Below are 55364 nucleotides of genomic sequence, written 5' to 3'. Positions count from 1 at the left end.
GGCGGCAGCCCGTGCAGCCGGGTCGTGCCCGTGAAGTCGGTGTCCGGGCCGAGCAGGGGTCCGTACCGGCGGCGCGGGTTGCGGAACGACTCGGTCGCCGACGTCTCGACGATCATGCGGGCGGGCCGGTCGGAACGCACCCAGATCAGACCGGAGTCGGAGGTCACGTCTCCCGCCTGCACGCCCCAGCCCGCCTCGGGGCGCCCGGAGAGGGCGAACGCCGGCGCGGCGCCGAGCCCGGCCGGCAGGGACAGGGCCGCGGACGCGGCCAGCGAGCCGCGCAGCACGCTGCGGCGGCCGGGATGCGGACGGTGCGACATGGAGGGCCTCCAGGGGCGGGAATCAGCCGATGTGCACCCCACACCTACTGGCGCTCCCCGGCGCACACGGAAACCACAAGTGAACAACTGCCCCTGGCGCGAAGGCGGCAGGCGGGTCCGGGGCGCGGCCGGTCGCCGTAGTGCTTTCCTTCTCCGTGTACGGCAAAGGGGCTGACGCGGCGTCAGCCCCTTTGCCGGTGCCGGTGTGACGTCAGTCTCGGCTGCCGTCGAGGATGACCCGCGCGACCAGCGCCGGGTCGTCGTTCATCGGGCAGTGCCCGCAGCCGGGCAGCCGCACCAGCCGGGCCCGCGGCATGATCTGCTTGGCGCGCACACCCTGACGGGGCACCAGCAGCCGGTCCCGGCTGCCCCAGGCCACGGTGACCGGGATGCCGGGAATGTCGTCGTCGAACCGGACGGTGGCCCCGGCGGCGAGCGTCGCCGCGAACCCCGTCGCCTCGGCCAGTGCCCGGGTCTCGGCGACCACGGCCTGCGGGGCGCGGCGGCCGGGGCGGGCGTAGATGGTGCTCGTCAGGACCGTGCGGCCGGCCGTCGAGCGGGACAGCTGCTCGACGAGCGGCACGGGCAGCCGGCGGGAGATGCCGCGCATGGCCAGCAGGACGCCGAACGCGTACCGCCGCTCGGCCTCGGACCAGAAGCCGGCCGGGGACAGCGCGGTGACCGACCGCACCAGCCGCTCACGGCCGAGTTGGAGGGCGATCAGCCCGCCCAGGGAGTTGCCCGCCACGTGCGGACGGTCCAGCTCCAGCGCCTCGCACAGCGCGCCGAACACGGCGGTCGTCGTCGGCAGGTCGTACGCCAGCGCCTGCGGCAGCGCGGGCGAGGCACCGAAGCCCGGCAGGTCCACGGCGATCACGTCGCGGTCGGCGGCGAGGATGTCCACGACGGGGTCCCAGGCCTGCCGGTGATGGCCGATGCCGTGCAGCAGGAGCAGCGGGGCGCCGCGACCCACGCGCGCGTAGGAGACGGTCACCGGCTGCGGGCCGTGCGGGGAGGGGACCTTGAAGGAGAGCGTGGCGGACATGCGGGGCTCCTCGGGGACTCACTGACGGACGCCGAGTAGACAGCTTGTCAGTAATTGCTACTGGCGGGTAGCCCCCAGGGGTGGCTCCGGAGCGTCGCCGAGCCGGCCGAGAGCGCGAGGATTGGTCTTGACCAAGTGTGTGGGGCGTCCTATGGTCGCAGACAAGTGCAACAACCTTTAATAAACAAGGGCGCTAAAACGCCGCCGGACAGGCATCGCGGAGGACAGGGTGGGGACCACGCAGCTGCAGACGGTGCCGGAACCCAAGTACTGGCACCTCAAGACCGTGCTCACCGAGGCGCTCGACTCCGAGTTCACGGTCGGTGAGATCCTGCCCAACGAGCGTGAGCTGGCCGCCCGCTTCGGCGTCGCCCGCGCCACCCTCCGGCAGGCCCTGGAGCAGCTCGAACTGGAAGGCCGGCTCCAGCGCCGCCGCGGCGTGGGCACCACCGTCGCGCCGCCCCGCATGGGCGTGGCCGTCGGCACCGAGGAACACGCCTGGCCGAGCGTCGGCGGAGAGGCCTGGGAGCCGGCCGACTGTGAGTTCGCCGTCCCGCCCGCCGCGGTCGCCGACGCCCTGGAGACCGGCCACGACGAGGCGGTGCACATCGTGCGCCGCACCCGTGTGAACAACGGTCAGACGGTCGCCGCCGAGCTGCTCTACATCCCGCAGGCCTCCGTGCCGGAGCTGACCGGTATCGACGCACCCTCCGGTCCGGGCCGCGCGCGTGCCGTGCTGCGCGAACTGCAGCGGCGCGAGGCGACCGGCCAGGACCGCGCCGTCGAGCTGGGCTCGGCCGGCGCCGACGACGCCAAGGCGCTGGACCGGCTCCCGGGGGCGCCCGTCCTCGTCGTCACCACCCGGTACTTCGCCGAGGGCCGCACCGCCGCGCTCTCCGTCGCCACCTACCGCGCCGACACCTGCCGGCTCACCTTCGGCGACGCGGGCGGCGTCGAGATCCACCCCGCCCCGGAGCGCCGCGCATCCTGACCCGGCGTCGCCCCACACGAGCCCCGGGCGACCGGGGCTCGATGGCGTGCGGCCGGTGCCGTACGGCCGTCGCGGGGTCAGCGGCGGGCGGTCACCGTGCCGTCCACAGCGAACAGCTGCTCCTCCACATGGTCCAGAGCCAGCCGCAGCGCGCCCGTCGCCACCGCGGCCTCACCGAGGAGGGACAGGGTCACCTTCGGCGTCCGCAGGCAGTAGCGGGACAGCTCCTTGCTCAGCGGGGCGAGGACGCCGTCCAGACCGGCCGCCCAGCCGCCGATGACGACCAGCTCCGGGTCCAGCGCCAGCACCAGCGCGGCCACATCGTGCACGAGACGCTGGATGAAACGGTCCACCGCCGCACGGGCCCGCCCGTCGCCCTCGCGGGCCTGGGTGAACACCGCGGCCACGGCCTGCTCGTCCAGCGGGTGCAGCGGCTCGTCGGTAGTCGACAGCAGGGTCTCCGGTGTCGCCTCACGCCCCAGCAGGTGAAGCGCTCCGATCTCGCCGGCCGCGCCGCCGTAACCGCGGTGCAGCCGCCCGCCGATCAGCGCACCCGCACCCGGGCTCAGCCCCGCCAGGACGAACACGATGTCGTCGGACTCGGTGGCGGCGCCCTTCCAGTGCTCGGCCACGGCCGCCGCGTTCGCGTCGTTCTCCACCAGCACAGGGCACTTGAAGGAACGGCTCAGCCGCTCACCCAGCCGCAGCCCCGTCCACCCCGGCAGCGCGGTGCCCAGCCGTACCGTCCCGTCGGCCTCCACGATCCCTGGCGTCGCCACGCCGACAGCGCGCAGCGAGCTGCGCGGCACCCCGGCGCGGCGCAGCAGCTCCGCCACCGTCGTCCGCAGCCGCTCCAGCCGCTCGTCGGTCCCGGCCGTCTCCTCGACGTCCTTGGCCTGCGCGCCCACCACCCGCCCGTCGAGGTCCGCCAGCAGCGCGGCCACCCGGTGCGCGCCGATCTCCACGCCCAGCAGATACCCGGCCTCGGCGCGGAACCGGAATCTCCGCGCCGGGCGGCCCTGCCGCCGTGCCGTGCCCTCCTCGGCCGCCTTCTCGACGACCAGGCCGGCCTGGATGAGATCGTCCACGACGCCCTCGACGGTCGGCCGGGACAGCCCGGTCACCCGGGTGACCTCCGTCAGCGTCGCGCAGTCCGTGGCCCGCAGCGCGTGCAGCACCACCGCGGAATTGATCCTTCGCAGCAGCGAGGGATCCCCGCCGGTCAGCCGCCCCACCGTCCGTCCTCCCAGCTCGTGCGCGTGTTGGCGGGATCGTACTCGGCACACCGGGCACCGGCGAGACACGGGCCGCCAGGGATCCGCTCCGGGGCGCCGCGGCCATGCTCAGCCGGGGGTGACGAAGCCCGACTCGTAGGCCACGATCACCGCCTGCGTGCGGTCCCGCGCCCCCAGCTTCGCCAGGACGGCGCTCACATGCGACTTCACGGTCTCGGTGCCGACGACGAGCCGGGCGGCGATCTCCGCGTTCGACAGCCCGTGGGCCATCAAGCGGAGCACCTCGCCCTCCCGTTCGGTCAGTCGCGCCCGCTCCAGCAGATCACGGGCCGCGCGGTTGCCGCCGCTGTCCCCGTACTCGGCTGCCATGCGCCGCACCGAGGCGGGGAAGAGCAGCGACTCGCCCTCCGCCACCAGCCGCACGGCGTGCACGATCTCCGCCGGCCGCGCCCGCTTCAGCAGGAACCCGTCCGCGCCCGCGCGCAGCGCCCCGTACACGTACTCGTCGTTCTCGAACGTCGTCACCACGAGGATCTTCGGCGGGTCGGCCACGGTACGCAGCACCGCGCGGGTGGCCTCGATGCCGTCCAGCAGAGGCATCCGTACGTCCATGGCGACGACGTCCGGCCGCAACTGCCGCACCAGCGGGATCACCGCGGCACCGTCGGCCGCCTCCCCGACGACCTCGATGTCGGGCTGGGCCTCCAGCACGGCCCGCAGACCCGCGCGGACCAGCGGTTCATCGTCGACGAGGAGCACACGCACGGGCATCCGGCCAGCCTAGATCACCCCACCGGCAACTCGACGTGCACCTGCCAGTCGACGCCGTCGGGGCCCGTGCGGGCCCGGCCGCCGAGGAGGGCCGCACGCTCACGGATGCCGCGCAACCCGCTGCCCCGGCCGGGCCCCGGTATCTCGCCGGGCAGCGGATTGCGCACCTCCAGCAGTAGCCGCGCCCCGTCCGCGGCGACCCTCACCCGCACCGGCACCGACCCGGCGTGGCGCAGCACGTTGGTCAGGGACTCCTGCAACATGCGGTAGCCCTCGCGGGAAATCGGGCCGGGCACCGTCTCCAGAGGGCCGCTCAGCTCGGCGTCGACCTCGGCGCCGGACGCCCGCGCGGACTCCAGCAGCCGCCCGGCGTCGGCGAGCGTCGGCCGGCTGCTCACCGGCCGCTCCGCCTCCCGCAGCACACCGAGCACCCGCTCCAGGTCCTCCAGCGCCGCCCGGCCGGTGTCCTCGATCGCGGCCAGCGCCCGGTCGGTGAACTCCGGATCGCCCGCCGCCCGGGCCGCGCCCGCCTGGACGACCGCCACGGTCAGCGCGTGCCCGATCGAGTCGTGCAGCTCGCGGGCTATGCGGTTGCGCTCCAGCAGTTGTTCGGTGCGCTCCTCCAGCGCGGCGAGCCGCTCGGCGGGGGAGGGCCCGAGCAGCCGCAGGGCGACACGGGTGATCAACTCGCCGCCGGCCAGGACGACCGCCGCCAGCAGAATCAGCGGCAGCGGCGCGAGGACGGCGTACCACCAGTGATGGCCGGTCACGGGCATCCAACCGCCGCTGTCCGGCCGCCCGCCCAGCGCGGCCCGGACCAGGTCCGCGGTGGTGAGGGGCAGTTGGAAGGTCAGCTGGGAGACCAGGGCGCCCAGCAGCAGCCGGGCCTCCAGCCAGAGCACGATCCGCCCGCGGTCGCCCCACGTCTTCGCCGGCTCGGTGACGATCACCGGCGTTCTGCCGTCCTGGCGGCCGCCGAGCAGCAACAGCCGGGCCTGGAAGCCCTCCACGGTCCGCATGACGGGGAGCAGCCCGGACAGGCCCAGCACCACGGCCGCCGTGGCCGGCGCCCACCAGGCCTCGTCGATGAACAGCCACATCGCCGGCCACACGACGGCCACGAACAGATGCAGCCACCGTGTGTACGTGACCGCCCGTGCGAACGGGCGCAACCAGCGGATCATGACGCCATCGTGCCAGCCACCACTGACAACGCACCTCCCTCGCACGGGGGAGACGATCTCCACCGGCGGGGGAGGAGCCGGACCCCGACGGTCCGTCAGGGTGAGGGACATGACCCGCATCGACGTCCACGACCTCACCAAGGAGTACGGCTCCCGGCGCGCCGTCGACGACCTCACCTTCCGCGTCGAACCCGGCCGCGTGACCGGCTTCCTCGGCCCCAACGGCGCCGGCAAGTCCACCACCATGCGGCTCGTCCTCGGCCTGGACCGGCCGACCGCCGGCGCCGCGACCGTCGGCGGCCGTGCCTACGCCACGCTCGGCGAACCGCTCCGCGAGGTCGGCGCGCTGCTGGACGCGCAGTCCGCGCACGGCTCCCGCACCGCCCGCGCCCACCTGCTCGCCCTCGCCGCGAGCAACCGCATCGCATCGCGCCGGGTCGAGCAGGTGCTGGAGGAGGCCGGGCTCGCCCCGGTCGCGCACCGCAGGGTGAGAACGTACTCGCTGGGCATGCGTCAGCGCCTCGGCATCGCGGCCGCGCTGCTCGGTGATCCGCCCGTGGTGATGCTCGACGAGCCCGCCAACGGCCTCGACCCCGAGGGCATCGTCTGGATCCGCCGACTGCTCCGTCGGCTCGCCGCCGAGGGGCGCACGGTCCTGGTCTCCAGTCATCTGATGAACGAGACGGCGTCCTTCGCCGATCACCTCCTGGTCCTCGGCCGCGGACGGCTGCTCGCCGACCTGCCGATGCGCGCCTTCATCGACGCGCGCGTCCAGCCCCGCGTCCGGGTGCGCACCACGGACGGCGTCGCGCTGAAGGAGGCGCTCGCCCGGCACGGCCACGACGCCGCCGAGACGGACGACGGGGCGTGGAGCGTGCCGCACGCGCGCGTGGAGGACATCGGCCGGATCGCGTCCGCGGCGGGCGTACCCCTCCTCGAACTGGCCGCCGAGGAGGGCACGCTGGAGCAGGCCTACCTCGATCTCACCGCGGCCGAAGCCGAGTTCACCGCACCCCGTCAGGAGGCCTGACCATGGGATTCATCCCCGCCCTGCACGCCGAGTGGATCAAGATCCGGACGCTGCGCTCACAGCTCGCGAGCCTGGGCGCGGTCCTGGCCGCCACCGCCGTCTTCTCCGCGCTCGCCGCCCTGGACACCGGCGGTGCGGACTTCGACCCCCTCTTCTCGGCCTTCTTCGGCGTCAGCTTCGGCCAGATCGCGGCCATCGCCTTCGGTACGACGGCCATGGCGGCGGAGTTCCAGGGCGGCGCGCTCCGCGTCTCCCTGGCCGCCGTACCGCGCCGGGGCCGCTGGTTCGCCGCGAAGGCGACGGCGGTGGCCGCGCCCGCGCTGGCCGTCGGCCTGGTCAGCGGCCTGGTCACCCTGGCGGTGGGCCGGGCCGCCCTGGGCGACAAGGCGGCAGGGCTGTCCGCCGGTGAACAGCTGCGCGCTGTCGTGGGCTGCGGGATCTATCTGATGCTCATGGCCCTCTTCGCGACCGGGCTCACCGCGGTGCTGCGCAGCGGCGTGGCGACGCTGAGCATCCTCGTCCCGTTCCTGCTCATCGTCTCCTTCGTCATCGGCGACATGTCCGGCGGCGTCGCCGACTTCCTGCCGGACCGCGCCGGTCAGGCCGTGCTGCACCACAGTTCCGGCGGGCTGCTCGGCCCGTGGCCCGGACTCGCGGTGACCGCCGCCTGGGTGTCGGCCGCGCTGGGAGCGGGCGCCTGGAGCCTGCTGCGCCGTGACGCCTGAGACCGCACAGCCCTGCGCACGGTGTCCGAGCCGGGCCGCACGCTGACACCCCGCCAATTGTCACTGGGGGCCGCTTTACTGGGTCACATGGACAGCGCGCAGCATCTCGCCGTGATCGACCGGCTGCGCTGCCGGGTGTTTCCCGGACAGCGCGGCCGGACGGACGTGGGCGCGGCCGGGCCGGGCTACTTCATAGCGGAGTTGATGACCAGCCACGGGCTGCGGGAGGGCGACCCGGCGGAGCGGGCGCCGACGGCCGCGGACTTCCACGCCCTGAAGGACCGTGTGGCCCGGGAGCTGGACCGGCGCGACGGCGCGCATCCGCTGCCCCTGGGCATGCAGGGCCTGCGGGTGCGGGCCGCGCGGGGGGAGGAGATACCGGAGCCCTGGGCCACGGTCAGCGTCCGGGTGGACGAACTGGACCTGTGGGACCCGGACGAGACCGGCCGCTGGGTCGCCCTGGCGGTGGCCGACCGGGACGCACACGACGAGATCCAACTGATCGCCGTCGTCACCGAGATCGACCCGCCCTGACCGGCCGGGCGCGCCGGGCGGCTACCGGCTACTGCTCGGCGGCCCGCCGCAGCCGGGCGAACTCCTCCGCCATGGTCGTCACGGTCCAGTGCGCGTTCAGCCCGCTCGGATTCGGCAGCACCCACACACGGGTGTCCCCGATCGCGCGCTCCTGCGGTCCCACCTGCGCCGTACGGTCGGCGAAGGCGGCCCGGTAGGCGGTGATGCCGACGACGGCCAGCCAGCGTGGCCGCAGCCGCTCGACCTTGGCCCTCAGCAGCAGGCCGCCCTCCCGGTACTCCTCGGCGCTCAGTTCGTCGGCGCGTGCCGTCGGCCGGGCGACCACGTTGGTGATGCCGAGTCCGTACCCCGGCAGTTCGTGCTGCTCGGCGGGCATGAGCAGCCGGGGAGTGAAGCCGGACAGGTGCAGAACGGGCCAGAAGCGGTTGCCGGGGCGGGCGAAGTGATGGCCCGTCGCGGCGGTCATCAGCCCGGGGTTGATGCCGCAGAAGAGCACGCGGAGGCCGTCCGCGACCACGTCCGGTACCGGGCGGTCGCGGGCGGCCTCCAGCTCCGCCTGAGTGAAACGGGGCATCGTGAGGCGCAGGGTCAGAGGATCGCGCCGGGCGTATAGCCCGCGGCCTCGGGGTGCTGCTTGACGATCTCCTCGACGCGGCCGACGATCGTGGCGACCTGGTCGGCGGCGGCGCCGGTGAAGGACAGCTTGTCCGCCATCAGCGCGGCGAGCTGCTCGCGGTCGAGCGGCAGGCGCTCGTCGGCGGCGAACTTGTCCAGCAGGTCGTTGCGGTCCGCGCCCTGCTCGCGCATCGCCAGGGCGGTGGCGACGGCGTTCTCCTTGATCGCCTCGTGCGCCATCTCGCGGCCGACGCCCGCGCGCACCGCGCCCATCAGTACCTTGGTGGTGGCGAGGAACGGCAGGTAGCGGTCCAGCTCGCGGGCCACGACCGCCGGGAAGGCGCCGAACTCGTCCAGGACGGTCAGGAACGTCTCCAGCAGGCCGTCCAGCGCGAAGAACGCGTCCGGCAGCGCGACGCGGCGCACCACGGAACAGGACACGTCGCCCTCGTTCCACTGGTCACCGGCCAGCTCGCCCGTCATCGAGGCGTAGCCGCGCAGGATCACCATCAGGCCGTTGACGCGCTCGCAGGAGCGGGTGTTCATCTTGTGCGGCATCGCGGAGGAGCCGACCTGGCCCGGCTTGAAGCCCTCGGTGACCAGTTCGTGCCCGGCCATCAGGCGGATCGTCTTGGCCAGCGACGACGGCGCGGCGGCCAGCTGCACCAGCGCGGTGGCGACCTCGTAGTCCAGCGAGCGCGGGTAGACCTGGCCGACGGAGGTGAAGGCCTGCGAGAAGCCGAGGTGCCGGGCGATCCGGTTCTCCAGGTCGGCCAGCTTCGCGGCGTCACCGCCGAGCAGGTCCAGCATGTCCTGCGCGGTGCCGACCGGGCCCTTGATGCCGCGCAGCGGGTAGCGGCCGAGCAGTTCCTCGAGGCGGCCGTAGGCGACCAGCAACTCGTCGGCGGCGGTCGCGAAACGCTTGCCGAGGGTGGTGGCCTGGGCGGCGACGTTGTGGGAACGGCCGGCCATGACCAGCTCGCCGTACTCACCCGCGAGCTTGCCGAGGCGCGCCAGCACCGCCACCGTGCGGTCGCGCACCAGCCCCAGCGAGAGCCGGATCTGCAGCTGCTCGACGTTTTCGGTGAGGTCGCGGGAGGTCATGCCCTTGTGTACGTGCTCGTGCCCGGCGAGGTCGTTGAACTCCTCGATACGGGCCTTCACGTCGTGCCGCGTGACCTTCTCGCGCTCGGCGATGGAGGCCAGGTCGACGGTGTCGAGAACGCGCTCGTAGTCGGCGATCGCCTCGTCCGGAACCTCGATCCCGAGGTCCTTCTGGGCGCGCAGCACGGCGAGCCAGAGCTGACGCTCCAGCTTCACCTTCTGCTCGGGCGACCAGAGCGTGGCGAGCTCGGCGGAGGCGTAGCGTCCGGCGAGGACGTTGGGGATGCGGGGCTTGGCGGGCGCAGAAGTCACGTGTCCAGAGTCTACTGGCGATTCCTGCAGGCCAGCGCCGCGGTACCGATCGGCGGAAACTACGAGACGCCGGTCACGTGCCGCGGACCGCCGCGGCGACCGCCACCCCGGCCGACCGCTGCGACGGATGGTGCGCGGCTGGGGACCAGGTCAGGTGGGACGTCGGGGGCCGGGGGGTTCGGGCGTCCGGTACCCAGGGGCGGACCGCCCAGGGAGCCTGCCGCCGCGTGCCGGATGCGATGGCCGACCCGAAAAGGGGCGTGGGGAACTGCGCGATCAGCCCCCACCGGCCCGCGCCCGGCAGACCACCACACGCGGCAGCACAGACGCCGCGGCGACTCGGCCCCGCTGCAGCCACCCGGCCGTGAGCCGGCAATCCGGTCACAGCCGGCGACGTACCCTGCCCCCAGCCCGGCGCAGCCGCCCCGCTTACGCCCCCGACTCGTCGTACGGCAGCAGTTCCGGGCGCTTCGGCGGGCGGCCGTCGCCCGAGGAGCGGCCCGTGAGGCGGCGGCCTATCCACGGGAGCAGGTGCTGCCGGGTGAAGCGGGCGTCGGCGATGCGGCGGGCGATCCAGTTCGGCGGGAGCGCCGTGGGCAGCGCGGCGTGCCAGTCGGCGTCCTCCGCCTCGTGGCCGAGGGCCTGCCACACCGCCTCCGCGACCCGCCGGTGCCCCTCGGCGGTCAGGTGCAGTCGGTCGACGTCCCACATCCGCGGATCGCTCAGCCCGGGCGCCCCGTACAGGTCGACCACCAGCGCGCCGTGCCGCGCGGCCAGGTCGTCGACGCAGACGAAGAGTTCCTCCATGCGCGGCCGGAAGCGCTCCAGCACCGGGCCCTGCCGGCCGGGGCTGTGCATCAGCACGAGCTGCTTGCAGGACGGCGCGAGGCGCTCCACCGCCTCGGTCAGCAGCCCCTTGACCCGGCCCATGTCGCACTTGGGCCGCAGTGTGTCGTTGAGGCCGCCGACCAGTGTGATCACATCGGCGTCCATCGCGGCCGCCACGGGCACCTGTTCCTCGACGATCTGCCCGATGAGCTTGCCGCGCACGGCCAGGTTGGCGTACCGGAAACCGGGCGTGCGGGCGGCCATCCGGGCCGCGAGGAGGTCGGCCCAGCCGCGGTAGGAGCCGTCCGGCAGCAGGTCCGACATGCCCTCGGTGAAGGAGTCGCCGACGGCGACCAGGCTGGTGTAGGCGGGGTTCGTGTCCATGGCGTCAGCGATGGTAACCCGCGCGGCATACCCAGCGGTCGGTCGCCCTCGGCCGCACCGGGACGCCGCTCCGGCGTCACCGGTGTCCGCGCCGCGTACGGCCGGGCGTCAGGCCCGCTGCCCGAACAGCTCCCGCAGGACGTCCTCCATCGTCACCAGCCCGGCCAGCCGTCCGTCCGCGCCCAGCACCGCCGCCAGATGGGTCCGGCTGCCCCGCATCGCGGTGAGCACGTCGTCCAGCGGCGTCGTCTCCCGCACTCGCGCGATGGGCCGCATGTCCCGCAGCCGGAACGGCAGATCCCGTGGCGAGGCGTCCAGCGCGTCCTTGACGTGCAGATAGCCGACGATCCGCCGTCCCTCGTCCACCACCGGGAAGCGGGAGAACCCGGACTCGGCCGACAGCCCTTCCAGCTGCTCCGGCGTGACGCCCACGTGTGCGTAGACGACCCGTTCCAGCGGCATCACCACGTCGCGCACCGGGCGGCTGCCCAACTCCAGCGCGTCGTGCAGCCGCTCCGTGGCGCGGTCGTCGAGCAGACCGGCCTCACCGGCGTCCTTGACGATCTGCGCCAGCTCCGCGTCCGAGAAGCTGGCCGTCACCTCGTCCTTGGTCTCGACCCGCATCAGCTTCAGCAGCGCGTTCGCGAAGGCGTTGACCGCGAAGATCACCGGCTTCAGCGCCCGAGCCACCGCCACCAGTGGCGGCCCGAGCACCAGGGCGCTGCGTACCGGCTCGGCGAGGGCGATGTTCTTCGGCACCATCTCACCGAGCAGCATGTGCAGATACGTCGCGAGGGCCAGCGCGATCACGAAGGACACCGCGTGGCCGGCGCTCTGCGGCACGCCCACCGCGTGGAACACCGGCTCCAGCAGATGCGCGATCGCCGGCTCGGCGACCACACCCAGCACCAGCGTGCACAGCGTGATGCCGAGCTGGGCGGCGGCCATCAGCGCCGAGACGTGCTGCAGCCCCCACAGCACACTGCGCGCGCGCCGGTCGCCGGCCTCCGCGTGCGGTTCCACCTGTGAGCGCCGCACCGAGATCAGCGCGAACTCGGCGCCGACGAAGAAGGCGTTGACGACGAGTGTCGCCAGACCGATCAGCAACTGCACCGCGGTCACCGCCGCACCCCCTTCCGGCCGTGCGGCTGCTCGTCGTCCAGCGGCGCGTGCAGCAGCACCCGCGCCGCCCTGCGCCCGGAGGCGTCCACCACGTCCATCCGCCACCCGGCGACCTGCACGACGTCACCGACGGCCGGTATGCGCCCCAGCTCGGTGGCGACCAGCCCGGCCAGTGTCTCGTACGGCCCGTCCGGCGCCCTCAGACCCACCCGGGCCAGCTGGTCGACGCGGGCGGCGCCGTCGGCGGAGAACACCGCGCGGCCGTCCTCGTCGGTGCCGGCCGGGGCCAGGTCGGGCGTCTCGTGCGGGTCGTGCTCGTCGCGGACCTCGCCGACGACCTCCTCGACGATGTCCTCCAGCGTCGCCACGCCCGCCGTACCGCCGTACTCGTCGATGACCACGGCCATCGTCCGCTTGCCGGAGAGCCGGTCCAGCAGCCGGTCCACGGTCAGCGACTCGGGCACGAGCAGCGGCTCGCGCATCAGCTCCGACACCGGCACCCGCGTGCGCCGGTCGGCCGGGACGGCCAGCACGTCTTTGACGTGGGCGGTGCCGACGACCGTGTCGAGGCTGCCGCGGTAGACCGGGAAGCGGGACAGGCCGGTCGCCCGGGTCGCGTTCGCCACGTCCTGGCAGGTCGCCTGCGCGTCCAGGGCGATGACCTGCACGCGCGGGGTCATGACGTTCTCCGCGGTGAGGTCGGCGAGGTTGAGCGTGCGTACGAACAGCTCGGCGGTGTCAGGCTCCAGGGCGCCCGCCTTGGCGGAGTGCCGGGCCAGCGCGGCCAGCTCCTGCGGGCCACGCGCGGAGGCGAGCTCCTCGGCCGGCTCGATGCCGAAGCGGCGCACCACGCGGTTGGCGGTGTTGTTCAGGTGGGTGATGAAGGGGCGGAACGCGGCGCTGAACCAGCGCTGCGGGGTCCCCACCCGCTTGGCCATGGCCAGCGGCGCGGAGATCGCCCAGTTCTTGGGCACCAGCTCGCCGACGACCATGAGGAACACCGTGGACAGGGCCGTGCCCACCACGAGCGCGACCGAGCGCGCCGCCCCGGCGGACAGGCCGAGACTCTCCATCGGCCCGGCCAGCAGCTTGGCGATCGAGGGCTCGGCGAGCATGCCGACGACCAGGTTGGTGACGGTGATGCCGAGCTGGGCCCCGGACAGCTGGAAGGTGAGGTTCCGTACGGCCTTCAGCGCGCCCGCGGCGCCCCGCTCGCCGCGCTCCACGGCCCGCTCCAGCTCGCTGCGTTCGACCGTGGTCAGCGAGAACTCGGCCGCGACGAAGGCGCCGCAGGCGAGTGACAGCAGCACGGCGACGAGCAGCAGAAGCACTTCGATCATCGGGTCACCTCCGTCCCATGGTCGGACAGGGCAGGAAGGATCGCGCGATGTCGGCTGTGTCGGCTACTGGGGGGCTCGCCCATGGGCGGAGCTCACGACCTTTCATGGTGGACCGAGTGGTCCACCAATAGTAAAGGATGGGCAAAAACGCTCAGGAGGGGAGTGGCTTGACCCAGCGCCGCCACTGTTCCTCCGGCCCGTATCCGGCCGCGCTCCAGGCGTGCTGGGCGGTCTCGTTGCGCACCAGTACCATCGCGTCCGCGCGCCGCCCGCCCAGCGCCGTGAACCGCTCCTCGGCCGCCGCCAGCAGTGCCGAGCCGATGCCCCGGCGCCGCCGCTCGGGGTGGACGGCGAGCCGGTACAGATGACAGCGCCAGCCGTCGAAGCCCGCGATCACCGTGCCGACCAGCTCCTCGTCCTCCTCTGCCAGGATCAGCGCCTCGGCGTCGCGGGCGAGGAGCCGCTCCACTCCCTCCCGGTCGTCGCTGATGCTCGTCCCCTCGGCGGCCGTCTTCCAGAAGGCCAGCACGGTGTCCAGGTCCCCGGGCGCCGCGGCCCGTATCCGAAGATCAGACATACGGCGATCACATCAGACGGGACACCCGCCGGCCCGGAATTCCACGATCCGGACGGTCACCGGGCGCGCGGCAAGACACGGGGCTGCCGTTCGGCTCGTCGCGCGAGCGGGTGGACCGCCACCTGTGGCGCACGGTGGAGGAGCTGGATCGGCTGCTGGGCTCCGCCGGGCACCGGCCGGAGCCCGCGCAGCAGTCACGGGGCCGCTGCTCGTCGGTGGCAACGGCGACCGGCGGCTCCGGCTGACCGCCGAGCACGCCGGCGTGGCGGCGTTCACGGGCGCGCGGACCGTGCCGGGCAGCACGACGGGGCGGCCGGGGCCGGTCGGCGCGGGGGAGCTGGACGAGCGGGTGGTGCGGTACCGCGCGTTCACAGTCGGCCGCAAGGAGCCCCCGGAGCTGAACCTGCTGATGCAGTCCGTCGTGATCGCCCGGCGATCCGGAGGCGGCGGCCCGGCCGCTGCTGGAGCGGCTGATCGGCGACGAGGAGCACGTAGCCGAACTCCTCGGCGCGGCGGCACTTCGCCCGCCGCTCACCGGCGGACGACGGATCGAGCAGATCGACACCGGAGCGGAACCGGCGGGGAAAACGAACGCTCCGCAGTATCAAGGGACTTCGCGGCCCCATCACTCGTGCGCGATCGCCGCCAGCACATTCATGCGTGAGGCACGCAGCGCCGGGAGCAGTGCCGCGACGACCCCGACGACCGCCGATCCGACCACCACCGCGACGATCGTCGACCACGGGACCGCCAGCGCCTTCATGCCCTGCAAGGCCAGCACCCGCTGCATGCACAGCCCCCACACGAGACCAAGGCCGAGCCCCAGCACCGCACCGAACACCGCGATGACCACCGACTCCAGGCGGATCATCCGCCGCAGCTGACGCCGGCTCAGCCCGATCGCCCGCAGCAGCCCGACCTCCCGGGTGCGCTCCACCACCGACAGCGCCAGCGTGTTCACCACACCGAGCACCGCGATGACGATCGCCAGCCCCAGCAGCGCGTACACGAGGTACAGCAGCACCGCGATCTGGTCGTGCACCAGCTTCTTGTAATCGGCCTGGTCGCGTACCTGCACCTGCGGATACGCCGCCAGCGACCGCTCCAGCCGGGAGCGCAGCGCGTCGGGGCCCGTACCGGGGGCGGCGTTGACGTACAGCGCCGCGTCCTGGCCGCCGGGCACGTACCGCTCCACCGTGCCGATCCCGAGGAACAGCCCACCGCGCATGCCGAAGCCCTCACTCGCCTCCTGGTCGGTGAGCGCGCCGACCCGCAGCTCGGTGCTGCGCCCGCCCGGGAACTCCACCGGCAGCACACTGCCCAGCCGGACGCCGTGGTCGCGCGCGAACCCGGAGTCCATGCCGATGCCGCCGGGGGCCAGCGCGCCCGCCGTGCCGCCCGCGGCGTACGTCAGGTGGGCGACGTCGTCGAGCCGCGGGTCGTAACCCGAAGCCGTCGAGACGACGCGCTGCCCGTCCGGCAGCCGCACGGCGACCGGGGCGAAGCGCTGCCGTACGACCAGGCCCACGCCCTTCGTGGCGCGCACCTGAGTGGTGACGTCCTTGGAGAACGCCGTGTACCGGCCGCTCTGCACCACGAAGTCGGCGCCGAGCGTCTTGTCGATCCGCTCGTCGAACGAACGGGACATCGAGGCGCTCGCCACCGACAGGCCGCCGACCAGGGCGAGCCCGACCATCAGGGCGGCCGCGGTCGCCCCCGTCCGGCGCGGGTTGCGCAGGGCGTTGCGCTGGCTCATCCGGCCGACGGAACCGAACACGGCCGGGAAGGCCGCGCCGAGCACCCGGATCACCGGGCGCACCAGCAGCGGCCCCGCGACGACGGTCGCGATCAGCGTGAGGACCACACCGAGACCGAGCAGCGAGGCCGCCGTCGCCGTCCGGGACGACGCCGCGCAGCCAGCGAGCGCCGCCGCGCCCAGCGCGCCCACCACAGCCCCCGCGATCGCGCGGGCTTTCAGCGGCCGGCCCACCCCGGCGACCTCGGCGTCCTGCAGCGCCGCCATCGGGGAGACGGCGGAGGCCCGCCGGGCCGGGAGATACGCGGCGACGAAGGTGACCCCCACCCCGACGGCGTAGGCCGTCACCGGGGTCACCCAGCCGATGGCCATCCCGGCCGTCGTCAGATTCATCCCGAACGAGGCCATGAGGTGGATCAGACCCACCGCGAGTCCGATCCCGGCCGCCAGGCCCAGCGTGGAGCCCACCAGGCCGAGCAGGACGGCCTCGGTGAGCACGGAACGGCGCACCTGCCGCCGGTCTGCGCCCAGCGCGCGCAGCAGCCCCAGTTCGCGGGTGCGCTGGGCGATCAGCATCGAGAAGGTGTTGACGATCAGGAAGACGCCCACCAGCACGGCGATCCCGGCGAAGCCCACCATGACGTACTTGATGACCTTCAGAAAGGTGCCGAGCTGCTGCGCCGCCGACTTCGCCTGCTCACCGGCCGTCTTCACGGTGTACGGCCCGCCACCCAGCGCGGCCGCGACCTGGCGCTTGAGCACGGTGTCACGCACGCCAGGGGCCGCCGTGACGGAGATGGCGGTGGCGCGGTCGGCGGACCCGAGCAGCAGCCGGGCCGCGTGTGCCGGGTCGAGGTACAACAGGGCCGAGCCGGGGTTGGTCGTCGTGAACGTGGCGATGCCGACCACGCGAACCGTGAAAGTGCCCGGCTGCGCGAGCACGGTCAGCGTGTCGCCGATCCGCACGTGCTTCTTGCGGACGGTGTCCGCGTCCAGCAGCGCCTCGTGCACTCCGTGCGGGGCGCGCCCGGAGGTGAGCCGGACCGGGCTGCGGTCGGTGACGTGCCAGTCCCGCGCGAGGGTGGGCGCGCCGGTGGTCGGACTCACGGACTCCCGACGGCTGTCGACGACGGTGATGTTCTGCACGCTCACGTCCGGGTGCGCCGAAGCGGCCCCCGGAGCCTTCGCCGCGCGGGCGGCGAGCGAGGCGGGCAGGGTCTGCACCGCGCCGCTGGGCCCCGAGGTGCGCAGGTCCTCCTTCGGCGCCACGGTGACGTCGGCGGCGGTGGAGGCGAAGAGCCGGTCGAAGGTGCGCGTGACCGTGTCGGAGAAGATCAGGCTGCCCGCGACGAACGCGACGGACAGCACGACCGCCAGCGCCGACAGCAGCAGGCGGCCCTTGTGGGCGAGGAAACTGCGCAGGGTGGCGCGGAGCACGGATCAGGCCTCCTCGACCGGAAGAGCGGTGTCGGCCTGGGCGCGCAGGACGTCGAACCGCTTCATGCGCTCGAGCACCGCCTCCGCCGTCGGATGCTCCATCCGGTCCACGATCCGCCCGTCGGCGAGAAAGAGCACCACGTCGGAGTGGGCGGCCGCACCCGGGTCGTGGGTGACCATGACGACGGTCTGGCCGAGGGAGTCGACGGCCTCCCGCAGGAACCCCAGCACCTCCAGGCCGGCCCGCGAGTCGAGATTCCCGGTCGGCTCGTCCGCGAAGATCAGCTCCGGCCGGGAGACCAGCGCCCGCGCACACGCGACGCGCTGCTGCTGGCCGCCGGAGAGCTGGGCCGGGCGATGGCCGAGCCGGTCGCGCAGACCGAGGGTGTCCACGACCCGGTCGAGCCACTGCCGGTCCGGCCGGCGGCCCGCGATGTCCATCGGCAGAGTGATGTTCTCCAGCGCGTTCAGCGTCGGGATCAGGTTGAACGACTGGAACATGAACCCGATCCGGTCCCGCCGCAGCCGGGTCAGCTCCCGCTCCCGCAAGCCCGTGATCTCGGTGTCGCCGAGCCACACCTGTCCGGCCGAGACGGTGTCGAGCCCCGCCAGGCAGTGCATCAGCGTGGACTTGCCGGAGCCCGAGGGGCCCATCACCGCCGTGAAGCGGCCCCGCGCGATGTCCACGTCCACCGCGTCCAAGGCGAGCACGGCCGCCTCGCCCTGCCCGTACGCCTTGGTCAGCCCGCGGGCACGGGCCGCGGCGACGTCGGCCGGGGCGGAGCCGGGCGGGTGCTCCACAGCAATTCTGGACACGGCTGCCTCCTCGTGGCGGCCCGGGACCGGCGGTTGATCCCGGGGCGGTCGTCCCAGGCCGAGCGTAGTGTGGCCCGGCGCACACCTTGTACACCGTGCCGGTCTCCCGCGCGCCCTTGCGGCTGCTAGCACCCTGGCGCTAGCGTCGAGGTATGGCGAAGACCCAGCTGAACGTGCGGGTGGACGAGGACACCGCCCGCGCCGCCCGGGAGCGCGCGCTGGCCCGCGGGATGAGCGTCAACCGCTACATCGAGGAACTGGTCCGTCAGGACGCCGGTGAGGCGGGGCGCACCTTCGTGGAGGCCGCCGCCGACTTCATGAAGAGCTACGCGTCGGTGTTCGCGGAGGAGTTCGGCGCCGACCGGGACGGGGCGCGGCGGGAGGGCCCGCGGGACGGGGCCCGGGAAGGCGGCAGCTGATCCGTTGAGCCGCCTCCGCATCGATCTCGCCTGGCTGCTGATGCTCGCCGAGCAGCAGACACCGGGAGACCCGCAGGTCACCGACTGGGGCGCGCTGGTCGCCGCCGTCGCCCGCCACCAGGCCGAGATCTTCGACGTCCCCGTCTACGACACCCCGTACGAGCGCGCCGCCGCCCTGCTGCAATTGCTGATCCACGTGCCCGCGCTGGAGCGCTCCAACGCGCTGTTCGCCTCCGCCGTGGCCTACGCCTACCTGGTCGCGAGCGGACTGAAGGTCGTCACCTCCCCCGAGCAGGTGCGCGAACTGGCCCGGCTGGTCAAGAGCGGCGAGGCGTCCGTCGACGACATCGCTCGCGAGCTGCGGCAGTGGAGCGCGTGAGTCACTCCACCGGCCGCCACGCGGTGCCCAGCACGCAGTACGACGGCGGCAGCCTCGGGCCCTCCTCCGGCATCAGCACCTGCCGGTACGGGCCGAGTTCGAACCCGGCCGCGCGCAGGGCGGCCACCGGGTCGCGCGCGACGTGGCAGCCGCCGTTCAGCGCGGGCCACACCGTGCGGTCCAGGACCCGCTGGGTCAACCGCATCGCCGTGCCGCCGCCGGCGCCGTGCTCGAAGAAGCGGACCATCCCGCCCGGGCGCAGCACCCGCCGTACCTCGGCCAGCGCGCGCGGCACGTCCCGCACGCTGCACAGCACCAGCGAGACCACCGCCGCGTCGAAGGCCTCGCTCTTGACCGGCAGCGCCTCCGCCGCGCCCGGCGCCACGTCGACCGGCACCTCGGCGCGCAGGGCCGCCTGCTGCGCCAACTGCCGCAGCGTGCGCTCCGGTTCGATGGCGACGACCTCGGCGACCGTCGCCGGGTAGTGCGCGAAGTTCAGCCCGTTGCCCGCGCCGACCTCGATCACCCGCCCGGACAGCCCGGCCAGCAGCCGTCCGCGGATGCCGGCCATGCCGACCCGGGATTCCATGGCGACGCTGACGCGGGCGTAGTAGCGGGCGAACAGCGGATGGTGGACGGCGTCCGGTGGCGCCTTGCCGGAGCCGGCGGCTCGCAACGGCATGGGAGACCTCCTCGGCAGGACGGGCCTTACGCCGATTCTCCCCCGCCCCGGCCGGACGCACCCCTCCCGCACCGGATCCCATCGGTTGTACGGCCCTGACCTGCCGCCCGCCGGACACGCGGGGCGGGCCGGGGGCACCCGTTGCGTCCCGGCGCGGTCAGGCGGCCCTGGCCATCTCCGCCCGCGCCGCGACCCCGCGTCCGCCCAGTCCGTGCCCGTCAGGGCGCCTCGCGGACCCGGAACGCCTCCGCGTCCCACGTGCCGTCCAGGCGCGGAGCCAGCCAGCCGGGGGCAGCCGTACGGAAGTCGGCCGGGGGCAACGCGCCCGCGCGCTCCGGGAGGGCGCCGAGGAGGGGGGCGCCGGCCACGACCGGCAGGTCCTCCAGATTGCAGCGCATGGCCAGGTCGGGTGTGCGCGGCCAGCTGCCGATCACCACGCCGAGCAATTCCACGTCCCGTCGCCGCAGTTCCCGCGCGCTCAGTTCCGTGATGTTCAGCGTGCCGAGCGCCGGCGAGGCCACGAGCAGCACCGGCGCGCGCAGCAGCGCCGCCGCGTCCGCGAGCGTGCCGCCCGCCGCGTCGAACCGCACCAGCAGCCCGCCCGCACCCTCCACCAGCACGAGATCGTGCTCGGTGGCCAGCTTGGCCGCCACCTCGGCGATCTCCTGCGGATGCACCGGCGCACGGCCGGCCCGCCGCGCTGCGGTGGCCGGCGCCAACGGCTCCGGGTAGCGGGCGACTTCGGCCACCGTCACCGCGCCCGCGAGGTGCGCCACCTCGTCGGCGTCGCCGTGCTCGTCGGGGCCGACCCCGGTCTGCGCGGCCTTCAGCACGGCCACCGAGCGGCCGGCCGCGAGCGCCGCGGTCGCCACCGCCGCGGTCGCCACCGTCTTGCCGACGTCCGTGTTCGTGCCCGTGATCATCAGTACCGGCATGTCATCCCTCCCGAGCCGCCGCGCACACCGCGCGGCAGATCCGCGCCACGTCGGCGTCCGACGTGACGTACGGCGGCATCGTGTAGATCAGGTCGCGGAACGGCCGCAGCCACACGCCCTCGCGCACCGCGGCGCGGGTCGCGGCGGCCATGTCCACGGGGTGGTCCAGCTGGACGACCCCGATCGCGCCGAGGACCCGCACGTCCGTCACGCCGGGCAGATCCGAGGCCGCCGCGAGCCCCTCACGCAGTCCGGCCTCGATCCGCTTGACCTCGGCGAGCCAGTCCTGCCCGAGCAGCAGCTCGATCGAGGCGCAGGCGACGGACGCGGCGAGCGGATTGCCCATGAACGTCGGCCCGTGCGCCAGCACCGGCACCTCGCCCCGCGAGATCCCGTCCGCCACGCGCGCGGTGCACAGCGTCGCCGCCATGGTCAGATATCCGCCGGTGAGCGCCTTGCCGACGCACATCACGTCCGGGGACACCGCCGCGTGCCCGGCCGCGAACAGCGCGCCCGTGCGGCCGAACCCGGTCGCGATCTCGTCGAACACCAGCAGCACGTCGTGCGCGTCGCACGCTTCGCGCAGCACCCGCAGATAGGCGGGGGAGTGGAACCGCATCCCGCCCGCGCCCTGCACCACCGGCTCGACGACGACGGCGGCGAGTTCATGGGCGTGGCGCTCCACCATCGAGCGCAGATGCCCGGCGTACGCCTCGTCGTAGCCGGCGGGCGGTGCGTCGGCGAAGACCTGGCGCGGGAGGACGCCGGACCACAGCTCGTGCATGCCGCCCTCGGGGTCGCACACCGACATGGGCGTCCAGGTGTCGCCGTGGTAGCCGCCCCGCCACGTCATCAGCCGGTGCTTCTCCGGGCGGCCGAGCGAGCGCCAGTACTGCAGGCACATCTTGGCCGCGACCTCGACCGAGACCGAACCGGAGTCGGCGAGGAAGACGTGTTCCAGGCCGTCGGGCGACATGTCGACAAGGAGCTTGGCGAGCCGCACGGCGGGCTCGTGCGTGAGCCCGCCGAACATCACATGGCTCATCCGGCCCAGCTGTCGGGTCGCGGCCTCGTTGAGCACCGGGTGGTTGTAGCCGTGGATGGCCGACCACCACGACGACATGCCGTCGACCAGTTCACCCGAGCCGTCCGCGAGCTTCAGCCGTACCCCGCTCGCCGCCTCCACGACGAGCGGTTCCACCTGCCCGGGCATCGGGCCGTACGGGTGCCACACATGCCGCCGGTCGAGCTCCAGCAGCTCGGGCACGCTCAGGTCAGGCATTGGGCGCGAGGTCCGTGCCCGCGCCGCGCCGGCGCACGGCGACCAGGTCCGTGCGGGGCTCGCCCGTCGCCGGCGCGGGGGCGGCCGTACCGCAGACGCCGCCGCCTTCGTGCGACCCGCAGCCGCCGGCCGAAGCATGCGAGCCGCAGCCCTCCGCGCCCTCGTGCGACCCGCAGCCGCCCGCCGCCGCGTGCGACCCGCAGCCGCCGGCCGTGCCCGCCCGGTGCTCCGGCAGGGTCACCTCGCCGGCGCCCTCCACCTCGAACCCGGCGTCCGCGATCATCTCCAGGTCGGCCTTGCCGGCCTGGCCCTCGCTGGTCAGGTAGTCGCCGAGGAAGATCGAGTTGGCCAGGTTCAGCGCCAGCGGCTGCATCGTGCGCAGATGGACCTCGCGGCCGCCCGCGATACGGACCTCCACGTCCGGGCAGACGAAGCGGACCATCGCCAGGATGCGCAGGCAGCGCTGCGGGGTGAGGTTCCACTCCTTGGCCAGCGGGGTGCCCTCGAACGGGATCAGGAAGTTCACCGGAACGGAGTCCGGGTCCAGCTCGCGCAGCGAGAAGACCACGTCCACCAGGTCCTCGTCGCTCTCGCCCATGCCGGCGATGAGGCCGGAGCACGCCGACAGGCCCGCCGCGTGCGCCTTGGTCACCGTGTCGACACGGTCGGCGTACGTGTGGGTGGTCGTGATGTCCGCGTACGTGCCCTCGGAGGTGTTGAGGTTGTGGTTGTAGGCGTCAGCGCCCGCCTCGCGCAGCCGCTCGGCCTGACCGTCGGAGAGCAGGCCGAGGCAGGCGCACACCTCGACGTCCTCGTTCTGCTCCTTGATCGTCTTGATGGTCTCGGAGACCCGGTCCACGTCCCGGTCGGTCGGGCCGCGCCCGCTGGCCACCAGGCAGACCCGCTTGGCGCCGCCGGCCAGGCCCGCGGCGGCGGCCTGGGAGGCCTCGTCGGGCTTGAGCCAGGTGTACTTCAGGATGTCGGCCTTGGAGCCCAGGCGCTGCGAACAGTAGGAGCAGTCCTCGGGGCACAGGCCGGACTTGAGGTTGACCAGGTAGTTGAGTTTCACCCGTCGGCCGAACCAGTGCCGGCGCACCTTGCCGGCCGCGGCCACCACATCGAGCAGTTCGTCGTCGGTCGTGGCGAGGACGGCCAGGGCTTCCTCGCGGGTCGGCAGCTCGCGCCGCAGTCCCTTGTCCACCAGCGTGTTCAGCAGGTCCATGGGAGCTGATCCTGTCTTACGGGGGTAGGTCAGGCCAAGGAGAGTTCGCACAAACAAGGCCGTTCGAGGTGTGGGTATTGCCACATCCTGAGCTGCGGTGTGTCCCGCTAGTGTCTGTCCACTGCCTACAAAATCCCCGGAGGACCCATGGCGTTCGGCTGGATCGACGAGCAGGCGGACGCGCGCCGCCGGGCGGGACTTGTGCGCACCCTGCGTCCCCGCCCCGCCGACACGCCGCTGCTGGACCTGGCGAGCAACGACTACCTGGGTCTGGCCCGCCATCCGGAGGTCACCGAGGGCGCGGCACGGGCCGCGCGGACGTGGGGCGGCGGCGCGACCGGCTCCCGCCTGGTCACCGGCACGACCGAACTGCACACGGAGCTGGAGCGCGAGCTCGCGGAGTTCTGCGGCTTCGAGGCGGCCCTCGTCTTCTCCTCCGGCTACGCCGCCAACCTCGCCGCGGTCACCGCGCTGGCACCGCACGGCTCGCTGATCGTCTCCGACGCGGGCAACCACGCCTCCCTCATCGACGGCTGCCGGCTGGCCCGCGGCACCACCCAGGTCGTCGCGCACGCCGAACCGGACGCCGTACGCAAGGCGCTCGGCACGCACGAGGGCACCGCGATCGCCGTGTCGGACACCGTGTTCTCGGTGGACGGCGACGCCGCGCCGCTGGCCGAGCTCGCCGCGGCGTGCCGGGAGTCCGGCGCGGGCCTGGTGGTCGACGACGCCCACGGCCTGGGTGTCCTCGGCGACGGCGGGCGCGGCGCGCCGCACGCGGCGGGGCTCGCCGGGGCGGACGACGTGGTCGTGACGGTGACGCTGTCGAAGTCGCTCGGCAGCCAGGGCGGGGCCGTGCTCGGGCCCGCGCGGGTGATCGAGCATCTGCTCAACGCGGCCCGGACCTTCATCTTCGACACCGGACTCGCCCCGGCCGCGGCGGGCGCCGCCCTCGCGGCCCTGCGGCTGCTGCGCCGCGAGCCGCAGCGGGCGGCGCGGGCGCGCACGGTGGCCGCCGAGCTGCACGCCCGGCTGACGGCCGCGGGTCATCAGGCGGTACGGCCGGACGCCGCCGTGGTCTCGGTGCGCGCTCCGTCCGCTGAGCTGGCCGTGCGCTGGGCGGCCGACTGCCGGACGGCCGGCCTGGCCGTGGGCTGCTTCCGACCTCCTTCCGTACCCGACGGCATCTCACGGCTCAGGCTGACCGCCCGTGCGGACCTGACCGGGGATCAGATCGAACGCGCTGTGCAGGTGATCGGCGAGACGCGGCCATGAGTCGGCGTGCACGGCCGTGCCCTCGCCCGGTGTGTGCCGTGCTCAGTCGCGGCGCACGGCGGCCGTGAACGTCGCCCAGCTCCCGGGGGAGAAGAGCAGCGCCGGCCCGTCCGGGGCCTTGGAATCGCGTACGGCGAGCAGCCCGGCCCATGGCCCAGAGGCCGGCCGGGCCGTTTCGACGCAGTTGTTCGCTCCGGTGCTGTAGCTGCTGCGCTGCCAGCGCACGTCGTGCAGATCGGTACTGGAAAAGACGTTCCGAGGCAGTGCGGTCATGGTGCCTCCTTACGCGCCGTCACCTAGTGAGGCGATGAAATCCAACGAGTCCTCGGGGGAAAGGGCGTGGATCCGAAGGGAGTTGAAGGCCTCCGCGTAGGCCCCGAGGTCTTCTTTCCGTTCGAGGTAGAGGCTACTCGTCATGTTGTCGAGAACAACCACGTCCAGATCAGAAGTGCTCGGAAATGAGAAAATAACGAAAGGCCCGGTGATGCCGACATGCGCCCCCGCGGAGAACGGCAGCACCTGCAACCGCACCTGGGGCAGTTGCGCCGCCTGAAGGAGCCGCCGCAACTGCTGCGCCATCACCTCCGGACCGCCCACCTCCCGGCGCAGCACCGCTTCGTCCAGCACGGCGCTGAGCCTCAGCGGAGGCTGCGCGTGCAGCACGCCCTGGCGGGCCAGACGCACCTCCACCAGCGCGTCCAGCCGCTCCTCGTCCACCGCGCCGACGGCCGCCCGGGTCACCGCGCGGGCGTAGGCGGGTGTCTGCAGCAGCCCCGGCACGACCGAGGTCTCCAGCGTGCGCATCGCGCTGGCCTGCGACTCCAGACTGATGAAGTCGCGGTACGTGGGGGGCAGCACCCCGCGGTAGGCATGCCACCAGTGCTCCCGGCCGCCGATCTGGGAGCCCGCCAGCACCAGCAGCAGGTCACGCAGTTCGTCGTCGTCGACGCCGTACGCGTCCAGCAGTAAGCGCACGTCGGACGGTTTCGCGCCACTCGAGCCGGTCTCGATCCGGCTGACTTTCGACTGGTGCCAGCCCACCAGCCGGGCCGCCTCCCCGCTGGTGAGTCCCGCCCGGGCGCGCAGCGCGCGTAATTCGGCGCCCAGCTTCCGGCGGCGCACCGCGGGACCATGCTGCATGCGCCCCTCCTTACTCCGTCCGAGCCGCCCGGACACGGTCCGCCGTGGCAGAGTTCACCGCTTCGAGCGACAGATATATGCATAACTTGGTGGATCGCCTCCGTGAGCGGTGCGGTGATGGCACTCTGGCGGCGAAGCACCAGTCCGGGACCGTACTCGAACCACCGGCTCCGTGCCGGACTGCGGTCCCGTGGGAAAGGGACGACGTCGCCATGGCAGACCACCTGGAAGCATCCATCACTCTGCCGAGCGATCCCGCCTCGGTGTCCGCGGCCCGCGGCTTCGTGGCCGGCACCCTGGCGGAATGGGGTCTGCCGTCGGACGCGGAGCTGGCGGACAGCATCCGGTTGATCGTCTCCGAACTGGCCACGAACTCCGTTCAGCACACGTTCGGGCAATCCCCGACGTTCACCGTGGACGTCGTCCTCGACCGCGACGAACTGCTGCGGATCGGCGTCACCGACAGTCACCCCCGCTTCCCCAAGCGGCTGCCTGCGGCCGTCCAGCAGGACAACGGCCGCGGCATGGTCATCATCCGCTGGCTGGCCGCCGAGTGCGGCGGCAGACTCCGCGTCCGCCCCACCCGCGAGGGCGGCAAGACGGTCGCCATCGAACTGCCCTGGGCGCTTCCCCCCGAGCCGGTCCCCTCACCGGGCCAGGCGGAACCGAAGCCACATCCCTGCTGAGCCGACGGCACGTCACATCGGCCCTGGGAACCCCGCCCCGCCGGGCGGCTGTCGTCGACGTCCGGCGGGGCGGCAGGAACGCGCTGAGCACGGCTGGGAGCCGCTGCCGGCCCTCCTCGGCTGAGCCACGGCGCGCCGGCGGACGGCACGACCGAGGAGGGCCGGCCGGTCAGCTCACCCGGCCGTACCAGACACTCCTGGTCCAGATCTTCTGCAGGCGCACCACGTCACCCGTCTTCGGGGCGTGCCAGATCTTGTTCTTCCCGGCGTAGATGCCGACGTGGTAGACGTTCGACCCCGAGTGGAAGAACACCAGGTCTCCGGCCTTGCGGCTGCGGGCCGGGATGTGGCGCGTCCTGTTGTACTGCTGGGCGGCCGTCCGCGGCAGCTTCTTGCCGGCCTTCTTGAACGAGTACAGCGTGAGTCCCGAGCAGTCGAACCGCCGCGGCCCGGTGGCGCCCCACTGGTACGGCGCGCCCTTCTTGGACGCGGCGATCTGCAGCGCCTTGGTCGCCGGCGTCGCGGCGGCGGCCTCCGAGGCGAGGCCCGGGACCACGATCGAGCTGCCCATCGCGGCGATGGTCAGGGCGGAAGCCGTACCGGCCCGGGCCATGAGCGACGGGACACGATTGAGCGCAGTCATGCGCAACCCTTCGTCAGCCGCCTGTGAAGGATGACCTGTCGGATTCGGGCTGGCGAAGTAGCCCGGCCGCTGACGCGGCTTCACCCCAAGGGCAGCTCGGCCCGGTCGTGGCATGACCGTTCCGGCGACCCGTCGTGCTTGGGTCCTCCACTCCTGCCGATCCACTCCTGTCGACCGGTCATCCGGGCGGCGGCAGGACTCGGCGTCCGCCCGGATCGCCCCGCCGTTGTGGCGGGGGCTTGTCGTCAGTCAGGGATCTTGGCCCACAACTGTCCGAAAATCCCAACGGAACCGGGTATTTGTGGTGTTCCTCACCACTCACCCGTTCGGGTGGACACGCCTGTGTTCGATGGGGAGTCCACTCGTCCTGCGAGCCCCGGACCAGCGGCGGAACCCTTCATTCCGCCCTCTCGTCCCGCCTGTTGCGCAACTCGGACCCCCCGAAAAAAAGGCGTGCGGATAGGCCGATAGTGGGTACGTCGTTCGGTCCGTTTGAACTCAGCTCGGGGCTTGCTCAACTCCCGTCCCGCGGTGGCACGGTGCGCTGGTGCGTCAGCGTCAGCACGGCGCGCTGCGCCACGGCCTTGCCGACGAGCGCCCGCGCGGCCCGCAGCACCCGGTAGGTGTCGCCGGGGCAGGCCGAATTGATCCGCCGGGCAGGTCGACGACCTCCAGGTAACGGTCGGTCAACTCACCCTCGGCTGGGGTGAGGGCGGGCAGCGGCGGAAGGCCGGGACCGGGGAGCGACTCGAGGATCTGCGGGAGGCGGAGGGTCCGCGCAGGAGCAGATGGTCAGTCCGTCTCGGCAGTGCGCCCACTGACCCGGCGGTCCTCGTCGGGTATGGGGACGGTCTGCCGCCGGTCATGTGATCATCAAAGGCTGGTTAACGTCGTTGAAACTCCGACGGGCTAGCCTCCCGACCCACGCCACCAGGGGCTTTTCTGCCCGCAATTGAGCGCGGTCGGGAAATTTGTCTGTGTGTTACACCTGTCCCGTCGCGGTGGCTGCGGCAGCCGGACCCCGCACGGTCCGGAGCAAGGACTGTGAGGTGGGACGTGCAACTGACCCCGCACGAGCAGGAGAGACTGCTCATCCATGTGGCGGCCGATGTGGCCGACAAGCGCCGGGCCCGCGGCCTCAAGCTCAACCACCCCGAAGCGGTCGCCCTCATCACCTCCCACATCCTCGAGGGCGCCCGGGACGGCCGCACCGTCGCCGAGCTGATGGCCACCGGACGCAAGCTGCTCACCCGGGACGACGTCATGGAAGGCGTCGCCGAGATGATCCACGACGTGCAGGTCGAGGCCACCTTCCCGGACGGGACCAAGCTCGTCACCGTCCACGAGCCGATCATCTGACGGGGGACCCGCCATGATTCCCGGAGAGTTCCTCTTCGCCGAGGACCCCGTCGTGTGCAACGAAGGGCTCGAGGTCACCCGGCTGACCGTCCTCAACGCGGCAGACCGGCCCGTCCAGGTCGGCTCCCACTACCACTTCGCCGAGGCCAACCCCGGCCTGGAGTTCGACCGTGCCGCCGCCCACGGCAAGCGGCTGAACGTCGCCGCCGGCACCGCCGTGCGCTTCGAGCCGGGTCTGCCGGCCGACGTCGAACTCGTCCCCCTCGCCGGTGCCCGCGTGGTGTCCGGCCTGCGCGGCCAGGTCGGAGGTGCCCTCGATGCCTGAGATCTCCCGCGGCGCCTACGCCGACCTGTTCGGCCCGACCACCGGCGACCGCATCCGGCTCGCCGACACCGACCTGCTGATCGAGATCGAGGAGGACCGCTCCGGCGGCCCCGGACGCTCCGGCGACGAGGCCGTCTTCGGCGGCGGCAAGGTCATCCGCGAGTCCATGGGCCAGTCCCGGGCGACCCGCGCGGACGGCACCCCCGACACCGTGATCACCGGCGTCGTCATCGTCGACCACTGGGGCGTGATCAAGGCCGACGTCGGCATCCGCGACGGCCGCGTCACCGGCATCGGCAAGGCCGGCAACCCCGACACCATGGACGGCGTCCACCCCGACCTGGTACTCGGCCCCGAGACCGAGGTCATCGCGGGCAACGGGCGCATCCTGACCGCCGGCGCCATCGACGCGCACGTGCACTTCATCTGCCCCCAGGTCGCCGACGAGGCCCTCGCCTCCGGCATCACCACCCTCGTCGGCGGTGGCACCGGACCCGCCGAGGGCTCCAAGGCGACCACCGTCACGCCCGGACCCTGGCACCTCGCCCGCATGTTCGAGGCGATGGAGGCCTACCCCGTCAACGTCGGCTTCCTCGGCAAGGGCAACACCGTCTCGCACGAGGCGATGCTGTCCCAGATCCGCGGCGGCGCCGCGGGCCTGAAGATCCACGAGGACTGGGGCGCGACCCCGGCCGTCATCGACGCCGCGCTGACCGTGGCGGACATGACCGGCGTGCAGGTCGCCATCCACACCGACACCCTCAACGAGGCCGGTTTCGTCGGCGACACGCTCGCCGCGATCGCCGGGCGCGGCATCCACTCGTACCACACCGAGGGTGCGGGCGGCGGGCACGCACCGGACATCATGACGGTCGTCTCCGAGCCGCACGTGCTGCCCAGCTCGACGAACCCGACCCGGCCGTTCACCGTCAACACCGTCGAGGAGCACCTCGACATGCTGATGGTGTGTCACCACCTCAACCCGGCCGTCCCGGAGGACCTGGCGTTCGCCGAGTCCCGGATCCGGCCCTCCACCATCGGCGCCGAGGACGTTCTGCACGACCTGGGCGCGATCTCGATCATCTCCTCCGACTCCCAGGCCATGGGCCGGGTCGGTGAGGTGATCATGCGCACCTGGCAGACCGCGCACGTGATGAAGCGCCGCCGCGGCGCCCTGCCCGGCGACGGCCGCGCCGACAACCAGCGGGTACGCCGCTATGTCGCCAAGTACACGATCAACCCGGCGCTCGCCCAGGGCATGGCCCACGAGATCGGGTCCGTGGAGACCGGCAAGCTCGCCGACCTGGTGCTGTGGGAGCCGGCGTTCTTCGGCGTCAAGCCGCTCCTCGTGATCAAGGGCGGTCAGATCGCCTACGCGCAGATGGGCGACGCCAACGCCTCCATCCCCACCCCGCAGCCCATCCTGCCCCGCCCGATGTACGGGGCGATCGGCCGGGCGCCGGCGTCGAACTCGGTCAATTTCGTCGCCCCGCTCGCCCTCGAGGACGGGCTGCCGGAGCGGCTGGGCCTCGGCAAGCGGTTCACCGCGATCGAGTCCACCCGCGGCGTGACCAAGGCGGACATGCGCAACAACGACGCACGCCCGCGCGTGGACATCGACCCGGACAGCTTCGCCGTACGCGTCGACGGCGAGCTGGTGGAGTCCACACCCGCCACCGAACTGCCCATGGCCCAGCGGTACTTCCTCTTCTGACGGCCGCGCGATGACACGAGCAGCACTACTCGTCCTGGCCGACGGCCGGTTCCCCGCCGGAGGGCACGCGCACTCCGGCGGGGCCGAGGAAGCGGTCCGGGCCGGACGGATCACCGACGCGGCCGGCCTGGAGCGGTTCTGCCGCGGCCGGCTGCACACCACGGGCCTGGTGTCCGCCGCGCTGGCCGCGGCGGCCGCCCTCGGCGCCGACCCCGCCGCCCTCGACGCGGCGGCCGACGCCCGCACCCCCTCACCGGCGCTGCGCACCGCCGCGCGCAAGCTCGGCCGGCAGCTCATGCGGGCCGCGCGGGCGACCTGGCCGTCCGCCGACCTCGACGCCCTCGCGGCGCGGTTCCCCAAGGGCGCCCACCATCCGGTCGTGCTCGGCCTGACGGCGCGCGCGGCCGGATGCGGGCCGGAGGACGCCGCGTACTGCGCCGCCTACGAGAGCGTGGGCGGGCCGGCCACGGCGACCGTGCGGCTGCTGAGCCTGGACCCGTTCGACGCCACGGCCGTGCTGGCGCGGCTGGCGCCGGAGCTGGACCAGGTCGTCGAGCAGGCCGTCCGCGCCGCCCGCCGGGTCGCCGACGAGGGTGTCGACGCCCTCCCGGCGGCCTCCGCCCCGCTGCTGGAGATCGACGCGGAGGCCCACGCCGGCCGGCCGGTCCGCCTGTTCGCGTCCTAGCGCACGCGAACCACAGCACCGCCCGCCGGGCCACCCCCACCGTCCCGGCGCACCCCGAACCACAGGAGCCGTACATGCATCTCGACCACTCCCACGACGGCCCCGCCGCCGTCAGCGCCGACGCCCGCCGCCCCGACGGCAGCCGCCGCGCGCTACGCGTCGGACTCGGCGGCCCCGTCGGGTCCGGCAAGACCGCCACCGTCGCCGCGCTGTGCCGGGCCCTGCGCGACGAGCTGTCCCTCGCCGTCGTCACCAACGACATCTACACGCGGGAGGACGCCGAGTTCCTGCTGCGCGAGGCGGTCCTGCCGCCGGAGCGGATCGCCGCCGTGGAGACCGGCGCGTGCCCGCACACCGCGATCCGCGACGACATCTCCGCCAATCTGGAGGCCGTGGAGGACCTGGAGGACGAGGTCGGCCCGCTCGACCTGATCCTGGTGGAGTCCGGCGGCGACAACCTCACCGCGACCTTCTCCAAGGGCCTGGTCGACGCGCAGATCTTCGTCATCGACGTGGCCGGCGGCGACGACATCCCGCGCAAGGGCGGCCCGGGCGTCACCACCGCCGACCTGCTCATCGTCAACAAGACCGACCTGGCGCCGTACGTCGGCTCCGACCTCGCCCGGATGGCGGCCGACGCCAAGGCGCAGCGCGGTGACCTGCCCGTGGTCTTCCAGTCCCTGCGCGGCGAGAAGGGCGTCGGCGACGTCGCCGCCTGGGTGCGCGGCCGGCTCGCCGCGTGGACGGCGTGACGACGACGGGGGCCGGGGCGGCCACCCGGGCAGCGGGCGCGACCTGCCCTGCCGCCCGCCCGGACGGCGACGCGGTGCCCGGCGCGGGCAGGGCCACCCACGCCGACCGGAGGAGCGCCTACCGGGTCCGGGCCGTCGCCCGGGTCCACGCCCGGCCCGACGGGCGCGGCGGCACCGCGCTGCCCGTGCTGGAGGGCGAGGGGCCGCTCGCGCTGCGCCGCACCCGCGGCGCCGGTGACGCGGCGCGGGTCCTGCTGGTCGGCGCGATGAGCGCCCCGCTCGGCGGCGACCACCTCACCGTCGCCGCCGATGTGGCCGCCGGGGCCCGGCTGAGCCTCGGCTCGGCCGCCGCCACCATCGCGCTGCCCGGCGCGACGGGCGGCGAGGCCTGCTACGACGTGGAGCTGCGCGTGGCCGACGGCGGCGAGCTGGTGTGGCTGCCGGAGCCGCTGATCTCTGCCGCCGGCAGTGAGCTGGCCGTCACGACCCGGCTGGACCTGGCCCCGACCGCCCGGCTGGTCTTCCGGGAGGAACAGATCCTCGGCCGGGCCGCCGAGCAACCCGGCCGGCTCTCCAGCCGTCTCACCCTGCGGATCGGCGGGCGCACCGTCCTCGACCAGGAACTGGCCTGCGGTCCCGGCGCGCCCGGCGGCTGGGACGGACCGGCCGTGCTGGCCGGGCACCGGGCCGTCGGACAACTCCTCGTCGTGCGGCCGGAGTTCGCCGACGCACCCGTGCCGGCGATGACGGTGGGGGAGGGGTGCGCCGTCGTTCCCCTGACCGGGCCGGCCGCGCTCGTCACCGCCGTCGCTCCCGACGGGCTGCTGCTGCGGCGTGCGCTGGACGTGGCACTGGCGCTCGTCGAACGGCCCGCGACCCCGGTCCGCTGAGCGGTACACGATTTTCCGGTTATCGGATTGGCAAAGAAGGTCAACCAGCCCTGTTCTCAGAGCCCTCACAGCAGCAAGGATCCCCGTACCTGTCATCACGAGGTACTCACAAGGTACGGGGAGGCTCTACTTGAGGGACATCAGAGCGAAGAAGCGGACCGCGACGCTCGGTTCGGCGAGTGTCGTCGCCGCAGCCACCCTGATAGCCGGCGCGGTCGCCGCGCCCACGGCGAACGCCAGCGCCGGGCACGGACAGGACCGCGAGGCCCGAGGGGCCGCGATCGCCGCCGCCCGGGCCGCCCAGGCCGGCATCGACTGGCAGGACTGCCCGGCGGACTGGGGCCTGGCCAAGCCGATCCAGTGCGGCTGGGTCAGCGTGCCGCTCGACTACGCACACCCTTTCGGCAAGCAGATCAAGCTCGCCGTCGACCACATCGGCAACACCGGGACCAAGCAGGAGCGCCAGGGCGCCCTCGTCTACAACCCCGGCGGCCCCGGCGGGTCGGGCATGCGTTTCCCCGCCCGCGTCACCGCCAAGAACCCGATCTGGGCCAACGTGGCCAAGGCCTACGACTTCGTGGGCTTCGACCCGCGCGGTGTCGGCCACTCCGCGCCCATCTCCTGCGTCGACCCGCAGGAGTTCGTCAAGGCACCCAAGATGGACCCGGTGCCCGACTCGGAGGCCGACAAGCTCGCCCAGCGCAAGCTGGCCAGCGAGTACGCCGACGGCTGCTTCGAGCGCAGCGGCGAGATGCTGCCGTACATGACCACGCCGAACACCGTGCGCGACCTGGACGTCATCCGTGCCGCGCTGGGTGAGAAGAAGCTCAACTACCTGGGCGTCTCCTACGGCACCTACATCGGCGCCGTCTACGGCACCCTCTTCCCGGGCCACCTGCGCCGCATGGTCGTGGACAGCGTGGTCAACCCCGCGCGTCAGAACATCTGGTACCAGGCCAACCTGGACCAGGACGTCGCCTTCGAGGGCCGCTGGAAGGACTGGGAGGACTGGGTCGCCAAGAACGACGCCGCCTTCCACCTCGGCACCACCCGCGACGCTGTCCAGGCCAAGTGGCTCGAGCTGCGTGCCACCGCGAAGAAGAGCCCCATCGGCGGGGTCGTCGGCCCGGCCGAGCTGATCTCCTTCTTCCAGAGCGCCCCGTACTACGACTCCTCGTGGGTGCCGGTCGCCACGGTGTTCGGCAAGTACTTCGCGGGCGACACCCAGGCTCTCGTCGACGCCGCCGCTCCCGACATGTCGGACACCGCGGGCAACGTCTCCGCGGAGAACGGCAACGCCGTCTACACGGCCGTCGAGTGCGCCGACGCCAAGTGGCCCACCAGTTGGCGCAAGTGGGACCGCGACAACACGCGGCTCAACCAGGACTACCCGTTCATGACCTGGGCGAACGCCTGGATGAACCTGCCGTGCGCCACCTGGCACACCAAGCAGCAGACCCCGGTGAACGTCAAGACCGGCAAGGGCCTGCCGCAGGTGATGATCGTGCAGTCCACCAATGACGCCGCCACCCCGTACGCCGGCGCCGTCGAGCTGCACAAGCGGTTCCAGGGCTCCCGCCTGATCACCGAGAAGGGCGCGGGCTCGCACGGTGTGACCGGTCTGGTCAACTCCTGCATCAACGCCCGGGTCGACGCCTACCTGCTCACCGGCAAGCTGGACGCGGCCGACGTGACGTGCGGCCCGCACGCCACGCCCAAGCCGTAAGGCATACGACGACGAGGGGCGGCCCCGGCCGACGGGGCCGCCCCTTTTCACGCCCTGAACCAGGCGTCCTCCGCCGCGTAGTCGAACAGCTCGGGGTAGGCCCGGGCGAGCAGCGGGAACTCCTCCCGCCAGTCCCGGCCCGTCAGCCGTTCCACCAGCCAGTCCACCGACGCGCGCACGCTCTCGGCGTACGGCGCCCCCGGGACGTACCCCAACTCCCGTGCGGCGGCGGACATGTCGCACACCAGCGGCCACTGGGTCGACCACGGAGTGCGGCCCACGGACGGCGAGGGCGGCGCACCGTCCAGGAGTACCGTGTCGGTCTCGACTCCCATCGCCGCGTCCACCGCCGCTCCGATCTCGGCCACGGTGGGTGCCTCGGGGTCGCAGGCGTTGAGCACCCGCGAGCCCGGCCGGGCCGCCGCGAGCCGTACCAGTTCGGCGATCGTGCCCGCGCCCGACGGATGGAACCGGCTCTCACCCCGGTGGGCCAGCACCCGGCGGCGCCGGCCGTCCAGGTTCCGCTTCACGAAGTACAGTTCGCGCGGGAGCGGACTGTACGGCCCGTGCACCGCAGCCGGGCGCAGCAGCGTCGTCGGCAACCTGTCGCCCGCTGCGAGCAGTTCGCGCTCCAGCGCCACCTTCCCGGTGCTGTAGGAGGCCTCTCCTGGTGCCACCGTCGGCTGCTCCTCGGTCAGCGGCACCGGGTAGCGCGGAAAGCCGTCGGGACTGTCCTGCGTGTCGAAGGAACGGCCCCGGTCGTCCTCGTACACCGTCACGCTGGAGACGACCACCGCCGCGCCGACCCGGCCGGCCAGCGCGGTCAACTGCCGTGCGTGCCGCGCCTCGTAGGCGACCAGGTCGACCACCAGCTCGCAGCCGTCGCCGACGGCCGACGCCAGCCCCCCGTCGTCCTCACGGTCCAGCCGCACCGGCCGCACCCCCTCGGGCCATCCGGCGTCCCGGCCACCGCCGCGCGAGGCGGCCAGCACCTCCCAGCCGTCCTCCGCCAAGGCCCGTACCGTCGGGCGTCCGATCTGGCCCGTCGCTCCGATCACCAGCACACGTTTCATGACCCGACCGTAAGGCGCCGGGCCCGCCCCGGCACGGGTGTTCTGCCGACGGCAGAGGTCAGCTCAGCGGCATCCGCGGGAAGCGGCGCTCGCCGCCCTCGGCCTGCTGCGCCTTCACCACGGCCGCGTACTCGTCGACGTACTCCTGTTCCGACAGCGACAGGATGGCGTACATGATCTCGTCGGTGACGGCACGCAGGATCGCCTTCTCGTTCTCCATGCCGGCGTACCGGGAGAAGTCCAGCGGCTCGCCGAAGCGGATCACCACCGGATGCAGCCGGGGCAGCTTCCGGCCGGGCGGCTGCGCCTCGAACGTGCCGATCATCGCGCACGGCACGACCGGCACCCCGGCCCTGAGCGCCATCACCGCCACGCCCACCTTGCCCTTGTACAGCCGGCCGTCGTGCGAACGGGTGCCCTCGGGGTAGATGCCGAGCAGCTCGTCCTTGCGCAGCACGCCGAGCCCCTCCCGGATGGCGGCCTGTCCCGCCTCCTTGCCGGAGCGGTCGACCGGGATCTGGCCCGCGCTGCGGAAGAACCCCGCGATCAGCTTCCCCTTGAGCCCTGGGCCGGTGAAGTACTCGGCTTTCGCCAGGAACGTGATGCGCCGCTTGAGCACCGCCGGCATCAGGAAGTGGTCCGAGAACGACAGGTGGTTGCCCGCGACGATCGCCGCACCGGACTCCGGGACGCGCTCCAGGCCCTCGATGCGCGGGCGGAACAGCACTCTCAGCAGCGGACCCAGCAGCACGTACTTGAGCAGGAAGTAGAACACGGCTCTCTCCTCTGCAGGTCAGTGCGGGGATCACGGCAACTGGCCCATGCGCACCTGTAGTCATCTGTAACCAGGTACGCCAGGTCTCATGCTGACCCGTCGCTGAGCGTCGGCAGGTTGGGGGCGGGGTCACGAGGTGAGCCAGCCACGCAGGAGTCTGCTGACGGCCGGCATCGAGACGTAGGTCATTAGCACGTTGAAGGCGCAGGCCATGACCGCGCTGCTGAGGAGGAGGGGGAGCGCGGTCAGGTGGGGCACGAGAAAAAGGCCGCCCAGGACGGAGATCGGGTAGATGGCCAGCGTCGCACTGATCGCCATCTTCCACCGGGGCGGCGCGGGCCGGCTGGAGCCCGGCTCGGCGAACCACGTCTCCATGCCGGTCAGTTTCCGCCGGGCGATCTCCGTGTGGTGGTGTCCCTCGCAGTCGGCGAACCAGGCCGCACGCTCGGGCGACTCCTGCCAGGTGCGGCAGGCCTCCGCATCCCGGAACCGGTGGACGAGGAACCAGGGCGCGTCGCCGCCGGAGGAGCGGAAGAGGCCGTGTCCGAGGTGGCCGGGGAACGTCGCCGCGGTGTCGAGGATGCCCCTGGCCCACAGCTCGAATGCGGCTTGGTGGCCGGGGTCCACCCGGCGGGCTATCAGCAGGGTCGCCTCACCGGTGTCGGCGGAGGAGACCCGCGCTACTGCACTGCGATCTTCGGCACCCTCGAACCCGGCCCCGAGGCCGGACAGGTCACCGTCCACCTCGCCTCGGGCGGCCATCCGCCGGCCGTGGTCCTGCGTGCCGACGGCGCGGCCGGCTTCCTGCCCACGCCCGGCGGCGTCCTGGTCGGCGTGCTGCCCTCGGCACCCTTCACCGCCGCCACGAACCGTCCTCGGCCCCGGCGACACGCTCCTGCTCTACACCGACGGGCTCACCGAAGCCCGGATCGGGGACGATCGCACGAGCCTGTACGGGGACGAGAACCTGCTCGCCTTCGCCGCCCGCCACGCCGGCCGGCCCGCACCCGCTCTCATCCAGGCCCTCACCGGACTGCTGGACAGCTTCGGCGACGGCCTCGACGACGACACCGCGCTGCTCGCCCTCGGCGTCCCCGCCACCGCATCCCACCCCGCGGACAGACGATGAGCCCGCTGAAGATCACGACGGAGAACGCCGCGACCGGCCCCGTGCCGGCCGTCGGCGGCGACCTGGACTACGCCAACGCCACCGAGCTGCGCAAGCTGGTCGCCACGCTCGCACTGATCCCGGGACAGCGCCTTCCTGGACCTCACCGGCCTGGAGTTCTGCGACTCCAGCGGCATCACCGCCCTGATCGCCGCACGCCACCACGCCCAGGCGGCGCAGGCGGACATCGCCCTCGCCGCCGTACCCGCCCACACGCTGCGCGTCCTCAGGATCGTCGGACTCGACCAGATCTTCCCCATCCACCCGGACCGGGAGAGCGCCGTCGCCGCCTGACGCCGTCCGACGGGACGGCGCACCGGGCCGCCACCGGCCCAGGACGCGTCACCGGGCAGGACGGCCGGTCACAGCCGCACGATGACCAGAGCGGTGTCGTCGGTGGCGCCGCCCTGCGGCAGGCACTCCAGCAGAATGGCGTCGGCGAGGCGTTCGGGGTCGTCCGCGCGGTGGCGGCGCAGGGAGTCGGCGAGGCGGGCCAGGCCGGTGTCGATGTCCTCCCGGCGGCGCTCGATCAGCCCGTCGGTGTACAGCACGAGCGTGGCTCCGTCCGTGTACGCCGTGGCCGCCTGGACGCGCGGCACCGGGTCGGGCCGCGCGTCCAGCGGCACATCGGTGGCCTGGTCGAGGAACTCCACCCGCCCGTCGGCGTGCACGAGAACCGGCGGGGGATGGCCGGCGCTGCTGTAGGTGAGGGTGCGGGTGTCGAAGTCGACGAAGGTGGTGACCGCCGTGGCCGACTCCGCCCCGTTCACGACGCCCGCGTACCGGCCCAGCACGTCCAGGGCCTGCGCGGGCCCGGCGGCGACCCGGGAGGCGGCGCTCAGCGCGCTGCGCAGCTGGCCCATCACCCCGGCCGCCTCCAGCCCGTGGCCGACCACGTCGCCCACCGAGACGCCGAGGCGATGGCCGCCCACCAGGTCCACCAGGTCGTACCAGTCCCCGCACACGTTCAGCGCGCCGACCGCCGGACGGTAGCGCACCGCGGTGCCCCGGTGCCGGATCTGCCGGCCGGCGGGCAGCATCGCCTCCTGCAGGGCGAGCGCCACCTCACGCTCCCGGGCGTGCGCGTCCCGCAGCCGCTCGTTGAGCTCCTGCAACTCCCGGGCGCGGCTGTACAGCTCGGCCTCCAGCACCCGGGCCCGGCTGCCCGAGTGACCACCGCGCGCCCGGATCAGCTCCGTGACCTCCTCCACCCGGTGCACCAGCAGGACCACCTCGCCGTCCGGGCCGAACACCGGCGCGTTGACCGGACTCCAGTAGCGCTCCTCCCACTCGCCGGGCCGTTCGGCGCTCTCCACGTCGTAGCGCTGCAGGGCCATCGCGTCGCGTCGCCCGGTGGTGAGCACCCGGTGCAGCGAGGCGGCCAGATTGCGCCGCCCGGTCGCCGTCGGGTCGTTGGGGTTGTCCGGGAAGACGTCGAACAGGTGGTGGCCGACGACCTGCTCGCGGGAGCGCCCGGCCCCGCGCAGATACACCCTGTTGGCGTCGGCGAAGACCAGCTCGGGCGTCAGGATCGAGACCGCGCCCGGCAGGGCCTGGAACACCGCCGCGTAGTCGATTCCGTCCTCCACGTCATGCCTCCGCACCCGCCAGGGGCTGCTCGGCCCAGATGATCTTTCCGTCGGGCACGAACCGGGTGCCCCAGCGCTGCGTGAGCTGCGAGACCAGCAGCAGCCCCCGTCCGCCCTCGTCCGTGGCGCGCGGATGGCGCAGATGCGGCGCGGTGGCGCCGCCGTCGAAGACCTCGCAGACCAGGGCCCGCTCCCGGATCAGCCGCAGCCGGATCGGGCCCCCGGCGTACCGGATGGCGTTGGTGACCAGCTCGCTCACCACCAGCTCGGTGGTGAACGCCAGCTCGTCCAGGCCCCAGTCCGTCAGCTGCCGGCACGCCGTACGGCGTGCGTCGGCGACCGCCGCCGGATCGCGGGGCAGCTCCCAGCCGGCGACCTGCCGCCCGCTGAGCCGCTTGGTGCGGGCCATCAGCAGTGCCACGTCGTCGTGCGGGCGGATCGGCGCCAGCGCGTCGACGAGGGCCCCGCAGCGCACGTCGAGGGAGGGCGCCGCCTGGCGCAGGGCCTGCCGCAGCCGGGAGCGGTCGGTCTGGCCCGCCCTGTGCCGGCCCTCGGCCAGCAGGCCGTCCGTGTGCAGCGCCAGCGTGCTGCCCTCGGGGATCACCATCTCCACCGACTCGAACGGCGGCCCGCCGGCCCCCAGCGGCGGACCCTGCGGCAGTTCGACGAAGTACACCGTTCCGTCGGGCAGCACCACGGCCGGTGCCGGATGTCCCGCGGCGGCCATCGCACACCGCCCGTCCACCGGGTCGTACACCACATAGACGCAGCCGGAGCCCACGGACTGCGCGCAGTCCACGCCCTCGATGCCCGCCTCGCCGCCCTCCTGGCGGACCGGGCGCGGTGCCACCAGATCGTCGAGGTGGGCCAGCACCTCCTCGGGCGGCAGATCGAGCGCGGCCAGGGTCCGTACGGCGGTGCGCAGCCGGCCCATCGCAGCGGCCGCGTCGATGCCGTGGCCGGGCACCTCGCCCACCACCAGGGCAACCCGGGCGCCGGACAGCGGGATCAGGTCGTACCAGTCGCCGCCCAGTCCGGTCAGCTCGTCGGCCGGGCGGTAGCAGGCGGCCACGTCCACCGCGTCCAAATCGGGCAGCCGGTGCGGGAGCAGGCTCCGCTGCAGGACGAGGGCCGCTTGACGTTCGCGGGTGTAGCGGCGGGCGTTGTCGAGGCAGACCGCGGCCCGTGAGACGAAGTCCTCCGCGAGGCTGAGGTCGTCGGCGTCGAAGGACTCGGGGCGGTGGCGCCGGTAGAACGTGGTGATGCCGAGGGTGACGCCCCGCGCGCGCAAGGGCACCACCATCGCGCTGTGCACGGCCAGCTCGCCGAAGGTGGCCTCCCGGCTGCCGGATGCGTCCGCCGCCCACGGGCGGCCCGCCGGGTCGAGCCGTTCCTCCCGCAATGAGCGGCCGGTGGCCAGGCACCGCACCGGCGCGGAACCGGGCCGGTAGGAGGCGACGTGCCCGAGCTCCACGACGGCCTCGGGCACATCGGGGGAGACCGAGCGGTGCGCGGCCCGGCGCAGCGTCACGGCCTCCTGGCCGGGCGCCGGCGGGCCCGCGGGTTCACCACCGTGCAGGATGTCCTCGAGCAGGTCGACGGCGACGAAGTCGGCCAGCGCCGGCACCGCCACGTCGGCCAGCTCCTGTGCGGTGCGTATCAGGTCCAGGCTGCGGCCTATCTGCTCGCCCGCCCGGTCCAGCAGCGCCAGCCGCTGCTGGGCGCGGCGCCGCTCGCTGATGTCGACGACCGTGTAGTACACGCCCATCGGACGGCCGTGCTCGTCCTCGAGCCGGGTGAACGACATCATGTGCGCGGTCTCGCGCAGTGGGGCGGCGCGGACGCGGCCGACGTGCTCGTAGCCGGTCACCGGTTCGCCGGTGGCCAGCACGCGCCGCATCTGCTCCTCGATCGCCGCCGTGTCCAGGCCGGGCTGCACGTCGGCCAGGCGAAGACCGAGCCGCTCTTCGGCGGGGGCGCCGCCGTACCGGGCCAGCGCCTCGTTCGACCACACGAACCGCAGATCGGTGTCCACGATGGCGATGCCGATGGGGGAACCCTTGACCATCTGTTCCAGTACCGTGCGGCTCATGTCCCAGCCCTGGCCGCCGGTGACCTCCGACAGCAGGGCCAGCCAGCGGGACGGGCCGCGGGACTCCTCGGCGGCGGTGACGCGCACCATGAGCCGGGTCGCGGGGCCGCCCTTGCACCGGGCGGTGAGCAGCCCGGCCCAGCCGCCGTCCACCCGGCACCGCTCCAGCACCTCGGGCACGCGCTCGGCGTCCGCGCCGGTCAGCAGGTCCGCGAGCTGCTTGCCGACCACTTCCGGGGCCGGGTAGCCGAGCAGCCGCTCGGCGTGGCGGGTCCAGCCCGTCACGAGGCCCTGGGCGTCGAGCAGCACCGGCGCGGCGTCCGCCACGTCGAACCGCCGGCCGGCCACGTCCGGCTCCTCGTCAGCACCCACCGGCGACCTCTCTGTCCCTGACAGTGGTCCACCACCTCTCGCCCCCGTCCCTCTTCACCCTGCCTGAAAGGGGGTGCGGTGGCCACCGCACCAGGAACGGGGACGACCGCCCGTGATGCCGGGCGAAGGGCCGCCCGCCGAAGCGAGCGGCCCCCTCGGGCGCCTGTGCCGGGGGACATCGGGTCACGTCACTGCGCGACGACCTTCTCCAGTGCGCTCAGCGCCGACTCCAGCTCCTCGCGGGTGATCGTCAGCGGCGGTGCCAGCCGGATCGTGGAGCCGTGGGTGTCCTTGACCAGGAACCCCTCCCGCATCAGCTGCTCGCTGATCTCGCGCCCGGTGCCGATCGCCGGGTCCACGTCGACCCCGGCCCACAGCCCGCGTGCGCGGAAGCCGACGACACCGCGCCCGACCAGCGCGGACAGCCCCGCGTGCAGCACCTCGCCCAGCTCGGCGGCCCGGCGCTGGAACTCGCCCGACTCCAGCAGGCCGACCACGGCCGTGCCGACCGCCGCCGCCAGCGGGTTGCCGCCGAAGGTCGAGCCGTGCTCACCCGGGTGCAGCACCCGGAGCACCTCGCGGGTCGCCACCACCGCCGACACCGGGACGATCCCGCCGCCGAGCGCCTTGCCCAGCAGCAGCACATCGGGCATGACGTTCTCGTGCTCCACGGCCAGCGTGCGGCCGGTGCGGCCCAGGCCCGACTGGATCTCGTCCGCGACGAACAGGGTGTTCGTCCGCCGGGTCAGCTCCCGCACACCGGCCAGGTAGCCGTCGTCCGGGATGATCACCCCGGCCTCGCCCTGGATCGGCTCGATCAGCACCGCCGCCGTCGTCTCGTCCACGGCCGCCTCGATCGCGGCGAGATCGTTGTACGGCACGACCTTGAAGCCCGGCGCGAAGGGGCCGAAGCCGGTGCGGGCGGTCTCGTCCGTGGAGAACCCGACGATCGTCGTCGTACGGCCGTGGAAGTTCTCCGCGGCGACCACGATCGTCGCGGAGTCGGCCGGGACGCCCTTCACGTCGTACGCCCACTTGCGGGCCACCTTGATGCCGCTCTCCACGGCCTCGGCGCCGGTATTCATCGGCAGGACCATGTCCAGGCCGGTCAGCGCGGTGAGCCGCTCGGCGAACTCCGCCAGCTGATCGTTGTGGAAGGCCCGCGAGGTGAGCGTCAGCCGGTCCAGCTGCCGGTGCGCCGCCTCGATCAGCGCCGGGTGGCGGTGGCCGAAGTTGAGCGCCGAGTAACCGGCCAGCATGTCCAGATAGCGGCGCCCCTCGACGTCCTCCACCCAGGCGCCCTCGGCGCGGGCGACGACCACGGGCAGCGGGTGGTAGTTGTGCGCGAGGACGGGCTCCTCCGCGCCGATCAGCTCGGCGGAGGTACGGACGCGGGCGGGTGCGCTCATGAGCGGATCTCCTGGGTGCAGCACTTGATGCCGCCGCCTGCCTTGCGGAACTCCGACAGGTCGACGGGAACGGGGACATAGCCGTGCTCGTCCAGCCGGGCGGCGAGCGTCTCGGCCTGCGGGGCGATGAAGACGTGGCGGCCGTCGGACACGGAGTTCAGGCCGAAGGCGAGGGCGTCCTGCTCGGTGGCGAGCACCGCGTTCGGGTACAGCCGCTGCAGCACCTCACGGCTGCCCGGCGAGAACGCCTGCGGGTAGTACGCGATGTTCTCCTCGGGGCCGTCGTCCAGCACGAACAGGGCCGTGTCCAGGTGATAGAAGCGCGGGTCCACGAGCGTCAGGCTGATCACCGGGTGCCCGAAGAACTCCTGCACCTCGCGGTGCGCCTCCCGGGTCGTGCGGAACCCGGTGCCGGCCAGCACGTAGCGGCCGGTCCAGACGAGGTCGCCCTCGCCCTCGCAGACGTTCTCGGGCCGGTGGACGTCGTAGCCGGCCGTCTTGAACCACATGTCGTAGTGGGTGGACTCCGGGCGGCGCTCGGCCGCGTGGAAGAGCGAGCCGAAGACGCGGCCGCCGACGACGACCGCGGAGTTCGCGGCGAAGACCATGTCCGGCAGGCCCGGGACGGGGGCGACCGCCTCGACGGTGTGCCCGTGGGCCAGATAGGCGCCGATCAGGTCCTGCCACTGCCGCTGGGCGAGGTCGACGTCGACGGGTGTGTCGGGATGCATCCAGGGGTTGATCGCGTACTGCACGGCGAAGTGTCTGGGTTCGCAGACGAGAAAGCGCCGCCGGCGCGGCACACGGGTGTCGGTCACAGAGGGGTCCCTCCGCTTCCTGGGGTGTCGACTGAGGGTTGACACCAAGGTAGAAACTGACGCGGACGGACGACAAGCAACAACGGCTGCGTGTTCGCGCAGGATCCCTGCGTTGTGAGGCCGCTCAACGCACGTCTGCTGCGCCGTCCGGGGCGACCTGGTTGGCGCCCGCTTCGGGAGACTCCGGGATGAGATGGGACAGCACCATCACGCTGATCGTCTTGCGGATGAACGGCTCGGTACGGATGCGCTCCAGCACCTCCTCGAAGTGCTCCACGTCCCGTGCCCGCACATGCAGCAGGGCGTCCGCCCCACCGGTCACCGTCATCGCCGCCGTGATCTCCGGGTGGTTGCTTACCACCTCCGCCAGCCGCCGCGGCGGGGCCGCGCCCTCGCAGTACACCTCGACGTAGGCCTCCGTGCGCCAGCCCAGCGCCGACGGCTTCACCGTGGCCGTGAACCCGGTGATCACCCCGGTCTCGCGGAGCCGGTCCACGCGCCGTTTCACTGCCGTCGCCGACAGCCCGACGGCCGCGCCGATCTCGGCGAAGCTCGTGCGGGCGTTGTCCATGAGCGCGGTGACGATCTTCCGGTCGAGGTCGTCGAACGGGGTGGGCCTGCTGTTCATGTCCGCACTGTATCCAGGGTGCGCGCGACCGCCGGGGGTTCGCCGGCCGGGGGAGATCAGGTGGTGCGGGTGGCGGCCATCCCGAGGGTGATCAGGCCCAGCACGACCCAGCCGAACCACAGCCAGCCGTTGCTTCCGAGGGCCACCGTGTACGCCGTCACGACGACCAGCCCGCCCAGGGTGACGGCCCCCATGGCCTTGGTGGAACCGGGCGTGGAACCGGGAACGGAACCGGGCATCGCGACACCCTCCTCATGGTCGGCTCCCCTCCATGGTGCCCCCGATCGGCGCGACGGTGCCCGGCGCTGCATCGATCAGTCGGTGCGGGCGCTTCGGCTCACGTCAGTCGGTGCGCGCGTTCAGCGACGCCAGGTAGGCGTTGTACGCCTCCAGCTCCTTGTCGCCGTCCCGGTCGGCGGCGCGGTCCGTGCGGCGGGCCTGCCGCTGCTCGGAGCCGTACCACTGGAAGAGCAGCGCGATCAGCACCAGCACCGACGGGATCTCGCTGAACGCCCAGGCGATGCCGCCCGCCGCGTTCTGGTCCGACAGCGCGTCGATGCCCAGCGAGGCCGGCGGGTTCTTGAAGGTCGCCACCATCGGCTCCGACGCCATCATCAGCGCGATGCCGAAGAACGCGTGGAAGGGCATGCCCGCGAAGAGCTCCAGCATCCGCATCAGGTGCCCCGGCCGGTGCGGGCCCGGGTCCACGCCGATGATCGGCCAGAAGAAGACCACGCCGACCATCAGGAAGTGCACCATCATCGCGACGTGCCCCGTCCTGGAGCCCATCAGGAAGTCGAACAGGGGCGAGAAGTACAGCGCGTACAGGCTGGCGATGAACAGCGGGATCGTGAACGCCGGGTGCGTGATGATCCGCATGTACCGGCTGTGCAGCAGCATCAGCAGCAGCTCACGGGGCCCCTTGCGGCCCCGGCCGGCCGTCGGCAGCGCGCGCAGGGCCAGGGTGATCGGGGCACCGAGCAGGATGAGGATCGGCGACAGCATGCTGATCACCATGTGCTGCACCATGTGCACGGAGAACATGACCATGCCGTAGTCGTTCAGCTTGGTGCACATCATCAGGGCGACGGTCACCACGCCGACCACGTACGACACGGTGCGGGTCACCGGCCAGGCGTCGCCGCGCCGCTTCAGCCGCAGGACCCCCCAGCAGTACAGCGCCAGGCCGAGCAGGCAGGCCACGAGGAAGAAGGGGTCCGCCGACCACTGAAGACCACGTCCCAGCGTGAACGGCGGCAGATCCATGACCATGCCGTGCCCGCTGTGCTCCATCCGCCGGCTCCTGATTCGTGGGGGGTTGTGCGTTTTCTGTCGGCACTCAGGGTACGGCGAACCCCGGCCACCTCTGTGACCGGGGTCAGGGACGCCCATCCCTACAGGACGCACTCCGCTTCCACGTACCGCTCCGCCGGCACCGTCTTCAGCGTCTCGACGGCCTCCGCCAACGGCACCATCACGATGTCGGTGCCCCGCAACGCCGTCATCTGCCCGAAGCGGCCCGCGTGCACGGCCTCCACCGCGTGCCACCCGAACCGCGTCGCCAGCACCCGGTCGTACGCCGTCGGCGTCCCGCCCCGCTGCACATGCCCGAGGATCACCGGCCGCGCTTCCTTGCCGAGCCGTCGCTCCAGCTCGACCGACAGCTGACGGGCGATGCCGGCGAACCGCTCGTGTCCGTAGATGTCCTTGGCGCCCTCGTCGAAGTCCATCGAGCCGGCCTTGGGCTTCGCCCCCTCCGCCGCGACGACGATCGCGAACCGCTTGCCCGCGTCGAACCGCTCGCCGACCCGAGCCGTCAGCTCCTCGATGTCGAAGGGCCGCTCCGGGACGACGATCGCGTGCGCGCCGGCCGCCATGCCGGAGTGCAGGGCGATCCACCCGGTGTGGCGGCCCATGACCTCCACGACCAGCACGCGCTGGTGGGACTCGGCGGTGGTCTTCAGCCGGTCCAGGGCCTCCGTCGCCACCCCGACCGCCGTGTCGAAGCCGAACGTGACGTCCGTGACAGCGATGTCGTTGTCGATGGTCTTCGGCACGCCGACGATCGGCAGCCCGCTGTCGGACATCAGCCGCGCCGCCTTGAGCGTGCCCTCGCCGCCGATCGGGATGATCGCGTCGAGCCCGAGCTCCGCCACGTGCCCCTTCGCCCGCTCCACGCCGTCCCGCAGATGCGAGGGCTGGACCCGGGAGGAGCCGAGGATGGTGCCGCCGCGGGCGAGGATGCCGCCCACCGCGTCGAGATCAAGCTTGAGGTAGTCGCACTCCAGGAGGCCCTTCCAGCCGTCCCGGAAGCCGATGACCTCGTCGCCGTGGTCGGCGACGGCGCGGTGCACGACCGACCGGATGACGGCGTTCAGGCCGGGGCAGTCGCCGCCGGACGTGAGGACACCAATGCGCATAGCCCGAAACAACCTTCTCCACCAGGGCTGGACCGGACCGCGCTGTCCGGCTCGATCCCCGCCACCCTAGCGGCTCAGGGGGGCGGGGGAGCACTACGCGTCCGCCTGCTGGAACGCCCCGCTCAGCTGTGCGGACGTGGCGTCAGACGGGCTGGTGAACCCCGGCCGAAACCGGGGTGGCGGCAAGACCTACGCGGGCTGCTGCGCCGCCGCGATGCGCTCGCCGCGCAGCGCCTCGTACCAGCGGTCGTCGACCGGCGGCAGCGCGTTGACGTCGAGCGCCAGCTTCAGCAGCAGGTCGGCGATCAGCGGATTGCGGGCCAGCACCGGCCCGTGCATGTACGTACCGAAGACGGTGCCGTTGTACGCGCCCTCCGTGCCGTCGCCCGTGCCGTTGCCGTTGCCGAAGCGCACCTGTGCGAAGGCGCGGGCGGTGGAGCCGAGGTGGGTGACGCCCTGGTGGTTCTCGAAGCCGGTCAGCGGCGGCAGGCCGAGCTGCGGGTCGATGTCCCCGAGCACGTCGCCGACGCACCGCGCGCCCTCGCCGCGCACCGAGACCACGTCGAGCAGGCCGAGGCCGGGCTCGCGCTGGCCGAGGTCGTTGATGAACTCGTGGCCGAGGATCTGGTAGCCGGCGCAGACGGAGAACACGATCGCGCCGTTGTCCACCGCCCGGGTCAGCCCGCCGTCGCGGCGCAGCCGCTCGGCGGCGAGCCGCTGCGGGCGGTCCTCGCCGCCGCCGACCAGGTAGATGTCGCCGGAGGTCGGGATCGGCTGGTCGCTGCGCACGTCGAGCCGGGCCACGTCCAGGCCGCGCTGGCGCGCCCGGCGCTCGACGACGAGGACGTTGCCCTGGTCGCCGTAGGTGGAGAGCAGGTCGGGGTAGACCCACACGACCCGCAGGCTGTTGTCGCTCACAAAAGTCCCCTGAAGTGTCAGTTGCCGACGCGGCGGCGCAGGTCCTGGAAGGCGGTGTAGTTGGCGATGACCTCGATACGGCCCGGCGGGCACAGCTGCACGGCCTGGTCGAGGGTGTCGCACACCTGGAACTGCTGGTTCGCGACCTCAAGGCGCACCGCGAGGTCCAGGCGCCGGTCGCCGATCACGACGATCGGGTGCCCGGTCAGCCGCGTGTAGTCGACGTCCCACAGCCAGGAGGTGTCGGTGCCGTCGGCGCCGCGTGCGTTCACCGACAGGATCACCGGGGTCGGCGGCGGGTCGATCAGCGAGAACGTCTCCAGCCAGCCGGCCGGGTTCTTCGCCAGCAGCAGCCGCAGGTCACGGCCCTCGAACTGGACCACGTCGTAGCGTCCGGCGACCGCCTGCACCTGGTACATGCGCTCCAGCGCGACCTGCGGCGGCACCCCGAAGACGGCGGCGACGGCCGCGGAGCTGGCGGCGTTGGCCTTGTTGGCGCGGCCCGGCAGCTGCAGATGGATCGGCCAGGCGGAGCCGTGCGGGTCGAGCACGTGCTCGCCGTGCAGGGCCCAGCTGGGCGCGGGACGGCGGAAGCCGCACTCGCCGCAGAACCAGTCGTCGCCGGGGCGCTGCATCACACCGCCGCAGGACGGGCAGGACCAGGCGTCGTCCTTCCACATCTGCCCCGCCGCCACCCAGATCACGTTGGGGGAGGAGGACGCGGCCCACACCACCAGGGGGTCGTCGCAGTTCGCGACGACGACGGCCTTCGTGCCGGCCAGACCCTCACGCCAGTTCTCGGCGAGCATCCGGGTCTCGGCCGCGCGGTCCAGCTGGTCGCGGGAGAGGTTGAGCAGCGCGATGCACTTGGGTTCGGTGTCCCGGGCGACGCCCGCGAGGTACTTCTCGTCGACCTCGATCACGCCGTACCGGGCGTCCGAACCGCCCGCGAGGGCGGAGGTGATGCCGGCCGGCATGTTCGCGCCGAGCGCGTTGGAGACGACCGGACCGGCCGCGCGCAGCGCCTCGGCGATAAGCCGGGTCGTCGTGGTCTTGCCGTTGGTCGCCGAGACAAGGATCACGTCCAGGTTCTGGGCGAGCTTGGCGAGCAGGTCGGGGTCGAGCCTGAGGGCGACCCGGCCGCCGATCACCGAACCGCTGCCGCGCCCCGCTGCGCGCGATGCCGCCGCGACCGCCTTGCCCGCGGTCACGGCCAGCTTGGCCCGCGGCGTGAGCGGGTCCGAGTTGCCTGCCATCAGTTCTCGATCCTCCTTGCGTACGCGCCGCGCCTCGAAGCCTTTGAAGCCTGACGGCCACGTGGTGTGGGCATCAGCCTATCGAGATCCATTCGCACTCCCGAACCACGGCCCACACCTGCGCGGCGGGCGGGGGCTACCGGTGACCGTACCCTTTCCGCCATGCGACACGGCTCGATCCCGGGCGCCCGCGGGCGCGTCCGGCCCCTCACCCTGCTCGGCGACCCGGTTCTGCGCCGGCCGTGCCGGGAGGTTACCGACTTCGGCCCGGAACTGGCCGCCCTGGTGGAGGACTTGTTCGCCACGATGTACGCGGCGCGGGGGGTGGGGCTGGCCGCGAACCAGGTCGGGGTGGACCTGAGGGTCTTCGTCTACGACTGCCCGGACGACGACGATGTCCGACATCTGGGACATATGGTGAATCCACGGCTGGTCGAGGCCGAGGGGGTGTCGCTGCGGGGGCCGGAGGGGTGTCTGTCCCTGCCGGGCCTGGAAGCGGGCACCGAGCGCTACGACCATGCGGTGGTCGAGGGGTTCACGGTGACCGGGGAGCCGGTCACCGTGCACGGGACGGGGTTCTTCGCCCGGTGTCTGCAGCATGAGACGGACCACCTGGAGGGGACGCTGTACGCCGACCACCTCACAGGGTGGCGCAGGCGCAAGCTCATGCGCCAGGTGGCCGGTGCGCCCTGGCACCGCTGAGCGCCGTCTCCTGCGGTGCCGTCAGAAGCCCGGGCCGCCCACCTTGTCGCCCGCCGCTGCCAGGCGGCCCCACAGCAGGTCGGCCAGGGAGCGGACCAACTGCCGCCGGTCACAGGGGCGTTCGCCGAGCCACCAGTCGCCGGCCGCGTGCATCATGCCGACGATGCCGTGGCCCCAGACCCGGGCGAGCTGGCGGCTGTCCGGGCCGAGGTCGACGCGCTCCTCGATGACCTGGGCCAGCTCCTCGCCCATCCGCCGCAGCAGCGGCGCCGAGTGCTTGCCGACGTCGAAACCCTGGTCGCCCGGGGCGCCGCCACCCTCCGCCGGATGCATCAGGAACCGGTACACCTGCGGGCGTGCCTCGATCGCCGCCAGATAGGTGTCGAGCGTGGACTCCACGCGCTCCCGGCGCTCGGCCGGGGCGTCCAGGGCCGCCCGCAGCGAGTCGAGGAGCGCGTCCGTGTGCCGCTTGGCGAGCGCCGCGTACAGGCCGCCCTTGTCGCCGAAGTGCCGGTAGAGGATGGGCTTGGTGATCCCGGCCTCGGCGGCGATGGCGTTCATCGAGGCCTGGGGGCCGTCGCGCAGCACCACCCGGTCGGCTGCCTCGAGCAGCTCCCGCCGCCGGCGGTCGGCGGACCGCTGCTGCTCGGTCCGCTGCGTGGTGTCCATGCCCTCTCCCCACCCATGCCTGAATCGGTGACGCCTGCGCAAACTAACACCCTCCGCCCTTCGCCTCGAACGGGCTGCCGACGGGCCATCGGGAGTTGACTTTTCCTACCCGCCGGTAACAGACTCCTGTTACCGCAAGTAACACGCACGTGCGTCGCCGCTGGAGGGGACATGGCCGAGTTCACCATGGAGCTCAACGACGAACAGAAGGAGGTCCGGGACTGGCTCCATGGCTTCGCAGCCGATGTGATCCGCCCCGCGGCCGCCGAATGGGACGAGCGTGAGGAGACTCCCTGGCCGGTCATCCAGGAGGCCGCGAAGGTCGGTATTTACTCCCTCGACTTCTACGCGCAGCAGTACTTCGACCCCACCGGCCTCGGCATCCCCATGGCCATGGAGGAGCTGTTCTGGGGTGACGCGGGCATCGCGCTGTCGATCGTCGGCACCGGCCTCGCCGCCGTGGGCGTCCTCGCCAACGGCACCGAGGAGCAGATCGGCACCTGGATCCCGCAGATGTACGGCGATGCCGACGACGTCAAGGTCGCCGCGTTCTGCTCCTCCGAGCCCGACGCCGGCTCCGACGTCGCCTCCATGCGCACCCGGGCCGTCTACGACGAGGCCAAGGACGAGTGGGTGATCAACGGCACGAAGACCTGGGCGACCAACGGCGGCATCGCCAACGTCCACGTCGTCGTCGCCGTCGTCGACCCGGAGCTGGGCTCCAAGGGCCACGCGTCCTTCATCATCCCGCCCGGCACCCCGGGCCTCGCCCAGGGCCAGAAGTTCAAGAAGCACGGCATCCGCGCCTCGCACACCGCCGAGGTCATCCTCGACAACGTGCGCGTGCCCGGCTCCTGCCTGCTCGGCGGCAAGCAGAAGCTGGACGAGCGCCTGGCCCGGGCCCGCGAGAAGGCCAAGCAGGGCGGCGGTGAGCGCGTCAAGAACGCGGCGATGGCCACCTTCGAGGCGTCCCGCCCGGCCGTCGGCGCCATGGCCGTCGGCACCGCCCGTGCCGCGTACGAGGTCGCCCTCGACTACGCGAAGACCCGCGAGCAGTTCGGCCGCCCGATCATCGACAACCAGGGCGTCGCCTTCCAGCTCGCCGACATGCGCACCCAGATCGACGCGGCCCGGCTGCTGGTGTGGCGCGCCTCCTGGATGGCGGTCAACGGCAAGCCGTTCACCGCGGCCGAGGGGTCCATGTCCAAGCTGTTCGCCAGCGAGACCGCCAAGAAGGTCACCGCCCAGGCCATCCAGATCCTCGGCGGCAACGGCTACACCCGGGAGTACCCGGTGGAGCGCATGCACCGCGACAGCGCGATCTACACGATCTTCGAGGGCACGAGCGAGATCCAGCGCCTGGTCATCGCCCGCACCCTCGCCGGGATGCCGATCCGCTGACCACCCGTCAGCGGACGCTTCCTCGATAGCCCCTCGGCACCGCCGGGGGGCTTTCCGGCGTCCTGACGCATCGCTGGAACGGGTGCAGTTGCCGGTTCATGACGATCAGTCAGCGATCAGCGCCGGTAGGGTCGGCCTCCCGAAAGGAGGTCAGGCGTGCCCGCTCGTGTCCGCGCCATCCTGGCCACGGTCATCCTCGCCGCCGCCGCGCTCCTCGGCGCCGGTTCCCCGGCGCTCGCCGGTGCAGCCGCTCCCCGCCCCTTCGTGATCGAGGGGCTCGACCTGCACGACGCCACCGTCAAACGCTTCGGCAACACCTACTACATGTACGGCTCGATGTACGCCTGCGGCTTCGAGTGGTACGTGAACAACACGCCCTGGTGCGGCTTCGGCGTGTCCACGGCGAGCCGCCCGCAAGGCCCGTGGAGCGCGCCCAGGCCGCTGTTCGCCCCCGACTCCGAGGACCCGTACGCGAAGCGCAGCTGGCAGGCCACGTGCGGTGGGACCGGACAGGGCTGCTTCAACCCGCGCATGATCCGGCGCACCGGCTGGGGCCTGAACGACGGCGCTTTCCTGCTGTGGTTCAACGCACCCCGGCACCACACCGAATTCAAGGTCAATGCCTACAACGTCATGACCTGCGCCGGCCCGGCCGGCCCGTGCGGGCCGAGCGCCGCGAACGGCACCTACACCAAGCCGACGCTCGACGTCTGCGCCGGCAACGGGGACTTCGGCATCATCGAACGGTCCGGCACCCGCCCGGCGATCGTGTGCACCATGCCGAGGGAGACCGCCCTCAACATCGAGGAACTCAACACCAGGGGCGACGGCGGCACCGGCGTCGGCGTCCAGGGCGTCGCCGGCCTCACCCACATCGAGGGCCCCGGCGGCTTCTGGAACGCCGAACACCGCACCTACGTGCTCACCTACTCCGACCAGGGCTGCGGCTACTGCGCCGGCACCCCGACCAGCTACGCCACCGCGCCCTCGCTGTACTCCGGATGGACCGCGCCCGGCAACGTCGGCTGGGGCGCTCCCGTCTACGGGCGGCGTGTCGTCAACGGCACGTCCTGCGGCGGTCAGCCCCGTACCGTCACGGTCCTCAACGGGCGGCCCTGGCAGATCGTCGACCTGTGGCGCGGCACCCGCAACGAGACCCAGGCCGGAACACTGCTGGCCCCGCTCGCCTACCACCCCACCCAGGGCACACCCGGCGACGGCAAGCGCTGGATCCCGCCCGTCGGCTACGCATGCAGCTGAGCGGCTCCGGCAGGCCCGCGGAAGGACGTCATGCGCCCCGCAGGCCGCCGCGCCTTCGGCCACCCAGCCGAAGGCGCGGCGGCCGATCCGGGTCCGCGGAGGCGTACGCGGCGATGTTCCGTACGGTGCTCGGGCAGCCGGTCCGACGCACGGGCGGCCCGTCCGAGGAAGCCTTACGGCGCGCCGCTGCTGTGCGCGATGCAGGCCACGTCGATGCGATCGGCGAGCTTGGCGAGCTCGATGGTCAGTGCGGCCACCGTGTCCTCGTCGAGTCCGCTCTCCCCGGCCTCCACGAGCCGCACCCACCGCGTGCCGACCGTGCGGAGCAGTTTGCTCACGTCGGCCGCGGTCACCTGGAGGTTCCCGCGGTCGTCGACGATCAGGGGCAGAGTCACTTCGCGGTTCACGAATGGGATCGTAGCCTCACGCACCCTGCCACACGGTGGTGATGTTGCAGAACTCGCGGATTCCGTGCCCGGACAGCTCACGCCCGTACCCCGATCGTTTGATCCCGCCGAACGGGAACGCCGGGTGCGAGGCCGTCATGCCGTTGACGAACACGCTGCCCGCCTCCAGGTCCCTGACGAACCGGTCGACCTCGGCCTCGTCGCGCGTCCACACATTCGAACTCAAGCCGAACGGCGAATCGTTGGCGATCAGCACCGCCTCGTCCAGGTCGCTCGCCCGGTACAGCGTGGCGACCGGTCCGAACGCCTCCTCACGGTGGATGCGCATCTCCCGCGTCACCCCGGCGAGCACGGTCGGCGGGTAGTACCAGCCGGGCAGTTCGGGCCGGCGCAGCCGATGACCGCCGCACAGCGCGCTCGCCCCGCTGCGGGTGGCGTCGTCGACCAGCTCCTCCAGGTCGTCACGGCCCTGCTCGCTGGCCAGCGGCCCGACGTCGGTGTCCTCGTCCATCGGGTCGCCGACCCTCAGAGCCCGCATCGCGGCCACGAACTTCTCCGCGAAGGCGTCGTAGACGTCCGTGTGCACGATGAACCGCTTCGCGGCGATGCAGGACTGGCCGTTGTTCTGCACGCGCGCGGTGACGGCGACCTCGGCCGCCCGGTCCAGATCGGCGGACGGCATCACGACGTACGGGTCGCTGCCGCCCAGCTCCAGCACCGTCTTCTTGATCATCTCCCCGGCGGTGGAGGCGACCGCCCGCCCCGCCGGCTCGCTGCCGGTGAGCGTCGCCGCCCTGACCCGCTCGTCCCGCAGGACGTCGTCGACCTGCGCCGAACCGATCAGCAGCGTCTGGAAGCAGCCCTCCGGGAAGCCCGCCCGGTGGAACAGGTCCTCCAGGTACAGGGCCGTCAGCGGGACGTTCGAGGCGTGCTTGAGCAGCCCGACGTTGCCCGCCATCAGCGCGGGCGCCGCGAACCGCACCACCTGCCACAGCGGGAAGTTCCACGGCATCACCGCCAGCACCGGGCCGAGCGGCCGGTAGCGCACCCGCACCCGCGCCGCCCCGGAGTCCTTCACGTCCGTGTCGGCGGGCTCCTCGTCGGCGAGGAGGGCCTCCGCGTTCTCGGCGTACCAGCGCATCGCCTTGGCGCACTTGGCGACCTCCGCACGCGCCTGCTTGATCGGCTTGCCCATCTCCGTGGTCAGCATGCGGCCGGTCTCCTGCTGGTCGGCGTCCAGCAGGTCCGCGGCCTTGGTCAGCAGACGGGCGCGGTCGGCGAAGCCGGTGGTGCGATAGGTGCGGAAGGTGGCCTCGGCGAGCTGGAGCCGGCGCTCGATCTCCTCCTCGTCCATCGCCTCGTACGTCTTGAGCGTCTCACCGTTCGCAGGATTCACCGTTGCGATGGGCATGACCGACCTCCCTCGGAGCGGGTGTGCTTAGACCTTCGCGCGCGGCCGGGGCGACCGCAACGTGTACGCATCTGCTCAGGTCGAGTGCTCCGCCAAGCGGTCGAGAAACGCCGCCTGGGCGCGGACGATCACCTTGCGCGCCGTGTCCAGGGTGAACCACGCCACCCGGTCCAGCTCCGGGAACTCCCGCATCCTCCCGGAGCGCGGCGGCCACTCCATGACGAACGTGCCGGGGGTGATGCCGGCCGGATCGAGGTCCGCCTCGACCGCCCACACCGTGACCACCTTGCCGCCGGTCTGCCGCACCTCGCCGAGCGGTACGGCCTCCCCGTCCGGTGGAGCGATGCCCAGCTCCTCCCGGAACTCGCGGCGCGCGGCGTCCCAGGCGGGCTCGTCGGGGTCGTACTCGCCCTTGACGACGGTCCACGCGCCGGCGTCCTTCTTCGCGAAGTACGGGCCGCCCATATGACCGAGGAGCACTTCGAGGCCCTCCGGCGTGCGGCGGAACAGCAGCAGTCCGGCGCTGTGCTTCGCCGTCACGGGCGCACCTCCGGGTGGGCGGCGAGCAGGATGTCGACGGTGTCGGCGTCCTCGGGGCGCTTGTCCTCGCGGTAGCGCAGGACGCGGGCGAAGCGCAGCGTGACGCCGGCCGGGTAGCGGGTGGAGCGCTGCAGCCCGTCGTAGGCGATCTCGACGACGAGTTCGGGGCGCACGGTCACGCCCCAGCCCTTGTGCTCGACGGCCAGCTCCTGAAGC

General features: G+C 72.7%; 56 protein-coding genes, 4 pseudogenes and 1 riboswitch (2 of these 61 only partly in view). Of the genes and pseudogenes, 21 read left to right on the top strand and 39 right to left on the bottom strand.

Annotated elements, in window-relative coordinates:
- Together AB0J12_RS19860 and AB0J12_RS19855 are read right to left on the bottom strand one after the other, a co-directional pair.
- Positions 1-320: the 5' end (the start) of an alkaline phosphatase D family protein gene (locus tag AB0J12_RS19860; protein WP_363265615.1), read on the bottom strand. Its footprint begins 1264 nt before the window's first position; the window shows 320 of its 1584 coding nt (coding positions 1-320); it begins with the start codon at positions 318-320; its stop codon lies off the left edge, out of view.
- A gap of 211 nt (positions 321-531) precedes the next feature.
- Positions 532-1365, bottom strand: coding sequence for an alpha/beta fold hydrolase (locus AB0J12_RS19855; RefSeq protein ID WP_363265614.1), 834 nt, complete (start codon positions 1363-1365; stop codon positions 532-534).
- A gap of 229 nt (positions 1366-1594) precedes the next feature.
- Here AB0J12_RS19855 and AB0J12_RS19850 point away from each other — a divergent pair, with 229 nt between their 5' ends.
- Positions 1595-2356, top strand: coding sequence for a GntR family transcriptional regulator (locus AB0J12_RS19850; RefSeq protein ID WP_363265613.1), 762 nt, complete (start codon positions 1595-1597; stop codon positions 2354-2356).
- A 77-nt stretch (positions 2357-2433) separates the two neighbouring features.
- Here AB0J12_RS19850 and AB0J12_RS19845 read toward each other — a convergent pair whose 3' ends face one another.
- The 3 genes from AB0J12_RS19845 to AB0J12_RS19835 all read right to left on the bottom strand — a co-directional run bounded on the left by AB0J12_RS19845 (position 2434) and on the right by AB0J12_RS19835 (position 5546).
- Entirely contained in the window at positions 2434-3591 is a 1158-nt protein-coding gene (locus AB0J12_RS19845) for an ROK family transcriptional regulator (protein ID WP_363265612.1), read from the bottom strand.
- A gap of 108 nt (positions 3592-3699) precedes the next feature.
- Complete coding sequence (locus AB0J12_RS19840; protein WP_363265611.1) at positions 3700-4362, bottom strand: response regulator transcription factor; 663 nt, start codon at positions 4360-4362, stop codon at positions 3700-3702.
- Between the two features lie 14 nt (positions 4363-4376).
- Positions 4377-5546 (bottom strand): histidine kinase, encoded by a 1170-nt coding sequence (locus AB0J12_RS19835; RefSeq protein WP_363265610.1) that lies wholly within the window; start codon positions 5544-5546, stop codon positions 4377-4379.
- A gap of 109 nt (positions 5547-5655) precedes the next feature.
- Between AB0J12_RS19835 and AB0J12_RS19830 the strand changes: the two genes are divergently transcribed.
- From AB0J12_RS19830 to AB0J12_RS19820, 3 genes are all read left to right on the top strand, one after another.
- A complete protein-coding gene (locus tag AB0J12_RS19830; RefSeq protein ID WP_363265609.1) occupies positions 5656-6576 on the top strand; it encodes an ATP-binding cassette domain-containing protein in 921 nt (306 codons plus the stop codon).
- 2 nt (positions 6577-6578) lie between these two features.
- The gene (locus AB0J12_RS19825; RefSeq protein ID WP_363265608.1) at positions 6579-7301 is read left to right on the top strand and encodes an ABC transporter permease; all 723 of its coding nucleotides are present in this window, start codon (positions 6579-6581) and stop codon (positions 7299-7301) included.
- 87 nt (positions 7302-7388) lie between these two features.
- Positions 7389-7835 carry a hypothetical protein gene (locus AB0J12_RS19820; protein ID WP_363265607.1) on the top strand — a complete coding sequence of 149 codons (447 nt, stop codon included), beginning with the start codon at positions 7389-7391 and terminating at the stop codon, positions 7833-7835.
- A 28-nt stretch (positions 7836-7863) separates the two neighbouring features.
- On the opposite strand, the gene mug is transcribed toward AB0J12_RS19820, so the two are convergent.
- The 6 genes from mug to AB0J12_RS19790 form a co-directional block, all read right to left on the bottom strand.
- Positions 7864-8409 carry a G/U mismatch-specific DNA glycosylase gene (gene mug / locus AB0J12_RS19815; RefSeq protein ID WP_363265606.1) on the bottom strand — a complete coding sequence of 182 codons (546 nt, stop codon included), beginning with the start codon at positions 8407-8409 and terminating at the stop codon, positions 7864-7866.
- A 14-nt stretch (positions 8410-8423) separates the two neighbouring features.
- A complete protein-coding gene (gene purB / locus AB0J12_RS19810) occupies positions 8424-9866 on the bottom strand; it encodes an adenylosuccinate lyase (protein WP_363265605.1) in 1443 nt (480 codons plus the stop codon).
- A gap of 429 nt (positions 9867-10295) precedes the next feature.
- Positions 10296-11078: an SGNH/GDSL hydrolase family protein gene (locus AB0J12_RS19805; RefSeq protein ID WP_363265604.1), complete on the bottom strand. Its 783-nt coding sequence runs from the start codon at positions 11076-11078 to the stop codon at positions 10296-10298.
- Between the two features lie 108 nt (positions 11079-11186).
- Positions 11187-12200 carry a hemolysin family protein gene (locus tag AB0J12_RS19800; protein WP_363265603.1) on the bottom strand — a complete coding sequence of 338 codons (1014 nt, stop codon included), beginning with the start codon at positions 12198-12200 and terminating at the stop codon, positions 11187-11189.
- The gene (locus tag AB0J12_RS19795; RefSeq protein WP_363265602.1) at positions 12197-13540 is read right to left on the bottom strand and encodes a hemolysin family protein; all 1344 of its coding nucleotides are present in this window, start codon (positions 13538-13540) and stop codon (positions 12197-12199) included. Before AB0J12_RS19795 ends, AB0J12_RS19800 begins: the two co-directional genes overlap by 4 nt.
- Before the next feature lie 151 nt (positions 13541-13691).
- Positions 13692-14117, bottom strand: coding sequence for a GNAT family N-acetyltransferase (locus tag AB0J12_RS19790; RefSeq protein WP_363265601.1), 426 nt, complete (start codon positions 14115-14117; stop codon positions 13692-13694).
- Positions 14118-14197: 80 nt separating this feature from the next.
- On the opposite strand from AB0J12_RS19790, the pseudogene AB0J12_RS19785 reads away from it, so the two are divergent.
- Positions 14198-14584: pseudogene (locus tag AB0J12_RS19785) on the top strand (LLM class F420-dependent oxidoreductase); the annotation flags it as partial.
- Between the two features lie 158 nt (positions 14585-14742).
- On the opposite strand, the gene AB0J12_RS19780 reads toward AB0J12_RS19785, so the two are convergent.
- Positions 14743-17310 carry an ABC transporter permease gene (locus tag AB0J12_RS19780; protein WP_363265600.1) on the bottom strand — a complete coding sequence of 856 codons (2568 nt, stop codon included), beginning with the start codon at positions 17308-17310 and terminating at the stop codon, positions 14743-14745.
- 3 nt (positions 17311-17313) lie between these two features.
- Positions 17314-18126, bottom strand: a complete 813-nt coding sequence (locus tag AB0J12_RS19775) for an ABC transporter ATP-binding protein (protein ID WP_363265599.1) — start codon at positions 18124-18126, stop codon at positions 17314-17316.
- 152 nt (positions 18127-18278) lie between these two features.
- Between AB0J12_RS19775 and AB0J12_RS19770 the strand changes: the two genes are divergently transcribed.
- Both AB0J12_RS19770 and AB0J12_RS19765 read left to right on the top strand, forming a co-directional pair.
- The gene (locus AB0J12_RS19770) at positions 18279-18545 is read left to right on the top strand and encodes an antitoxin (RefSeq protein ID WP_363265598.1); all 267 of its coding nucleotides are present in this window, start codon (positions 18279-18281) and stop codon (positions 18543-18545) included.
- Between the two features lie 4 nt (positions 18546-18549).
- Positions 18550-18924, top strand: a complete 375-nt coding sequence (locus AB0J12_RS19765) for a fic family toxin-antitoxin system, toxin component (protein ID WP_363265597.1) — start codon at positions 18550-18552, stop codon at positions 18922-18924.
- A gap of 1 nt (position 18925) precedes the next feature.
- On the opposite strand, the gene AB0J12_RS19760 is transcribed toward AB0J12_RS19765, so the two are convergent.
- The 4 genes from AB0J12_RS19760 to bioB all read right to left on the bottom strand — a co-directional run bounded on the left by AB0J12_RS19760 (position 18926) and on the right by bioB (position 23045).
- Positions 18926-19606, bottom strand: a complete 681-nt coding sequence (locus AB0J12_RS19760) for a class I SAM-dependent methyltransferase (protein ID WP_363265596.1) — start codon at positions 19604-19606, stop codon at positions 18926-18928.
- A gap of 218 nt (positions 19607-19824) precedes the next feature.
- The gene (gene bioD, locus AB0J12_RS19755; protein WP_363265595.1) at positions 19825-20541 is read right to left on the bottom strand and encodes a dethiobiotin synthase; all 717 of its coding nucleotides are present in this window, start codon (positions 20539-20541) and stop codon (positions 19825-19827) included.
- Position 20542: 1 nt separating this feature from the next.
- Positions 20543-21823 carry an adenosylmethionine--8-amino-7-oxononanoate transaminase gene (locus AB0J12_RS19750; protein ID WP_363265594.1) on the bottom strand — a complete coding sequence of 427 codons (1281 nt, stop codon included), beginning with the start codon at positions 21821-21823 and terminating at the stop codon, positions 20543-20545.
- On the bottom strand, positions 21816-23045 hold the full coding sequence (gene bioB, locus AB0J12_RS19745) for a biotin synthase BioB (protein WP_363265593.1): 1230 nt from the start codon (positions 23043-23045) through the stop codon (positions 21816-21818). The genes AB0J12_RS19750 and bioB overlap by 8 nt, the downstream gene beginning before the upstream one ends.
- A 147-nt stretch (positions 23046-23192) precedes the next feature.
- Here bioB and AB0J12_RS19740 point away from each other — a divergent pair, with 147 nt between their 5' ends.
- Complete coding sequence (locus AB0J12_RS19740) at positions 23193-24320, top strand: 8-amino-7-oxononanoate synthase (protein ID WP_363265592.1); 1128 nt, start codon at positions 23193-23195, stop codon at positions 24318-24320.
- 42 nt (positions 24321-24362) lie between these two features.
- Here AB0J12_RS19740 and AB0J12_RS19735 read toward each other — a convergent pair whose 3' ends face one another.
- Both AB0J12_RS19735 and AB0J12_RS19730 read right to left on the bottom strand, forming a co-directional pair.
- A complete protein-coding gene (locus AB0J12_RS19735; protein ID WP_363265591.1) occupies positions 24363-24593 on the bottom strand; it encodes a DUF397 domain-containing protein in 231 nt (76 codons plus the stop codon).
- Between the two features lie 9 nt (positions 24594-24602).
- Positions 24603-25460 carry a helix-turn-helix transcriptional regulator gene (locus tag AB0J12_RS19730; RefSeq protein ID WP_363265590.1) on the bottom strand — a complete coding sequence of 286 codons (858 nt, stop codon included), beginning with the start codon at positions 25458-25460 and terminating at the stop codon, positions 24603-24605.
- A 212-nt stretch (positions 25461-25672) separates the two neighbouring features.
- Here AB0J12_RS19730 and AB0J12_RS19725 point away from each other — a divergent pair, with 212 nt between their 5' ends.
- Entirely contained in the window at positions 25673-26146 is a 474-nt protein-coding gene (locus tag AB0J12_RS19725) for an ATP-binding protein (protein WP_363265589.1), read from the top strand.
- Positions 26147-26315: 169 nt separating this feature from the next.
- Here the strand turns inward: AB0J12_RS19725 and AB0J12_RS19720 are convergent, their stop codons facing one another.
- Both AB0J12_RS19720 and AB0J12_RS19715 read right to left on the bottom strand, forming a co-directional pair.
- Positions 26316-26789, bottom strand: coding sequence for a C40 family peptidase (locus AB0J12_RS19720; RefSeq protein ID WP_363265588.1), 474 nt, complete (start codon positions 26787-26789; stop codon positions 26316-26318).
- A gap of 3 nt (positions 26790-26792) precedes the next feature.
- Positions 26793-27004, bottom strand: a riboswitch (cyclic di-AMP (ydaO/yuaA leader).
- 326 nt (positions 27005-27330) lie between these two features.
- Positions 27331-27545: pseudogene (locus AB0J12_RS19715) on the bottom strand (hypothetical protein); the annotation flags it as partial.
- A gap of 300 nt (positions 27546-27845) precedes the next feature.
- On the opposite strand from AB0J12_RS19715, the gene AB0J12_RS19710 reads away from it, so the two are divergent.
- The 7 genes from AB0J12_RS19710 to AB0J12_RS19680 all read left to right on the top strand — a co-directional run bounded on the left by AB0J12_RS19710 (position 27846) and on the right by AB0J12_RS19680 (position 34240).
- Positions 27846-28148: an urease subunit gamma gene (locus AB0J12_RS19710; RefSeq protein WP_363265587.1), complete on the top strand. Its 303-nt coding sequence runs from the start codon at positions 27846-27848 to the stop codon at positions 28146-28148.
- A 13-nt stretch (positions 28149-28161) separates the two neighbouring features.
- On the top strand, positions 28162-28473 hold the full coding sequence (locus AB0J12_RS19705; protein WP_363265586.1) for an urease subunit beta: 312 nt from the start codon (positions 28162-28164) through the stop codon (positions 28471-28473).
- Positions 28466-30187, top strand: a complete 1722-nt coding sequence (locus AB0J12_RS19700) for an urease subunit alpha (protein WP_363265585.1) — start codon at positions 28466-28468, stop codon at positions 30185-30187. Before AB0J12_RS19705 ends, AB0J12_RS19700 begins: the two co-directional genes overlap by 8 nt.
- A gap of 10 nt (positions 30188-30197) precedes the next feature.
- Positions 30198-30872, top strand: coding sequence for an urease accessory UreF family protein (locus AB0J12_RS19695; RefSeq protein ID WP_363265584.1), 675 nt, complete (start codon positions 30198-30200; stop codon positions 30870-30872).
- A gap of 74 nt (positions 30873-30946) precedes the next feature.
- Positions 30947-31624 carry an urease accessory protein UreG gene (gene ureG / locus AB0J12_RS19690; protein ID WP_363265583.1) on the top strand — a complete coding sequence of 226 codons (678 nt, stop codon included), beginning with the start codon at positions 30947-30949 and terminating at the stop codon, positions 31622-31624.
- A 74-nt stretch (positions 31625-31698) separates the two neighbouring features.
- On the top strand, positions 31699-32514 hold the full coding sequence (locus tag AB0J12_RS19685; protein ID WP_363265708.1) for an urease accessory protein UreD: 816 nt from the start codon (positions 31699-31701) through the stop codon (positions 32512-32514).
- 130 nt (positions 32515-32644) lie between these two features.
- The gene (locus AB0J12_RS19680) at positions 32645-34240 is read left to right on the top strand and encodes an alpha/beta hydrolase (protein ID WP_363265582.1); all 1596 of its coding nucleotides are present in this window, start codon (positions 32645-32647) and stop codon (positions 34238-34240) included.
- Between the two features lie 47 nt (positions 34241-34287).
- Here AB0J12_RS19680 and AB0J12_RS19675 read toward each other — a convergent pair whose 3' ends face one another.
- From AB0J12_RS19675 to AB0J12_RS19665, 3 genes are all read right to left on the bottom strand, one after another.
- Entirely contained in the window at positions 34288-35313 is a 1026-nt protein-coding gene (locus tag AB0J12_RS19675; protein ID WP_363265581.1) for an NAD-dependent epimerase/dehydratase family protein, read from the bottom strand.
- 58 nt (positions 35314-35371) lie between these two features.
- Positions 35372-36088 carry a lysophospholipid acyltransferase family protein gene (locus tag AB0J12_RS19670; RefSeq protein ID WP_363265580.1) on the bottom strand — a complete coding sequence of 239 codons (717 nt, stop codon included), beginning with the start codon at positions 36086-36088 and terminating at the stop codon, positions 35372-35374.
- A gap of 129 nt (positions 36089-36217) precedes the next feature.
- Positions 36218-36850: an antibiotic biosynthesis monooxygenase gene (locus AB0J12_RS19665; protein WP_363265579.1), complete on the bottom strand. Its 633-nt coding sequence runs from the start codon at positions 36848-36850 to the stop codon at positions 36218-36220.
- Here AB0J12_RS19665 and AB0J12_RS19660 point away from each other — a divergent pair.
- Positions 36755-37217 (top strand): annotated as a pseudogene (locus tag AB0J12_RS19660) (PP2C family protein-serine/threonine phosphatase); the annotation flags it as partial. The gene AB0J12_RS19665 and the pseudogene AB0J12_RS19660 sit on opposite strands and share 96 nt — an antisense overlap.
- A pseudogene (locus tag AB0J12_RS19655) lies at positions 37214-37550 on the top strand (STAS domain-containing protein). The pseudogenes AB0J12_RS19660 and AB0J12_RS19655, both read left to right, overlap by 4 nt.
- Positions 37551-37618: 68 nt before the next feature.
- Here AB0J12_RS19655 and AB0J12_RS19650 read toward each other — a convergent pair.
- From AB0J12_RS19650 to AB0J12_RS19605, 10 genes are all read right to left on the bottom strand, one after another.
- A complete protein-coding gene (locus AB0J12_RS19650; RefSeq protein WP_363265578.1) occupies positions 37619-38845 on the bottom strand; it encodes a SpoIIE family protein phosphatase in 1227 nt (408 codons plus the stop codon).
- A gap of 1 nt (position 38846) precedes the next feature.
- Complete coding sequence (locus AB0J12_RS19645; protein ID WP_363265577.1) at positions 38847-41309, bottom strand: SpoIIE family protein phosphatase; 2463 nt, start codon at positions 41307-41309, stop codon at positions 38847-38849.
- 188 nt (positions 41310-41497) lie between these two features.
- The gene (gene rocD / locus AB0J12_RS19640; protein WP_363265576.1) at positions 41498-42718 is read right to left on the bottom strand and encodes an ornithine--oxo-acid transaminase; all 1221 of its coding nucleotides are present in this window, start codon (positions 42716-42718) and stop codon (positions 41498-41500) included.
- Positions 42715-43536: a dimethylargininase gene (gene ddaH / locus AB0J12_RS19635; protein ID WP_363265575.1), complete on the bottom strand. Its 822-nt coding sequence runs from the start codon at positions 43534-43536 to the stop codon at positions 42715-42717. Before ddaH ends, rocD begins: the two co-directional genes overlap by 4 nt.
- A 124-nt stretch (positions 43537-43660) precedes the next feature.
- Entirely contained in the window at positions 43661-44164 is a 504-nt protein-coding gene (locus AB0J12_RS19630) for an Lrp/AsnC family transcriptional regulator (RefSeq protein ID WP_363265574.1), read from the bottom strand.
- Positions 44165-44220: 56 nt separating this feature from the next.
- On the bottom strand, positions 44221-44403 hold the full coding sequence (locus AB0J12_RS19625; RefSeq protein WP_361626337.1) for a hypothetical protein: 183 nt from the start codon (positions 44401-44403) through the stop codon (positions 44221-44223).
- A gap of 103 nt (positions 44404-44506) precedes the next feature.
- Positions 44507-45457 (bottom strand): cytochrome c oxidase assembly protein, encoded by a 951-nt coding sequence (locus AB0J12_RS19620; protein ID WP_363265573.1) that lies wholly within the window; start codon positions 45455-45457, stop codon positions 44507-44509.
- Between the two features lie 101 nt (positions 45458-45558).
- Positions 45559-46584: a 6-phosphofructokinase gene (locus AB0J12_RS19615; RefSeq protein WP_363265572.1), complete on the bottom strand. Its 1026-nt coding sequence runs from the start codon at positions 46582-46584 to the stop codon at positions 45559-45561.
- A 189-nt stretch (positions 46585-46773) separates the two neighbouring features.
- Positions 46774-47502: a glutamine amidotransferase gene (locus AB0J12_RS19610; protein WP_363265571.1), complete on the bottom strand. Its 729-nt coding sequence runs from the start codon at positions 47500-47502 to the stop codon at positions 46774-46776.
- A 17-nt stretch (positions 47503-47519) separates the two neighbouring features.
- Positions 47520-48758 carry a MurT ligase domain-containing protein gene (locus tag AB0J12_RS19605; RefSeq protein WP_363265569.1) on the bottom strand — a complete coding sequence of 413 codons (1239 nt, stop codon included), beginning with the start codon at positions 48756-48758 and terminating at the stop codon, positions 47520-47522.
- 162 nt (positions 48759-48920) lie between these two features.
- Between AB0J12_RS19605 and def the strand changes: the two genes are divergently transcribed.
- A complete protein-coding gene (gene def, locus AB0J12_RS19600) occupies positions 48921-49460 on the top strand; it encodes a peptide deformylase (RefSeq protein ID WP_363265568.1) in 540 nt (179 codons plus the stop codon).
- A gap of 21 nt (positions 49461-49481) precedes the next feature.
- On the opposite strand, the gene AB0J12_RS19595 is transcribed toward def, so the two are convergent.
- Positions 49482-50129: a TetR family transcriptional regulator gene (locus AB0J12_RS19595; RefSeq protein WP_363265567.1), complete on the bottom strand. Its 648-nt coding sequence runs from the start codon at positions 50127-50129 to the stop codon at positions 49482-49484.
- Between the two features lie 171 nt (positions 50130-50300).
- On the opposite strand from AB0J12_RS19595, the gene AB0J12_RS19590 reads away from it, so the two are divergent.
- Both AB0J12_RS19590 and AB0J12_RS19585 read left to right on the top strand, forming a co-directional pair.
- Positions 50301-51530: an acyl-CoA dehydrogenase family protein gene (locus AB0J12_RS19590; protein ID WP_363265566.1), complete on the top strand. Its 1230-nt coding sequence runs from the start codon at positions 50301-50303 to the stop codon at positions 51528-51530.
- A 156-nt stretch (positions 51531-51686) separates the two neighbouring features.
- Positions 51687-52790 (top strand): hypothetical protein, encoded by a 1104-nt coding sequence (locus tag AB0J12_RS19585; protein ID WP_363265565.1) that lies wholly within the window; start codon positions 51687-51689, stop codon positions 52788-52790.
- Positions 52791-52963: 173 nt separating this feature from the next.
- Here AB0J12_RS19585 and AB0J12_RS19580 read toward each other — a convergent pair whose 3' ends face one another.
- The 4 genes from AB0J12_RS19580 to AB0J12_RS19565 all read right to left on the bottom strand — a co-directional run.
- Positions 52964-53197 (bottom strand): DUF6213 family protein, encoded by a 234-nt coding sequence (locus AB0J12_RS19580; RefSeq protein WP_361626307.1) that lies wholly within the window; start codon positions 53195-53197, stop codon positions 52964-52966.
- 16 nt (positions 53198-53213) lie between these two features.
- On the bottom strand, positions 53214-54608 hold the full coding sequence (locus AB0J12_RS19575) for an NADP-dependent succinic semialdehyde dehydrogenase (protein WP_363265564.1): 1395 nt from the start codon (positions 54606-54608) through the stop codon (positions 53214-53216).
- 75 nt (positions 54609-54683) lie between these two features.
- On the bottom strand, positions 54684-55148 hold the full coding sequence (locus AB0J12_RS19570; RefSeq protein WP_363265563.1) for an NUDIX domain-containing protein: 465 nt from the start codon (positions 55146-55148) through the stop codon (positions 54684-54686).
- Positions 55145-55364: the final stretch of an ATP-dependent DNA ligase gene (locus AB0J12_RS19565; RefSeq protein WP_363265562.1), read on the bottom strand. Its footprint extends 1319 nt past the window's final position; only the last 220 of its 1539 coding nucleotides appear in the window; its start codon lies beyond the right edge, outside the window — the gene reads right to left on this strand; the stop codon is at positions 55145-55147. The genes AB0J12_RS19570 and AB0J12_RS19565 overlap by 4 nt, the downstream gene beginning before the upstream one ends.

It is taken from the genome of Streptomyces sp. NPDC049915, from assembly GCF_040656475.1.
Taxonomy (GTDB): Bacteria; Actinomycetota; Actinomycetes; order Streptomycetales; family Streptomycetaceae; genus Streptomyces.
The sequence above is the reverse complement of the archived record's forward strand: the minus strand, read 5'-3'. Positions and strand labels throughout refer to the sequence as shown.

Excerpts from the sequence above, each read along its gene's own strand:
- AB0J12_RS19605 (WP_363265569.1), bottom strand. The coding sequence starts at position 48,758 with ATGGCAGGCAACTCGGACCCGCTCACGCCGCGGGCCAAGCTGGCCGTG.
- AB0J12_RS19720 (WP_363265588.1), bottom strand. The coding sequence starts at position 26,789 with ATGACTGCGCTCAATCGTGTCCCGTCGCTCATGGCCCGGGCCGGTACG.
- AB0J12_RS19575 (WP_363265564.1), bottom strand. The coding sequence starts at position 54,608 with ATGCCCATCGCAACGGTGAATCCTGCGAACGGTGAGACGCTCAAGACG.
- AB0J12_RS19730 (WP_363265590.1), bottom strand. The coding sequence starts at position 25,460 with ATGCAGCATGGTCCCGCGGTGCGCCGCCGGAAGCTGGGCGCCGAATTA.
- AB0J12_RS19830 (WP_363265609.1), top strand. The coding sequence starts at position 5,656 with ATGACCCGCATCGACGTCCACGACCTCACCAAGGAGTACGGCTCCCGG.
- AB0J12_RS19700 (WP_363265585.1), top strand. The coding sequence starts at position 28,466 with ATGCCTGAGATCTCCCGCGGCGCCTACGCCGACCTGTTCGGCCCGACC.
- AB0J12_RS19825 (WP_363265608.1), top strand. The coding sequence starts at position 6,579 with ATGGGATTCATCCCCGCCCTGCACGCCGAGTGGATCAAGATCCGGACG.
- AB0J12_RS19705 (WP_363265586.1), top strand. The coding sequence starts at position 28,162 with ATGATTCCCGGAGAGTTCCTCTTCGCCGAGGACCCCGTCGTGTGCAAC.
- bioB (WP_363265593.1), bottom strand. The coding sequence starts at position 23,045 with ATGGACCTGCTGAACACGCTGGTGGACAAGGGACTGCGGCGCGAGCTG.
- AB0J12_RS19725 (WP_363265589.1), top strand. The coding sequence starts at position 25,673 with ATGGCAGACCACCTGGAAGCATCCATCACTCTGCCGAGCGATCCCGCC.
- AB0J12_RS19770 (WP_363265598.1), top strand. The coding sequence starts at position 18,279 with ATGGCGAAGACCCAGCTGAACGTGCGGGTGGACGAGGACACCGCCCGC.
- AB0J12_RS19615 (WP_363265572.1), bottom strand. The coding sequence starts at position 46,584 with ATGCGCATTGGTGTCCTCACGTCCGGCGGCGACTGCCCCGGCCTGAAC.
- AB0J12_RS19750 (WP_363265594.1), bottom strand. The coding sequence starts at position 21,823 with ATGCCTGACCTGAGCGTGCCCGAGCTGCTGGAGCTCGACCGGCGGCAT.
- AB0J12_RS19840 (WP_363265611.1), bottom strand. The coding sequence starts at position 4,362 with ATGCCCGTGCGTGTGCTCCTCGTCGACGATGAACCGCTGGTCCGCGCG.
- AB0J12_RS19805 (WP_363265604.1), bottom strand. The coding sequence starts at position 11,078 with ATGGACACGAACCCCGCCTACACCAGCCTGGTCGCCGTCGGCGACTCC.
- AB0J12_RS19595 (WP_363265567.1), bottom strand. The coding sequence starts at position 50,129 with ATGGACACCACGCAGCGGACCGAGCAGCAGCGGTCCGCCGACCGCCGG.
- AB0J12_RS19820 (WP_363265607.1), top strand. The coding sequence starts at position 7,389 with ATGGACAGCGCGCAGCATCTCGCCGTGATCGACCGGCTGCGCTGCCGG.
- AB0J12_RS19790 (WP_363265601.1), bottom strand. The coding sequence starts at position 14,117 with ATGTCTGATCTTCGGATACGGGCCGCGGCGCCCGGGGACCTGGACACC.
- AB0J12_RS19625 (WP_361626337.1), bottom strand. The coding sequence starts at position 44,403 with ATGCCCGGTTCCGTTCCCGGTTCCACGCCCGGTTCCACCAAGGCCATG.
- AB0J12_RS19675 (WP_363265581.1), bottom strand. The coding sequence starts at position 35,313 with ATGAAACGTGTGCTGGTGATCGGAGCGACGGGCCAGATCGGACGCCCG.
- AB0J12_RS19835 (WP_363265610.1), bottom strand. The coding sequence starts at position 5,546 with ATGATCCGCTGGTTGCGCCCGTTCGCACGGGCGGTCACGTACACACGG.
- bioD (WP_363265595.1), bottom strand. The coding sequence starts at position 20,541 with ATGCCGGTACTGATGATCACGGGCACGAACACGGACGTCGGCAAGACG.
- AB0J12_RS19590 (WP_363265566.1), top strand. The coding sequence starts at position 50,301 with ATGGCCGAGTTCACCATGGAGCTCAACGACGAACAGAAGGAGGTCCGG.
- AB0J12_RS19740 (WP_363265592.1), top strand. The coding sequence starts at position 23,193 with ATGGCGTTCGGCTGGATCGACGAGCAGGCGGACGCGCGCCGCCGGGCG.
- AB0J12_RS19695 (WP_363265584.1), top strand. The coding sequence starts at position 30,198 with ATGACACGAGCAGCACTACTCGTCCTGGCCGACGGCCGGTTCCCCGCC.
- AB0J12_RS19855 (WP_363265614.1), bottom strand. The coding sequence starts at position 1,365 with ATGTCCGCCACGCTCTCCTTCAAGGTCCCCTCCCCGCACGGCCCGCAG.
- AB0J12_RS19630 (WP_363265574.1), bottom strand. The coding sequence starts at position 44,164 with ATGAACAGCAGGCCCACCCCGTTCGACGACCTCGACCGGAAGATCGTC.
- AB0J12_RS19620 (WP_363265573.1), bottom strand. The coding sequence starts at position 45,457 with ATGGAGCACAGCGGGCACGGCATGGTCATGGATCTGCCGCCGTTCACG.
- AB0J12_RS19795 (WP_363265602.1), bottom strand. The coding sequence starts at position 13,540 with ATGATCGAAGTGCTTCTGCTGCTCGTCGCCGTGCTGCTGTCACTCGCC.
- ureG (WP_363265583.1), top strand. The coding sequence starts at position 30,947 with ATGCATCTCGACCACTCCCACGACGGCCCCGCCGCCGTCAGCGCCGAC.
- def (WP_363265568.1), top strand. The coding sequence starts at position 48,921 with ATGCGACACGGCTCGATCCCGGGCGCCCGCGGGCGCGTCCGGCCCCTC.
- AB0J12_RS19735 (WP_363265591.1), bottom strand. The coding sequence starts at position 24,593 with ATGACCGCACTGCCTCGGAACGTCTTTTCCAGTACCGATCTGCACGAC.
- AB0J12_RS19665 (WP_363265579.1), bottom strand. The coding sequence starts at position 36,850 with ATGGCCGCCCGAGGCGAGGTGGACGGTGACCTGTCCGGCCTCGGGGCC.
- mug (WP_363265606.1), bottom strand. The coding sequence starts at position 8,409 with ATGCCCCGTTTCACTCAGGCGGAGCTGGAGGCCGCCCGCGACCGCCCG.
- AB0J12_RS19760 (WP_363265596.1), bottom strand. The coding sequence starts at position 19,606 with ATGCCGTTGCGAGCCGCCGGCTCCGGCAAGGCGCCACCGGACGCCGTC.
- rocD (WP_363265576.1), bottom strand. The coding sequence starts at position 42,718 with ATGAGCGCACCCGCCCGCGTCCGTACCTCCGCCGAGCTGATCGGCGCG.